General features: G+C 66.3%; 53 protein-coding genes, 1 tRNA gene, 2 pseudogenes and 1 riboswitch (2 of these 57 running past the window's edge). Of the genes and pseudogenes, 31 read left to right on the forward strand and 25 right to left on the reverse strand.

Annotation, left to right across the window (positions count from 1 at the left end):
* Together pncA and ACZK2R_RS00985 are read right to left on the reverse strand one after the other, a co-directional pair.
* A protein-coding gene (gene pncA, locus ACZK2R_RS00980; RefSeq protein ID WP_032128204.1) for a bifunctional nicotinamidase/pyrazinamidase crosses the window boundary here: on the reverse strand, positions 1–39 show its start. Its footprint begins 588 nt before the window's first position; only the first 39 of its 627 coding nucleotides appear in the window; the start codon lies at positions 37–39; its stop codon lies off the left edge, out of view.
* A 55-nt stretch (positions 40–94) separates the two neighbouring features.
* Positions 95–781 carry an epoxyqueuosine reductase QueH gene (locus tag ACZK2R_RS00985; protein ID WP_422348122.1) on the reverse strand — a complete coding sequence of 229 codons (687 nt, stop codon included), beginning with the start codon at positions 779–781 and terminating at the stop codon, positions 95–97.
* A gap of 161 nt (positions 782–942) precedes the next feature.
* Positions 943–1157: riboswitch (cobalamin riboswitch) on the reverse strand.
* A gap of 127 nt (positions 1158–1284) precedes the next feature.
* On the opposite strand from ACZK2R_RS00985, the gene ACZK2R_RS00990 reads away from it, so the two are divergent.
* Positions 1285–3159 (forward strand): patatin-like phospholipase family protein, encoded by a 1875-nt coding sequence (locus tag ACZK2R_RS00990; protein WP_478487710.1) that lies wholly within the window; start codon positions 1285–1287, stop codon positions 3157–3159.
* A 511-nt stretch (positions 3160–3670) separates the two neighbouring features.
* On the opposite strand, the gene ACZK2R_RS00995 is transcribed toward ACZK2R_RS00990, so the two are convergent.
* Positions 3671–5038 carry a helix-turn-helix domain-containing protein gene (locus ACZK2R_RS00995; RefSeq protein ID WP_164117874.1) on the reverse strand — a complete coding sequence of 456 codons (1368 nt, stop codon included), beginning with the start codon at positions 5036–5038 and terminating at the stop codon, positions 3671–3673.
* 115 nt (positions 5039–5153) lie between these two features.
* On the opposite strand from ACZK2R_RS00995, the gene ACZK2R_RS01000 reads away from it, so the two are divergent.
* From ACZK2R_RS01000 to mmsB, 5 genes are read left to right on the forward strand one after another with little or no spacing between them, the layout of a single operon-like run.
* Positions 5154–6659, forward strand: a complete 1506-nt coding sequence (locus ACZK2R_RS01000) for a CoA-acylating methylmalonate-semialdehyde dehydrogenase (RefSeq protein WP_180838048.1) — start codon at positions 5154–5156, stop codon at positions 6657–6659.
* A gap of 14 nt (positions 6660–6673) precedes the next feature.
* A complete protein-coding gene (locus ACZK2R_RS01005) occupies positions 6674–7840 on the forward strand; it encodes an acyl-CoA dehydrogenase family protein (RefSeq protein WP_121505114.1) in 1167 nt (388 codons plus the stop codon).
* Positions 7837–8634, forward strand: a complete 798-nt coding sequence (locus tag ACZK2R_RS01010) for an enoyl-CoA hydratase (protein WP_180838049.1) — start codon at positions 7837–7839, stop codon at positions 8632–8634. Before ACZK2R_RS01005 ends, ACZK2R_RS01010 begins: the two co-directional genes overlap by 4 nt.
* Positions 8631–9806 (forward strand): enoyl-CoA hydratase/isomerase family protein, encoded by a 1176-nt coding sequence (locus ACZK2R_RS01015; RefSeq protein WP_180838050.1) that lies wholly within the window; start codon positions 8631–8633, stop codon positions 9804–9806. Before ACZK2R_RS01010 ends, ACZK2R_RS01015 begins: the two co-directional genes overlap by 4 nt.
* A complete protein-coding gene (gene mmsB, locus ACZK2R_RS01020) occupies positions 9803–10693 on the forward strand; it encodes a 3-hydroxyisobutyrate dehydrogenase (RefSeq protein ID WP_004136647.1) in 891 nt (296 codons plus the stop codon). Before ACZK2R_RS01015 ends, mmsB begins: the two co-directional genes overlap by 4 nt.
* 146 nt (positions 10694–10839) lie before the next feature.
* Here the strand turns inward: mmsB and ACZK2R_RS01025 are convergent, their stop codons facing one another.
* Together ACZK2R_RS01025 and ACZK2R_RS01030 are read right to left on the reverse strand one after the other, a co-directional pair.
* The gene (locus tag ACZK2R_RS01025) at positions 10840–11265 is read right to left on the reverse strand and encodes an organic hydroperoxide resistance protein (RefSeq protein WP_180838051.1); all 426 of its coding nucleotides are present in this window, start codon (positions 11263–11265) and stop codon (positions 10840–10842) included.
* A gap of 111 nt (positions 11266–11376) precedes the next feature.
* Positions 11377–12333, reverse strand: coding sequence for a cation diffusion facilitator family transporter (locus tag ACZK2R_RS01030; protein WP_032128195.1), 957 nt, complete (start codon positions 12331–12333; stop codon positions 11377–11379).
* A 242-nt stretch (positions 12334–12575) separates the two neighbouring features.
* Between ACZK2R_RS01030 and ACZK2R_RS01035 the strand changes: the two genes are divergently transcribed.
* From ACZK2R_RS01035 to ACZK2R_RS01060, 6 genes are all read left to right on the forward strand, one after another.
* Complete coding sequence (locus ACZK2R_RS01035; protein WP_180838052.1) at positions 12576–14039, forward strand: SulP family inorganic anion transporter; 1464 nt, start codon at positions 12576–12578, stop codon at positions 14037–14039.
* 144 nt (positions 14040–14183) lie between these two features.
* On the forward strand, positions 14184–14834 hold the full coding sequence (locus ACZK2R_RS01040) for a DUF6338 family protein (protein ID WP_049399849.1): 651 nt from the start codon (positions 14184–14186) through the stop codon (positions 14832–14834).
* 206 nt (positions 14835–15040) lie between these two features.
* Positions 15041–16072, forward strand: coding sequence for a tRNA dihydrouridine(20/20a) synthase DusA (gene dusA, locus ACZK2R_RS01045; protein ID WP_478487713.1), 1032 nt, complete (start codon positions 15041–15043; stop codon positions 16070–16072).
* A 212-nt stretch (positions 16073–16284) separates the two neighbouring features.
* Positions 16285–16659 carry a hypothetical protein gene (locus tag ACZK2R_RS01050; RefSeq protein ID WP_180838053.1) on the forward strand — a complete coding sequence of 125 codons (375 nt, stop codon included), beginning with the start codon at positions 16285–16287 and terminating at the stop codon, positions 16657–16659.
* Between the two features lie 73 nt (positions 16660–16732).
* The gene (locus ACZK2R_RS01055) at positions 16733–17416 is read left to right on the forward strand and encodes a response regulator transcription factor (RefSeq protein WP_004136763.1); all 684 of its coding nucleotides are present in this window, start codon (positions 16733–16735) and stop codon (positions 17414–17416) included.
* Positions 17417–17441: 25 nt separating this feature from the next.
* Positions 17442–18866, forward strand: a complete 1425-nt coding sequence (locus tag ACZK2R_RS01060; protein ID WP_032128221.1) for an ATP-binding protein — start codon at positions 17442–17444, stop codon at positions 18864–18866.
* A gap of 639 nt (positions 18867–19505) precedes the next feature.
* Here the strand turns inward: ACZK2R_RS01060 and ACZK2R_RS01065 are convergent.
* The 3 genes and pseudogenes from ACZK2R_RS01065 to ACZK2R_RS01075 all read right to left on the reverse strand — a co-directional run.
* Positions 19506–19586 (reverse strand): annotated as a pseudogene (locus tag ACZK2R_RS01065) (M90 family metallopeptidase); the annotation flags it as partial.
* 257 nt (positions 19587–19843) lie between these two features.
* Positions 19844–20635: a M90 family metallopeptidase gene (locus ACZK2R_RS01070; RefSeq protein ID WP_180838054.1), complete on the reverse strand. Its 792-nt coding sequence runs from the start codon at positions 20633–20635 to the stop codon at positions 19844–19846.
* On the reverse strand, positions 20602–20880 hold the full coding sequence (locus ACZK2R_RS01075) for a hypothetical protein (protein ID WP_032128189.1): 279 nt from the start codon (positions 20878–20880) through the stop codon (positions 20602–20604). Before ACZK2R_RS01075 ends, ACZK2R_RS01070 begins: the two co-directional genes overlap by 34 nt.
* 144 nt (positions 20881–21024) lie before the next feature.
* Here ACZK2R_RS01075 and birA point away from each other — a divergent pair, with 144 nt between their 5' ends.
* From birA to ACZK2R_RS01095, 4 genes are all read left to right on the forward strand, one after another.
* Positions 21025–21993: a bifunctional biotin--[acetyl-CoA-carboxylase] ligase/biotin operon repressor BirA gene (birA, locus tag ACZK2R_RS01080; RefSeq protein WP_180838055.1), complete on the forward strand. Its 969-nt coding sequence runs from the start codon at positions 21025–21027 to the stop codon at positions 21991–21993.
* On the forward strand, positions 21990–22721 hold the full coding sequence (locus ACZK2R_RS01085; RefSeq protein WP_180838056.1) for a type III pantothenate kinase: 732 nt from the start codon (positions 21990–21992) through the stop codon (positions 22719–22721). The genes birA and ACZK2R_RS01085 overlap by 4 nt, the downstream gene beginning before the upstream one ends.
* A gap of 9 nt (positions 22722–22730) precedes the next feature.
* Entirely contained in the window at positions 22731–23579 is an 849-nt protein-coding gene (locus tag ACZK2R_RS01090; RefSeq protein ID WP_180838057.1) for an SPOR domain-containing protein, read from the forward strand.
* A 40-nt stretch (positions 23580–23619) separates the two neighbouring features.
* Positions 23620–23695, forward strand: a tRNA-Thr gene (locus ACZK2R_RS01095).
* A 100-nt stretch (positions 23696–23795) separates the two neighbouring features.
* Here the strand turns inward: ACZK2R_RS01095 and ACZK2R_RS01100 are convergent.
* Both ACZK2R_RS01100 and ACZK2R_RS01105 read right to left on the reverse strand, forming a co-directional pair.
* Positions 23796–24134 carry a site-specific integrase gene (locus ACZK2R_RS01100; protein ID WP_478487715.1) on the reverse strand — a complete coding sequence of 113 codons (339 nt, stop codon included), beginning with the start codon at positions 24132–24134 and terminating at the stop codon, positions 23796–23798.
* 173 nt (positions 24135–24307) lie between these two features.
* Positions 24308–24790, reverse strand: a pseudogene (locus ACZK2R_RS01105) (SOS response-associated peptidase family protein).
* Between the two features lie 62 nt (positions 24791–24852).
* Between ACZK2R_RS01105 and ACZK2R_RS01110 the strand changes: the two are divergent.
* Positions 24853–25401, forward strand: a complete 549-nt coding sequence (locus ACZK2R_RS01110; protein ID WP_208082610.1) for a hypothetical protein — start codon at positions 24853–24855, stop codon at positions 25399–25401.
* A gap of 55 nt (positions 25402–25456) precedes the next feature.
* Here the strand turns inward: ACZK2R_RS01110 and ACZK2R_RS01115 are convergent, their stop codons facing one another.
* The 4 genes from ACZK2R_RS01115 to ACZK2R_RS01130 form a co-directional block, all read right to left on the reverse strand.
* Positions 25457–26902 (reverse strand): ApeA N-terminal domain 1-containing protein, encoded by a 1446-nt coding sequence (locus ACZK2R_RS01115; protein ID WP_478487718.1) that lies wholly within the window; start codon positions 26900–26902, stop codon positions 25457–25459.
* Positions 26903–27213: 311 nt separating this feature from the next.
* Positions 27214–27999 (reverse strand): hypothetical protein, encoded by a 786-nt coding sequence (locus ACZK2R_RS01120; RefSeq protein WP_180838605.1) that lies wholly within the window; start codon positions 27997–27999, stop codon positions 27214–27216.
* Positions 28000–28053: 54 nt separating this feature from the next.
* A complete protein-coding gene (locus tag ACZK2R_RS01125; RefSeq protein WP_152911148.1) occupies positions 28054–28656 on the reverse strand; it encodes a hypothetical protein in 603 nt (200 codons plus the stop codon).
* A gap of 228 nt (positions 28657–28884) precedes the next feature.
* A complete protein-coding gene (locus tag ACZK2R_RS01130) occupies positions 28885–29289 on the reverse strand; it encodes a hypothetical protein (RefSeq protein WP_032128185.1) in 405 nt (134 codons plus the stop codon).
* A gap of 583 nt (positions 29290–29872) precedes the next feature.
* Here ACZK2R_RS01130 and ACZK2R_RS01135 point away from each other — a divergent pair.
* Entirely contained in the window at positions 29873–30817 is a 945-nt protein-coding gene (locus tag ACZK2R_RS01135; protein ID WP_180838606.1) for an ankyrin repeat domain-containing protein, read from the forward strand.
* A 17-nt stretch (positions 30818–30834) separates the two neighbouring features.
* Here ACZK2R_RS01135 and ACZK2R_RS01140 read toward each other — a convergent pair whose 3' ends face one another.
* Complete coding sequence (locus ACZK2R_RS01140; protein ID WP_180838607.1) at positions 30835–31182, reverse strand: hypothetical protein; 348 nt, start codon at positions 31180–31182, stop codon at positions 30835–30837.
* 130 nt (positions 31183–31312) lie between these two features.
* On the opposite strand from ACZK2R_RS01140, the gene rocF reads away from it, so the two are divergent.
* The 3 genes from rocF to ACZK2R_RS01155 all read left to right on the forward strand — a co-directional run bounded on the left by rocF (position 31313) and on the right by ACZK2R_RS01155 (position 32957).
* Entirely contained in the window at positions 31313–32233 is a 921-nt protein-coding gene (rocF, locus tag ACZK2R_RS01145; protein ID WP_049462319.1) for an arginase, read from the forward strand.
* 162 nt (positions 32234–32395) lie between these two features.
* Positions 32396–32533: an entericidin A/B family lipoprotein gene (locus ACZK2R_RS01150; protein ID WP_008266021.1), complete on the forward strand. Its 138-nt coding sequence runs from the start codon at positions 32396–32398 to the stop codon at positions 32531–32533.
* Positions 32534–32735: 202 nt separating this feature from the next.
* Positions 32736–32957 carry a CsbD family protein gene (locus tag ACZK2R_RS01155; protein WP_004153772.1) on the forward strand — a complete coding sequence of 74 codons (222 nt, stop codon included), beginning with the start codon at positions 32736–32738 and terminating at the stop codon, positions 32955–32957.
* Positions 32958–33030: 73 nt separating this feature from the next.
* On the opposite strand, the gene ACZK2R_RS01160 is transcribed toward ACZK2R_RS01155, so the two are convergent.
* Complete coding sequence (locus ACZK2R_RS01160) at positions 33031–33831, reverse strand: hypothetical protein (protein ID WP_180838608.1); 801 nt, start codon at positions 33829–33831, stop codon at positions 33031–33033.
* Positions 33832–33939: 108 nt separating this feature from the next.
* Here ACZK2R_RS01160 and ACZK2R_RS01165 point away from each other — a divergent pair, with 108 nt between their 5' ends.
* The 4 genes from ACZK2R_RS01165 to ACZK2R_RS01180 all read left to right on the forward strand — a co-directional run bounded on the left by ACZK2R_RS01165 (position 33940) and on the right by ACZK2R_RS01180 (position 38549).
* A complete protein-coding gene (locus ACZK2R_RS01165; RefSeq protein ID WP_180838609.1) occupies positions 33940–35232 on the forward strand; it encodes a tryptophan--tRNA ligase in 1293 nt (430 codons plus the stop codon).
* A 167-nt stretch (positions 35233–35399) separates the two neighbouring features.
* The gene (locus ACZK2R_RS01170; protein WP_065724234.1) at positions 35400–35702 is read left to right on the forward strand and encodes a hypothetical protein; all 303 of its coding nucleotides are present in this window, start codon (positions 35400–35402) and stop codon (positions 35700–35702) included.
* A 156-nt stretch (positions 35703–35858) separates the two neighbouring features.
* Positions 35859–36791, forward strand: coding sequence for an MBL fold metallo-hydrolase (locus tag ACZK2R_RS01175; protein ID WP_071229395.1), 933 nt, complete (start codon positions 35859–35861; stop codon positions 36789–36791).
* Positions 36792–36896: 105 nt separating this feature from the next.
* Positions 36897–38549 carry a M28 family metallopeptidase gene (locus ACZK2R_RS01180; protein WP_180838494.1) on the forward strand — a complete coding sequence of 551 codons (1653 nt, stop codon included), beginning with the start codon at positions 36897–36899 and terminating at the stop codon, positions 38547–38549.
* 88 nt (positions 38550–38637) lie between these two features.
* Here ACZK2R_RS01180 and ACZK2R_RS01185 read toward each other — a convergent pair whose 3' ends face one another.
* Positions 38638–38934 (reverse strand): hypothetical protein, encoded by a 297-nt coding sequence (locus ACZK2R_RS01185; RefSeq protein ID WP_180846179.1) that lies wholly within the window; start codon positions 38932–38934, stop codon positions 38638–38640.
* 67 nt (positions 38935–39001) lie between these two features.
* A complete protein-coding gene (locus ACZK2R_RS01190; protein ID WP_010486964.1) occupies positions 39002–40336 on the reverse strand; it encodes an MFS transporter in 1335 nt (444 codons plus the stop codon).
* A 223-nt stretch (positions 40337–40559) separates the two neighbouring features.
* On the opposite strand from ACZK2R_RS01190, the gene yedA reads away from it, so the two are divergent.
* Complete coding sequence (yedA, locus tag ACZK2R_RS01195; protein WP_180838483.1) at positions 40560–41465, forward strand: drug/metabolite exporter YedA; 906 nt, start codon at positions 40560–40562, stop codon at positions 41463–41465.
* Positions 41462–42358, forward strand: a complete 897-nt coding sequence (rarD, locus tag ACZK2R_RS01200) for an EamA family transporter RarD (RefSeq protein WP_032128173.1) — start codon at positions 41462–41464, stop codon at positions 42356–42358. The genes yedA and rarD overlap by 4 nt, the downstream gene beginning before the upstream one ends.
* Positions 42359–42476: 118 nt before the next feature.
* On the opposite strand, the gene ACZK2R_RS01205 is transcribed toward rarD, so the two are convergent.
* From ACZK2R_RS01205 to ACZK2R_RS01225, 5 genes are all read right to left on the reverse strand, one after another.
* A complete protein-coding gene (locus ACZK2R_RS01205; protein ID WP_180838484.1) occupies positions 42477–45302 on the reverse strand; it encodes a TonB-dependent receptor in 2826 nt (941 codons plus the stop codon).
* Between the two features lie 428 nt (positions 45303–45730).
* On the reverse strand, positions 45731–47053 hold the full coding sequence (locus tag ACZK2R_RS01210) for an ABC transporter permease (protein ID WP_032128171.1): 1323 nt from the start codon (positions 47051–47053) through the stop codon (positions 45731–45733).
* Positions 47054–47066: 13 nt separating this feature from the next.
* On the reverse strand, positions 47067–48224 hold the full coding sequence (locus ACZK2R_RS01215) for an ABC transporter permease (protein WP_032128170.1): 1158 nt from the start codon (positions 48222–48224) through the stop codon (positions 47067–47069).
* A 14-nt stretch (positions 48225–48238) separates the two neighbouring features.
* Positions 48239–48928: an ABC transporter ATP-binding protein gene (locus tag ACZK2R_RS01220; RefSeq protein WP_049435531.1), complete on the reverse strand. Its 690-nt coding sequence runs from the start codon at positions 48926–48928 to the stop codon at positions 48239–48241.
* Between the two features lie 102 nt (positions 48929–49030).
* A complete protein-coding gene (locus tag ACZK2R_RS01225; protein WP_180838485.1) occupies positions 49031–50284 on the reverse strand; it encodes an efflux RND transporter periplasmic adaptor subunit in 1254 nt (417 codons plus the stop codon).
* A 202-nt stretch (positions 50285–50486) separates the two neighbouring features.
* Here ACZK2R_RS01225 and ACZK2R_RS01230 point away from each other — a divergent pair, with 202 nt between their 5' ends.
* From ACZK2R_RS01230 to ACZK2R_RS01245, 4 genes are read left to right on the forward strand one after another with little or no spacing between them, the layout of a single operon-like run.
* Positions 50487–51383, forward strand: coding sequence for an ABC transporter ATP-binding protein (locus tag ACZK2R_RS01230; protein ID WP_125894894.1), 897 nt, complete (start codon positions 50487–50489; stop codon positions 51381–51383).
* Positions 51380–52156 carry an ABC transporter permease gene (locus ACZK2R_RS01235; RefSeq protein WP_180838486.1) on the forward strand — a complete coding sequence of 259 codons (777 nt, stop codon included), beginning with the start codon at positions 51380–51382 and terminating at the stop codon, positions 52154–52156. Before ACZK2R_RS01230 ends, ACZK2R_RS01235 begins: the two co-directional genes overlap by 4 nt.
* A gap of 6 nt (positions 52157–52162) precedes the next feature.
* Positions 52163–53377 carry a sensor histidine kinase gene (locus ACZK2R_RS01240; RefSeq protein ID WP_180838487.1) on the forward strand — a complete coding sequence of 405 codons (1215 nt, stop codon included), beginning with the start codon at positions 52163–52165 and terminating at the stop codon, positions 53375–53377.
* The gene (locus ACZK2R_RS01245; protein ID WP_005407733.1) at positions 53374–53976 is read left to right on the forward strand and encodes a response regulator transcription factor; all 603 of its coding nucleotides are present in this window, start codon (positions 53374–53376) and stop codon (positions 53974–53976) included. Before ACZK2R_RS01240 ends, ACZK2R_RS01245 begins: the two co-directional genes overlap by 4 nt.
* A gap of 629 nt (positions 53977–54605) precedes the next feature.
* Here ACZK2R_RS01245 and ACZK2R_RS01250 read toward each other — a convergent pair.
* Both ACZK2R_RS01250 and ACZK2R_RS01255 read right to left on the reverse strand, forming a co-directional pair.
* Entirely contained in the window at positions 54606–55142 is a 537-nt protein-coding gene (locus ACZK2R_RS01250; protein WP_032128165.1) for a cytochrome b, read from the reverse strand.
* Positions 55139–55402: the final stretch of a catalase family peroxidase gene (locus ACZK2R_RS01255; RefSeq protein WP_180838488.1), read on the reverse strand. The gene runs 840 nt beyond the window's last position; 264 of the gene's 1104 nt are visible here — the last part of the coding sequence; its start codon lies beyond the right edge, outside the window — the gene reads right to left on this strand; its stop codon occupies positions 55139–55141. Before ACZK2R_RS01255 ends, ACZK2R_RS01250 begins: the two co-directional genes overlap by 4 nt.

A 55402-nucleotide genomic window follows, 5' to 3' on the forward strand; every position in this document is an offset into this window, starting at 1 on the left:
GATCACCAGCAGGGCGACATCGGCGGGCAGGGCGGTCATGGCAGTTCCGGTACAGCAGAAGGGGCGACCAGCGTGGCCGCCCCATGCCCACACGTCAATCGCCCTGCGGCGTCTCAGCGTCCTGCCCGTAGTACAGCAGGCCGATCTTGATCCGTTCGCGGCCATTCTCGCGGCGGTGACGGTTGGCATCGCGCAGCGAGTACACGCAGCCGCAGTATTCCTGCTGGTAGAACTGCTCGCGCTTGCTGATCTCGATCATGCGGCTGGCACCGCCGCCCTTGCGCCAGTTGTAGTCCCAGTACTGCAGGCCTTCATAGCGCGACGCGGCACGGATGCCGCAGTCGTTGATCTGCGCCATGTTCTTCCAGCGCGAGATGCCCAGCGACGAACTGATGGTGTCGTAGCCGTGCTCGTGCGCATACAGCGCGGTGCGCTCGAAACGCATGTCGAAGCACATCGTGCAGCGGATACCACGCTCGGGCTCGTTCTCCATGCCGCGTGCACGGCTGAACCAGTTGTCCGTGTCGTAATCGCAGTCGATGAAGGGAATGTTGTGCTGTTCGGCGAAGCGGATATTCTCCTGCTTGCGCAGCTCGTACTCCTTCACCGGGTGGATGTTGGGGTTGTAGAAGAAGATCGCGTAGTCGATCCCGGAGGCGGTGATCGCCTCCATTACTTCGCCGGAACAGGGCGCGCAGCACGAATGCAGCAGCAGGCGCTTGCCGTCGGCGGGCAGGGTCAGGGTGGGGCGTTGGAGCTCGGTCATCGTCAGGTACCGCATGGACCGCCGGCAACGGCGGTGGCCCATGCATCAGCGCGTGGGTGAACAGGGCTGGCCGGATACCGTGAACAGGACGCGCGCGGCCGCATCGCCTGCACGCGCAGGACAACGACGGCCCCGGCAACCTCCCCGCGGAGATTCCAGGTCGAGTCAGGGGACGGTCGTGTCCCCCGGCCGGGGCCGGTATTCGGGCTGATGGACACGGGCCGCAGCCCACCTACTACCCGCCGCTTCCCAGGCGTGAGCCCAGTGCTGTTGGCAGGATTCGTTTCCATTCACCGCTGCGGGGCAGCTCCGGAATGGGCGCGCGAGGCGCCTTCACCGGATTCCCGTTTAAATCCCTGCCGCCATCAAGGCCACGGCAGGGATACCTTCGGCGTGCCAACGGTGGACGCGTCGAGGGCAATGGTCAAGGGCCAATGAAAGTGCAGGGCTGTGGCTGGTTTCTCAGGCTGTGAGAGCGCCTCTTGCCATACTGGGCACCGACAGACGGGAGGTGGCTCGTGGCGGCGAAGTACTGCGATCTGGTCATGAAAGGCGGCATCACCAGCGGCATCGTGTACCCCAATGCGGTACTGGCGCTGGCCCGCGAATATCGCTTCAAGAGCATCGGCGGCACCTCGGCCGGCGCCATCGCCGCGGCGGTGGCGGCCGCGGCGGCGTGCGGTGATCGCCGCCAGCAGGAGGGTGAACACCTGCCCGGCGATGCAGGCTACAGCGGGCTGTCGGCGGTGTCGGCGCAGCTGTCGCGGCGTGGCTTCATCTACAGCCTGTTCCAGCCGGCGCGAGGCGCTCGTGCAGCGTATCGGCTGCTGGTGGTGCTGACCGGCAATGCCCGCCTGCCGCACAAACTGCTGTGCCTGGCCATCGCGGTATTCGAGATCGCGCCGCTGGAAGTGCTGGTGTCGCTGTCGCTGCTGCTCGGCCTGGGCTGGTGGGGCGGTGGCTGGAGCGGCGTGGCTGCGACGCTGCTGCCATCACTGCTGTGCGCCTACGGTGCCGGCGTGGCCGGTGCCGCGCTGCGCGTGGCGCGGGTGGCGCGGCGCAATCTGCTGGGCCTGTGCAGCGGCCTCGGCCGCGATGCACGCACGCCGGCATTGACCGAATGGTTGCACGAGTGCCTGCAGCAGCTGTCCGGCAAGCCGCTGGATGCACCGCTCACGTTCGCCGACCTGCACGATGCGCCGCGCTATGCCGGCGAGCCGGACAGCCCGCATGCGATCAGCCTGCAGATGATCACCACCTGTGTGTCGCACAACGAGCCGCGCACGCTGCCGCTGGGCGGCGCGCAGTTCTGGTTCCTGCGCGAGGAGTTCGAGCAGCTGTTCCCGGCCAGCGTGGTGCAGTGGCTGGTGACGCAGGCCGGCCCACCGCTGGAGGTGGACGGGCGGCAGTACTACCACCTGCCGCAGGGCCCGAAGCTGCCGGTGCTGGTGGCCACGCGCATGAGCCTGAGCTTCCCGCTGCTGATCAGCGCGGTGCCGCTGCATGAGCCCTCGCGCCGCGAACGCCGCTGCGAACCGACCGCACCTGCGGCCGACCAGGAGCACAACGTGGCCGACAGCATGGAAGGGCTGACCAGTGCGGGGCAGACCTGCGGACCGGTGATCACCGCGTTCCGCATCTGCTGGTTCTCCGATGGTGGCATCAGCAGCAACTTCCCGATCCACCTGTTCGATGCCGCGTTGCCACGCTGGCCAACCTTCGCCATCAATCTGGTCTACCCGCAGCACGCCGAAGAGGTGAACCACGGCAGCAGTGGCCGCCAGGCGCTGGAACACGCCGTGTTCCTGCCCACCGAAAACCGCCACGGCTGGCAGCGCACCTACCAGTCGATCGCCACACCGCTGGCGGCTGCGGAGCTGGGCCGTTTCCTGTTCGCGGTGGTGGCGACCATGCAGAACTGGCGCGACCTGCTGCAGGCGCGCGCGCCGGGTTACCGCGACCGCATCGTGCATGTGAGCCTGCAGGGCGACGAAGGCGGCATGAACCTGGACATGCCACAGGAGGTGCTGACCCGCATCGCCGACAAGGGCAGCCTGGCCGGTGCGCGCTTCTGTTCGTTCTCGTTCGAGAACCACTATTGGATCCGCTGGCGCAACCTGGCCTCGGCCTACCAGCGCTACACGCTGGAAGTGGCGCGCACCGACGACCCGGCGCAGCAGGTACTGGCCTACCGCGCGGCGTACGCGATGGTTGCCAGTGGCCAGCCGACGCCACCGTCGTACAAGCTGGGCTCGGAAGACAAGCGGCTGGCATCGCAGCAGTTGTGGGGGCTGATGGTCGAGCAGGGACGTACCTGGGAGGACCTCGGCCCGGACCTCACCGACGGTGCACCGCGTCCGCTGCCGCAGATGAAGGTCACGCCGATCTACTGACCCGGTAGTAGATCCACGCCATGCGTGGATGGAACCCCATCGAAATCGAATATTTCGAACATTCATCGAAGAGCATCCCTGCACGACGTGGATCCACCGTGTCGACCAAGGTCGACACCTACCCACAGCAGCAAAGGATGCCGTTTCGACAGCTCGCGGAGACCTGTCGAAGGCGGGTGGGTCCGGTTGCGGGGGCGTGAGCCGCATGGGCCCGAGGCATGCCTCGGGCGGGTTGGGCAGGACGCCCAACCCCGGTCTTGCCGTGTGCGCAGGACTGCGCACACGAGCAAGCGGCGACCGAGCTTACATGGGTGAGGGCGCTTTGCTTGCGAAGCATTGCTTCGCAAGCGCCCGAACGCACAGCCGCCAGCGGCTGGGCCGGGCCCCGGAGGGGGACTTGCAGCGTCCCCCGCAACCGGATCCACCCCGCCATCCCACGGAAAGCCCGCTGTTGCTTTTGCTGTTGCCTTGGATTGAAGCAGGTGCAGGGCGCAGCCCTGCCGAACCAACCCTACCGCCCCGGCAACTGCGCGAATGCGCGCTGCATGCAGTCCTCGCGCGGGCACACCCGGCACCCCGGTCCGATCGACACCGAATTACCCGGGCTCTGCACATCCAGCCCCAATGAATACACCAGCCGCTCGGCATGCTGCAGATCGCAGCCCAGCGCCACCGCGAACGTCTTCCGCGGTTGGCCATGGCCGACCGGGCCGCTGCTGACCTGCCGCGCCAGCCAGAAATGGCGGCGCCCGTCGGGCATGCGCGCGGTCTGGGTAAGGATGCGGCCGGGCTGGTTGAACGCCTCGTAGACGATCCACAGCGGGCACGAGCCGCCCACCTGCGAGAAGTGGAAATCGGTGGCCGAATGACGCTTGGACACATTGCCGGCGCGGTCCACGCGGATGAAGAAGAACGGCAGGCCGGGTGCGCTGCGCCGTGCCAGCGTGCTCAGCCGGTGGCAAACCGCTTCGAAGCCGACGCCGAACTGGTGGGCCAGCAGTTCGATGTCGTAGCTGCTGGCTTCGGCCGCACGCAGGAAGCGCATGTACGGCATCACCAGCGCGCCGGCGAAATAGTTGGAGAGACCAATCCGCGCCTGCGCGATGCGTGCCTCATCGGTAAACCCTGCGCGCGCCACCACCGCATCGATCTGCGGCAGGTAGCCATGAAGGGCCAGCTCGGCCGCCATCTGGAACGCCTGCTGTCCGGGCTCCAGGTAATCGGGTAGCCACAGCCGCCGCGCACCGGCATCGTATTGCCGCTTTTCGCGCCCGGCCTGCAGTGCGGCCACTTCCACCAGCACGCCATGGCGGTCGGCCAGCAGCTGGCGCAGCCGCGGTGCCACGTGCCCGGGCGACAGCCCCCACTCGGCGAACAGCTGCTCGGCCAGCTCGTCCAGCTCGGGAATGTGGTTGTGCATGCGGTTGAAGAACTCGCGCACCTGATCGCCAGCGGGCAGGGTGCTGCCGGCGCCGGGCTCGCCCAGCTGGAATTCCAGTGCGGCGGCATGCTCGCGCAGCGCCAGGTGGCGGCGGTGCAGATCCAGCAGCGCGCGGCTGACCTGCGGCAGGTTGCCGGCCAGCGCGCGCAGTTCGGTGGCGCTGACCTCGGCCAGGCCCAGGTCGCGCAGGGTTTCGCCCAGGGCTTCCTGCAGCGCGGCGGGCTCATCTTCGTCGAACAGTGCGGAAACGTCGCCCAATACCTCGCCCAGCTTCTTCTGCACAGCCGGGGTCAGTGGGCGCTTGTTGCGCTCGATCTGGTTCAGGTAGCTGGCCGACAGCCCCAGCGCCCGCGCCAGATCGGCCTGGCTGTAGCCGCGCTGCTCGCGCAGCCGCAGCAGGCGCAGGCCAAGTTGTCGCTGGGGGGCTGAATAATTCACAGAATTAACATGAATCGTCTGGCGTGTTGGCCAGATTAAGCGGATTCAGCCCGGAAATCGAGGTGGGTGCTGTGAATAATGCCAAGCATCTTTCGCACCCTGTGGGATTGTCGTCATGACTGTTGCAGCGCCCCGTATCCGCATGCTGATCGATGGCCAGTTCGTTGAATCGGCCACCTCCCACTGGCAGGACGTGATCAATCCGGCCACCCAGGACGTGCTGGCCAAGGTGCCGTTCGCCACCACCGGCGAAGTGGACGCCGCCGTTGCCGCCGCCAAGGAAGCCTTCAAGACCTGGCGCAAGACCCCGATCGGCACCCGCGCGCGCATCTTCCTGAAGTACCAGCAGCTGATCCGCGAGAACATGAGCGAGCTGGCCCACATCCTCACCGCCGAACAGGGCAAGACCCTGCCGGACGCCGAAGGCGATGTGTTCCGCGGCCTGGAAGTGGTCGAGCACGCCGCCGCCATCGGCAACCTGCAGCTGGGCGAACTGGCCAACAACGTGGCCAATGGCGTGGATACCTATACGATCATGCAGCCGCTGGGCGTGTGCGCCGGCATCACCCCGTTCAACTTCCCGGCGATGATCCCGCTGTGGATGTTCCCGATGGCGATTGCAACGGGCAACACCTTCATCCTCAAGCCGTCCGAGCAGGACCCGATGGTCACCATGCGCCTGGTCGAGCTTGCGCTGGAAGCAGGCATTCCGAAGGGCGTGCTGAACGTCGTCCACGGCGGCGAGGAAGTGGTCAACGCGATCTGCGACCACCCGGACATCAAGGCCGTGTCGTTCGTCGGTTCCACCCGCGTCGGCACCCACGTCTACAACCGTGCCTCGCTGGCCGGCAAGCGCGTGCAGTGCATGATGGGCGCCAAGAACCACGCTGTGGTGCTGCCGGACGCCAACAAGGAACAGACCCTCAACGCGATGGTCGGCGCCGCCTTCGGTGCCGCGGGCCAGCGCTGCATGGCCGCCTCCACTCTGGTGCTGGTGGGTGAAGCACGCAACTGGGTGCAGGACCTGGTCACCAAGGCCGAGACCCTGAAGGTCAGCGGCGGCACCGTCGCCGGCACCGATGTAGGCCCGGTCATTTCCTGCAGCGCCCGCGAGCGCGTGGAAGGCCTGATCGCCTCGGGCGTGGAGCAGGGCGCCAAGCTGGTGCTCGACGGCCGCAAGCCGCAGGTCGATGGTTTCGAGAAGGGCAACTTCGTTGGCCCGACCATCTTTGCCGGTGTCACCACCGACATGCGCATCTACCAGGAAGAAATCTTCGGGCCGGTGCTGGTCATCCTCGAAGCGGAGACGCTGGAAGAGGCCATCGCGATGGTCAACAGCAACCCGAACGGCAACGGGACCGCACTGTTCACCCAGTCCGGCGCCGCCGCGCGCAAATTCCAGGAAGACATCGACGTCGGCCAGGTCGGCATCAACGTGCCGATCCCGGTGCCGGTGCCGCTGTTCTCGTTCACCGGTTCGCGCGCGTCCAAGCTGGGCGACCTGGGTCCGTATGGCAAGCAGGTGGTGTTGTTCTACACCCAGACCAAGACGGTCACCGCGCGCTGGTTCGATGACGAGACGCTCAGCCACGGCGTCAACACCACGATCAGCCTGAAGTAACGGCAGGAGCAGCCATGAGCCACTCGATGACGACGGAACTGGAAGAAGCGCAGCAGGCGTACCGCGAGGCGGCGCGCGACTTCGCACAGGCCGAACTGGCGCCGCACGCCGCGCGATGGGATGCGGAGGGCATCTTTCCGCGCGAGGCGATCGCCAAGGCCGGTGAACTGGGCTTCTGCGGTCTGTACATGGACCCGGAAGTGGGCGGCAGCGGCCTGAGCCGACTGGACGCCGCCGTCGTCATCGAGGAGCTCGCCAACGTCGATCCGTCGACCGCGGCGTACATCAGCATCCACAACATGGCGTCGTGGATGGTGTCCAAGTGGGGCCAGCCGGCGCTGCGCGATGCGTGGGGAACCGATCTGTCCTCGGGCAGCAAGCTGGCCTCGTACTGCCTGACCGAACCCGGTGCAGGTTCCGATGCGGCCTCGCTGAAGACCACCGCCGTGCGCGATGGCGACTTCTATGTGCTGAACGGCTCCAAGGCCTTCATTTCCGGCGCCGGTGCCACTGAACTGCTGGTGGTGATGGCGCGTACCGGTGGTGCCGGTGCCGGCGGTGTCAGCGCCATTGCGGTGCCGGCGGACCTGCCGGGCATCAGCTTCGGCCGCAAGGAAGAGAAGATGGGCTGGAACAGCCAGCCCACCCGTGGCATCACCTTCGAAAACGTCCGCGTGCCGGTCAGCCACCTTCTGGGAGAGGAAGGCGGCGGCTTCAAGCTGGCGATGAAGGGGCTCGATGGCGGCCGCATCAACATCGCCGCCTGCTCGCTGGGCGCCGCGCAGGGTGCGCTGGACGCTGCACGCCGCTACATGGGCGAGCGCCGCCAGTTCGGCAAGGCACTGGCCGAGTTCCAGGCCCTGCAGTTCAAGCTGGCCGACATGGTCACCCAGCTGGTGGCCGCCCGGCAGATGGTGCACACCGCTGCGCGCAAGCTCGATGCCGGTGCCAGCGACGCCAACGTGTGGTGCGCGATGGCCAAGCGCTTCGCCACCGATGCCGGTTTCAACGTCTGCAACGAAGCACTGCAGATCCATGGTGGCTACGGCTACATCCGCGAATACCCGATCGAGCGCCTGCTGCGTGACTGCCGCGTGCACCAGATCCTGGAAGGCACCAACGAGATCATGCGGGTGATCGTTGCCCGTCACCTGCTCAACACCGAAGAGGAACTGCGATGAAGGATTGGCGTACCCAGGAGCACGTAGGCCTGAAGGTCGAGGTGGATGGCCACACCGCCATGGTCACCCTGAACAACCCGCCGGCGCATACCTGGACCGTGCACAGCCTGTCGGCGCTGCGCGACCTGGTGGGCGCGCTCAACGCAGACCGCGACATCTACGCGCTGGTGATCACCGGTGACGGCGAGAAATTCTTCTCCGCCGGTGCCGACCTCAACCAGTTCGCCTCCGGCGACAAGGCCGCTGCGCGTGAAGCCGCGCGCCGCTTCGGTGAAGCCTTCGAGGCGCTGTCCGGTTTCCGTGGTGTGTCGATTGCCGCGATCAACGGCTACGCCATGGGCGGTGGCCTGGAATGCGCGCTGGCCTGCGACCTGCGCATCATTGAAGACCATGCCCAGGTTGCGCTGCCGGAGGCCACCGTCGGCCTGCTGCCGTGCGCCGGTGGCACCCAGAACCTGCCGCGCCTGGTCGGCGAGGGCTGGGCCAAGCGCATGATCCTGCTGGGCGAGCGCATCAACGCCGACACCGCACTGCGCATCGGCCTGGCCGAAGAAAAGGTCGGCAAGGGCGAAGCCAAGGCGCTGGCGCTGGAATGGGCGAAGAAGGCCGGCAAGCAGAGCCCGACCAGCATCGCCGCCTGCAAGACCCTGGTGCAGGCCACCCGCACCGGCACCCACGCTTCGGCGCTGGTGGCCGAACGCGAAGCCTTCGTCGATCTGTTCGACACCGCCGACCAGGTCGAGGGCGTGACCGCCTTCCTGGAAAAGCGCGCCGCGCAGTGGAAGAACGCATGAGCACCGACACCGCTGCCGACGACGCACCGGTGCTGTTCGAAGAGCGCGCCGCCAGCAACGGCACGCGCATCGGCATCGCCACGCTCAATGCGCCGCGTACGCTCAACGGTTTCTCGCTGCCGATGGCGCACCTGCTGCTGAAACAGCTGAATGCCTGGGCCGACGACGATGGCATCGCCATGGTGGTGCTGCAGGGCGCCGGCGAAAAGGCGTTCTGCGCCGGCGGTGACCTGCACAGCCTGTACAAGAGCATGGTCGCCTTCCGCGAGGCCGGCCGCAGCGACATCCGCGAGAACGACTACGCGGCCGAGTTCTTCGACGTCGAATACCGCGTCGATTACCTCATCCACACCTATGCCAAGCCGATCCTGTGCTGGGGCCATGGCATCGTGATGGGCGGTGGCATCGGCCTGATGTCCGGTGCCAGCCACCGCGTGGTCAGCGAGCGCTCCAAGCTGGCCTTCCCGGAAATCACCGTCGGCCTGTTCCCGGATGTGGGTGGTAGCTGGCTGCTGCCGCGCGTACCGGGCAAGGGCGGCCTGTTCCTGGCGCTGACCGGCGCGCTGCTCAATCCGGGCGACGCCATCTACGCCGGCCTGGCCGACGTGCACGTGGCCGAAGAACGCCGCAGCGCGGTGTTCGATGCGCTGCTGCAGGTCGCGTGGTCCAGCGATGCCGCACACAACCACGAACGGCTCAGCCATCTGCTGCAGTCGCATGCCAGTGACGCCGCCACCGGCCCGTTGCTGGCCAATGCGGCGCGGGTCGATGCGCTGTGCGAAGGCGATGACCTTGAAGCGATCGTTGCGCGCATTGCCGGCCTGCAGACCGACGATGCCTGGCTGCAGGCGGCGCAGAAGACCCTCGCCGCCGGTGCACCCGGTTCGGCACGGCTGTCGTACGAACTGCAGCGCCGCAGTGCCGGCCAGGGCCTGGCCGCGATCTATCGCCTGGAGTACATCGTCGCCCTGCATTGCGCCGCCCACGGTGATTTCGCTGAAGGCATCCGCGCGCTGCTGATCGACAAGGACCGCAATCCGCAGTGGAACCCGGCCACTCTGGCCGAGGCCACCGGCGCGTGGGCCGACACCTTCTTCGCTTCCCCCTGGGCCGATGCCGCGCATCCGCTGGCCGACCTGGGCACTCCCCTTGTTGAAAGGAGCCTTGCATGAGCCGCATTGCATTCATCGGGTTGGGCAACATGGGTGGCCCGATGGCCGCCAATCTGGTCAAGAACGGCCACACCGTGCGCGTGTTCGATCTGGTCCCGGCCGCGGTGCAGGCCGCCGTCGATGCCGGCGCCAGCGCGGCCGCATCGGCGCGCGAAACCCTGGCCGATGCCGAGGTGGTGATCTCGATGCTGCCGGCCAGCCGCCACGTCGAAGGCGTGTACCTGGGCGATGACGGCATTCTTGCCGCGATTCCGGCCGGCGCACTGGTCATCGACTGCAGCACGATCGCACCGGCCAGCGCCCGCAAGGTCTCTGAAGCCGCTGCCGCACGTGGCCTGCAGATGATCGACGCACCGGTGTCCGGCGGTACCGCCGGTGCCCAGGCCGGCACCCTGACCTTCATCGTCGGTGGCGAGGAGGATGCGCTGGAGCGCGCCCGCCCGGTGCTGCAGGCGATGGGCAAGAACATCTTCCATGTCGGCGCCAGCGGTGCCGGCCAAGTGGCCAAGCTGTGCAACAACATGGCGCTGGGCGTGATCATGGCGGTCACCGGCGAAGCCATCGCCCTCGGCGTGGCGCACGGGCTGGACCCGAAGGTGCTGTCGCAGATGATGGCGGTCAGCACCGGCCGCAGCTGGGCCACCGAAGTGTGCAACCCGTGGCCGGGCGTGCTGGAAAACGCCCCGGCCTCGCGCGGCTACAGCGGCGGCTTCGGCAGTGATCTGATGCTGAAGGACATGGGCCTGGCGGTGGAAGCGGCGATGAGTGTCGGCGCCTCGATCCCGCTGGGCGAAGTGGCCCGCAACCTGTACTCGATGAACCACCAGGCTGGCCGCGGCAAGCTGGATTTCTCCAGCGTCGTGCAGCTCATTACGAGCGAGAAGTGACCTGGTAGTGCCGGCCGCTGGCCGGCAACCTCATGCCCCGTGCGGGACAACGAAGGTGGGATGGGCGGATGTTCGGTTTCGACCGGCATCCGCCCATTTTTTTGCTCTGGCGCGGGTAGTGCCGGCCGCTGGCCGGCATCACCCCATCAGGCAACGACCAGCGTCACGTCGATGTTGCCGCGGGTGGCGTTGGAGTACGGGCACACGATGTGCGCCTTCTGCACCAGATCTTCCACCTGCTCGCGCGGCACGCCCGGCACGTTGATGGTCAGCTCGGCTTCGATGCCGAAACCGGTCGGGATCTGGCCGATGCCGACCTTGCCGGTCACGGTGGTGTCGGCCGGCAGCGCGACCTTGGCCTGGCCGGCCACGAACTTCAGCGCGCCCAGGAAGCAAGCCGAGTAGCCGGCCGCGAACAGCTGTTCCGGGTTGGTGCCCGGGCCGCCGGCGCCGCCCAGCTCGCGCGGGGTCGACAGCTGGATATCCAGCACGTTGTCGGAGGAGACGGAACGGCCTTCACGGCCGCCGGTGGAGGTGGCCTGGGCGGTGTACAGAACCTTTTCGATGGACATCGGGATGCTCCTGGTCGGTGGGTGGGTGTTGCGTTGGAGCCTACTTTGCCCGGTTTCTGCGTACGTTGGGTTGCAATGCGTACGAAAAACTTGATCGATCGTCCTGCTGGCCTAGATCGTCCACTCGCGGTCGGTGGTGAACATGATGGTCAGCCAGCGGTCCGGCGAGGCCTCGCCCAGTGCATCGCCGATCTCGTCGCGCAGCTGGTCCCATTCCACCAGGGGCCGCGGCGGGTCGTTTTCCGGTACCACAAAGAACAGCTCGATCTGCTCGCCACGCCCCACCTGGGCCACGTAGCTGCGGTGCTCGACGAAGCCGTGCTTGGCCACGATCCCGCGTGCCACTGCATCCACATGGGCCTGCAGTTCCGGCGGGGTGACCAGCAGGATGCCGGCCAGCGCCCGGCGCACCGTGCCGAGCGGGGCGATCATCACCAGCACGCAGACGAAGGCGAGGATGGCCGGGTCGATGTACGGCCCGACCCACGCCAGCGACGTGCCCTGCACCAGTACGCCGCCGAGGAAGGCCAGCAGGTAGCAGGCCGACATGCTGGCCGCGATCACCCAGTTCTTCGCGTCCAATGCGATGAACTCCGAGCCGATGCGGCGGTTGGCGCGCAGGATGAACCAGGCCAGCGCGCCTTCGCCCACGATCGACAGCCCGGCGAAGGCAATGGCCGGGCCGAGGGCGATGTGGCGGCCCCCGGACATCAACGCGTCCACCGCATTGACCAGCGCATACAGCGCCGCACCGATCATCAGTGTGCCGCTCACCCCCAGCACGATCGGCTCCAGGTGCCAGAAGCCCATGGTGAAGCGCTGGTTGAGCCGCGACTGCAGGGCGTCAGTCTGCGTGGACAGCGCGATCAACCGCGCCACCAGCAGTGACAGCCAGGTCATCACCACGTCGATCAGGCCGTAGATGCCGTCGAAGATGATCAGCGAGGAATTGGCCAGCAGGCCGAACACCACCGCCGCCGCGGCCAGCAGCAGCGAGGCGGCGATCGACAGGCGCAGCACGCCCTGTTCGGTGGCGGGGTCGAAGAACTGCGGGCGGTTGGCGGCCATGGTTCAATTGTAGAGCGGAGCCAGGCTCCGCTGCCTTTCGCTGCCTTCGCCGGCCAACCGCGCTACCCCCGTGGGGCCGCTTCCCGTAGACTGCGTCCCTCCCACGTACCGACGCCCGCCTGCAGTGATCACGCCACCCTGACCCTTGCCGCACATCGGTAGCCGGCCCGCCCGGCTCAGGAACCCGTGTCTTTCCACTGCAGCGCCATGCGGCCACGCCCGCCTGCGCGCGGAGCTTTCCCATGCAAACGTCCTACCCCCTGCGCCAGCAATGGCTCGGCAACATCCGTGGCGACCTGCTGTCCGGCATCGTCGTCGCCCTGGCCCTGATTCCCGAGGCCATCGCGTTCTCGCTCATCGCCGGCGTCGACCCAAAGGTCGGCCTGTATGCCGCGTTCTCGATTGCCGTCATCACCGCCATCGCTGGCGGCCGCCCCGGCATGATCTCCGCCGCCACCGGTGCGATGGCGTTGGTGATGGTCGACCTGGTCAAGGACCACGGCCTGCAGTACCTGTTCGCTGCCAGCATCCTGGCGGGGTTGCTGCAGGTGCTGGCCGGCGTGTTCAAGCTCGGCGCGTTGATGCGTTTCGTCTCGCGCTCGGTCATCACCGGCTTCGTCAACGCGCTGGCGATCCTGATCTTCCTGGCGCAGATGCCCGAGCTGATCGGTCGCGGTCCTACGGTCTATGTGCTGTGCGCCGCCGCGCTGGCGATCATCTACCTGCTGCCACGCATTACCCGCGCCGTGCCATCACCGCTGGTGGCCATTGTGGTGCTGACCGCCGTGGTGATCGGCTTCGGCGTGGACGTACGCAGCGTCGGTGACATGGGCCAGTTGCCTGACAGCCTGCCGCATTTCCTCATTCCCGATGTGCCGCTCACCTGGGAAACGCTGCGCATCCTGCTGCCGGTGTCGGCCACGCTGGCCGTGGTCGGCCTGCTCGAATCGATGATGACCCTGCAGATCGTCGAGGACATCACCGAGACGCCCAGCGAGCGCAACCGCGAATGTGTCGGCCAGGGCGTGGCGAACACGGTCACCGGCTTCCTCGGTGGCATGGCCGGTTGCGCGATGATCGGCCAGTCGGTGATCAACGTGACCTCCGGTGGCCGCGGCCGCCTGTCCTGCCTGGTGGCCGGCGTGTTCCTGCTGGTGCTGGTGGTGTACGGCAGCGATCTGGTGCGGCAGATCCCGATGGCGGCGCTGGTGGCGGTGATGATCATGGTCAGCATCGGCACCTTCAGCTGGCGCTCGCTGCGCGACCTGCGCACGCATCCGCGTAGTTCCTCCGCGGTGATGCTGCTGACCGTGGTGGTCACCGTGGCCACCCATGATCTGGCCAAGGGCGTGCTCAGCGGTGTGCTGCTGTCGGCCCTGTTCTTCGCACGCAAGGTCGGCCGCATGCTGGACGTGCAGCGCGACGATGCCGGTGACACCCAGGTCTACCGCGTGCGTGGGCAGGTGTTCTTTGCCTCGGCAGGGCAGCTGGGTGCGGCGTTCGATTACCAGCACGTGGCGCCGAAGGTACAGATTGATCTGCGCGATGCGCACCTGTGGGACCTGACTGCCGTGGCCGCGCTGGAGCGGGCGCAGGAAAAGCTGGCCGCGCATGGGGCGGAGGTGACGGTGGTGGGGCTCAATGCGGCCAGCCAGACCCTCATTGAACAGGTGGGTGGCAAAGGCGCTGCTGGCAGCGCGCATTGACGCTATCGGCTCTCGTGGAGCAACTGCAACGCCATGGCCGCTGTTGCGGTTGCTGCATCTTCAGCCTGTGAACCCCACCCAAGGTGGAAGAATCGCCGCGATCGTGCTCCGTTGTGATCCTCACGACGGAGTACTTCTGCCGGAATGGATTCGCTCTTCAACAACGCCACCACGCTGCTGACCTTTCTGCTGCCGGGTTTCCTGTCTGCATGGGTGTTCTATGGGCTGACATCCCATCCCAAGCCGCCGCAGTTCGAACGGACCGTGGAAGCGTTGGTGTTCACCTTCGCGGTCCAGGTGCTGGTGAAGTTCACCGAACTGATGCTCCTGCTGGCGGGTCGCTGCTTTGTGCTGGGGACCTGGACCGAGACCAGCAGCCTGCTATGGGGTTTTGTCCTCGCCGCACTGCTGGGGGCAGGATTGGCCCTCGCTGCGAACAAGGATTCCCTCCACAGGGTTCTCCGTCGTGCAGGCTTCACCACGAGGACATCCCACCCGAGCGAGTGGTACTGCGTGCTGGGTACGCGTCCTGCCTTCGTGGTGCTGCAATTGAAGGATGGCCGTCGATTGACCGGCTACCCCAAGGAGTGGCCGATCAGCCCCGCTGCGGGACAGTTCTACATGCAGATGCCGGCCTGGCTGGTGGATGCGGATCCACCCGATGAAGGTGCCGATCCAGCAGCGGATCCCGTGGCCAGCCCCGCCGTGGTCGAGCTTCCGCAGCTCGATGGCATACTGATTCACGCAGTGGATGTGCAGTGGGTCGAGATTCTCCAGGAGACAGACGATGGCTAAGTTGAGGAAGGGTTCCAACCCACCACTGGACCAGTTGGTCGTATCCATGGAGAACGCGAACCCCAAGCTCCCCGAGGGCAGGAAGCGTCCGCCGCCACCGCCCAGCCCGCCCCGGCCGCCAGCCGGAGCCGGGCCCAACCGGCGCTCGCCGCGCGGCTGACCGGGCGCATTCAGCCGCCCGGTGTAAACTATTGATCTCACTGGCAATGCCAGTCTCCACGATCAATGCCCCGATGACGTCCGCCACCGCCCGTTACGCCGATTCCCTGCGCCTGTCCGTTGCCCCGATGATGGACTGGACGGACCGCCATTGCCGCGTGTTCCATCGCGTGCTGGCGCCGGGCGCGCGCCTGTACACGGAAATGGTGCACGCCAACGCGGTCATCCACGGCGATCGCGAGCGCCTGCTCGGCTTCGACCGCAGCGAACAGCCGCTGGCCCTGCAATTGGGTGGCAGTGATCCAGCGCTGCTGGCGCAGGCCGCCCGCATCGCCGCCGAATGGGGTTATGACGAGGTCAACCTCAACTGCGGCTGCCCGTCTGATCGCGTGCAGGCCGGGCGTTTTGGCGCGTGCCTGATGCGCGAGCCGGCGCTGGTGGCCAAGTGCGTCGCGGCGATGGTCGACGCGGTTGATATCCCGGTGACGGTGAAGTGCCGCCTGGGCGTGGACGAGGACAACGACTACGACGTGTTTGCCAGCTTCGTCGACTGCCAGGTTGCCGCCGGTGCGGCGATGGTGGTGGTGCACGCGCGCAACGCGTGGCTGAAGGGCCTGTCGCCGAAGGAGAACCGCGAGGTTCCGCCGCTGAAGTACGACTGGGCCTACCGCCTGAAGCAGGAGCGCCCGGCACTGCCGGTGGTGATCAACGGCGGCCTGGCCAGCCTCGAGGCGGTGCAGGCGCAGGCCGCGCACGTCGACGGCGTGATGCTGGGCCGCGCGGCCTACCACGACCCCTACCTGCTGCATCAGCTTGAGGTGCTGCATACCGGCGCCCCGCTGCAGGCCCGTGGCGACCTGCTGCGCGCGATGCGCCCCTACATCGAGGCGCAGCTGGGCGAAGGCCTGGCGCTGAAGCACATCACCCGCCACCTGCTCGGCCTGTTCCACGGCCAGCCCGGTGGGCGCGCATTCCGCCAGGTGCTGAGCGAGGGCGCACACCGTCCGGGCGCCGGCTGGAGCCTGATCGAACAGGCCCTGGCGGTCACCGACCGCGAAGCTAATCGCGCCGCAGCGTGACCGCAGTCACATTCCTGACTTGACAAGGGACGGCGATTCGTCCCGAATGTTCACTTAGCTGAACGACTCGGGCGCAGGGCCGGAAAAGTTCAGACCGGATTCACTGCTGTAAACCAAGAATTTGCAAAAGATTTGTAAAACGCTGGGTTTCGAACCCGGCGCCGGATTTACGACTTTTGAACGAATCGCCGTGCTCGGCTAGGATCGCATCGATGTCTTCCGCTCCCTTCCATCGCCGCATTGCCCTGGCCACCTGCGCGGTCCTGTCGGCTGTGCCGCTGTCTTCGGCGCTGGCGCAACAGCCGCCGCGTGGCGAGCAGGCGCGGGCGGAGATGATGGAGCGGGGTGAGCGCGGCAACCGTGGCGACGAGCGGTCGCTGTCCGATGCCGTGCGCCGCGTGCAGCGCACCACCGGCGGCCACATCCTCGGCGCCGAGCGCGTGCCGTTCGATGGTCGTGATATCAACCGGGTGAAGTACATGGACGATCGGGGCCGGGTCCGCTACATGGACGACCCCGCGCCGTCGCGTTCACAGCCGCGCACGCCGCGGTCGGATATGTCATCACTACGCGGCGATAACCCCTGAACAGGGATAGTCGTCGCTATCAACCCGTACCCCACAGGCCTCCGGGCCACACCCAGGACACTAGGGAGAGTTCATGCGTATCCTTCTGGTCGAAGACGAAGCCCCGCTGCGTGAGACCCTGGCAGCCCGGCTCAAGCGCGAAGGCTTTGCCGTCGATGCTGCGCAGGACGGCGAGGAAGGCCTCTACATGGGGCGCGAAGTTCCGTTCGATGTCGGCATCATCGACCTCGGCCTGCCCAAGATGTCGGGCATGGAGCTGATCAAGGCCCTGCGTGACGAAGGCAAGAAGTTCCCGGTGCTGATCCTGACCGCGCGTTCGAGCTGGCAGGACAAGGTCGAGGGCCTGAAGCAGGGCGCTGACGATTACCTGGTCAAGCCGTTCCACGTCGAAGAACTGCTGGCCCGCGTCAATGCGCTGCTGCGCCGCGCCGCTGGCTGGAGCAAGCCGACCCTGGAATGCGGCCCGGTTGCGCTGGATCTCGCCGCCCAGACCGTCAGCGTGGCCGGCAGCAATGTCGACCTGACCAGCTACGAGTACAAGGTGCTGGAGTACCTGATGATGCATGCCGGTGAACTGGTCTCGAAGGCCGATCTCACCGAGCACATCTACCAGCAGGACTTCGATCGCGACTCGAACGTGCTGGAAGTGTTCATCGGCCGCCTGCGCAAGAAGCTGGACCCGGATGGCGAACTGAAGCCGATCGAGACCGTGCGCGGTCGCGGCTACCGTTTCGCGATCCCGCGCAACGAGGGCTGAGCCGGCTCACCCTGGCGATACCATGATGTCCGGCCGTCTGTGGTTCTTCCGACGCTGGCGGCCGCGCTCACTGCAGGCGCGCCAGATGCTCGCCGCGTCCGTGGGCCTGGTCGCGTTTCTGGCGCTGGCCGGTTACGCGCTCGACGCCGCCTTCGCCGATACGGCGAAGGCGAACCTGCGTGAGCGCCTGAAGAACTACGCCACCGCCTATGCGGCCGGCATCGACTTCACCCGCGACCGCTCGCTGTACATCCGCGAGCAGCCACCGGATTCGCGCTTCGACGTGCCCGGCAGCGGCCTGTACCTGCAGGTGGTGATGCCGCACGGCAAGGGCAATTCGATGTCTGCCGAAGGCCCGATGCTGCCCACCGTCGGCGGTGGCCTGCTGGCGCCGCGCCAGGAAGTGTTCGAAGGCCCGCTGCCGATGATCCAGATCGACGGCAGCCAGGGCTCGGTGTACCGCTATGGCCTAGGCCTGGTGTGGGACGCCGACGCCGATCCCGCCACCGAATTCCCGTACACCATCTACGTGATGGAAGACTCGCGCGCGCTGGGTGCGCAGCTGCGGGTGTTCCGTGGCCGGGTGTGGTTCTACCTGGGTGGCATCGGCTTGATCCTGCTGCTGCTGCAGACCGTCATCCTGCAGTGGAGCCTGCGGCCCCTGCGTCGCGTGATCACCGAGCTGACCAAGGTGCAGCGTGGCGAGACCGCGCGCATGAGCGAGCGCCACCCGCGCGAGCTGGAACCCCTGACCGACAGCATCAATGCCTTCATTGAAAGCGAGCGCGAGAACCTCGAGCGTCAGCGCAATACCCTGGCCGACCTGGCGCACAGCCTGAAGACGCCCATTGCGGTGCTGCGCACGCAGATGGACAGCGGCGCGGGCGATGGTGCGCTGCGCGAGGAGCTGGACGTGCAGCTGCAGCGCATGAACAACCTGGTCTCCTACCAGCTGGCACGTGCTGCGTCGTCGGGCCACAAGCTGTTCTCCGCGCCGCTGCCGATCGAATCCAACGCCGAGGAAATCGTGCGTGGCCTGGAAAAGGTCTATGCCTCGAAGGGCGTGCTGTGCGAATTCGATATCGACCCGGCCGCGCGCTTCCACGGCGAACCGGGCGACCTGCAGGAACTGCTCGGCAACCTGCTGGAAAACGCCTTCAAGTGGGCCAACCGCCGCGTGCTGCTGACCGCGCAGCCGCTGCCGGCACCGAACGCGCGCCGCGCGGGCCTGCTGCTTGCGGTGGACGACGATGGCCCCGGCATCGCCCCGGACGACATCGGCAAGGTGCTGCAGCGTGGCGTGCGTGGCGACGAGCGCGTGCAGGGCCACGGCATCGGTCTGTCGATCGTGCAGGACCTTATCAAGGATTATCGCGGTGAACTGGCTGTGGGCCGCTCCGAGGAACTGGGCGGCGCCCGTTTCGAAGTGCGCCTGCCGCCGGGGCCGTAATCCGCGCGTTCCCGCCCGCCGGGCATCGCCTGGCGCAACAGCGCGGGTGTTCCGGCAGTGCCGGCCGCTGGCCGGCAACCCCATGATCTTCGGTGGCATTGCCAAGGTGCCGGCCAGCGGCCGGCACTACCGTATTTCGATCGTCGGCGGCTTGCCATAGAACCGCTGCAGCTGCGCGTTCCCGTCCGCCGGGCATCGCCTGGCGCAACAGCGCGTGGTGTTCCGGTAGTGCCGGCCGCTGGCCGGCAACCCCATGAGCTTCGGTGGCATTGCCAGGTTGCCGGCCAGCGGCCGGCACTACCGTGTTTCGATCGCCGGCGGCTCGCCATAGAACCGCCGCAGCTGCGCGTTCCCGTCCGCCGGCCATCGCCTGGCGCAACCGCGCGTAGTGTTCCGGTAGTGCCGGCCGCTGGCCGGCAACCTCATGAACTTCGGTGGCATTGCCAAGGTGCCGGCCAGCGGCCGGCACTGCCGTGTTTCGATCGCCGGCGGCTCGCCATAGAACCGCCGCAGCTGCGCGTTCCCGTCTGCCGGGCATCGCCTGGCGCAACAGCGCGTGGTGTTCCGGTAGTGCCGGCCGCTGGCCGGCAACCTCATGAACTTCGGTGGCATTGCCAGGTTGCCGGCCAGCGGCCGGCACTACCGTATTTCGATCGTCGGCGGCTTGCCATAGAACCGCCGCAGCTGCGCGGCCACCTCCGGCAACGCCTGCTGCAACAGCGCGTAGTGTTCCGGTAGTGCCGGCCGCTGGCCGGCAACCTAATCATCTTCGGTGGCATTGCCAAGGTGCCGGCCAGCGGCCGGCACTACCGTGTTTCGATCGCCGGCGGCTCGCCATAGAACCGCCGCAGCTGCGCGTTCCCGTCCGCCGGCCATCGCCTGGCGCAACAACGCGTGGTGTTCCGGTAGTGCCGGCCGCTGGCCGGCAACCTCATGATCTTCGGTGGCATTGCCAAGGTGCCGGCCAGCGACCGGCACTACCGTGTTTCGATCGTCGGCGGCTTGCCATAGAACCGCCGCAGTTGCGCAGCGACGTCCGGCAACGCCTGCTGCAGCAGATCCGGCGCGGAGAAGTGGTACTCGCTGGTCACCGCGAAGAATTCTTCCGGTGCCTCGGCCGCATACGGATCGATCAGCGTTTCTTCGCCCGCATCGACCTGGGCACAGAAGGCATCGTAAGCCTGCTGGAACGTGGCCGCCCACTCGCGCTGCCATGCGCGCGGCAGCGGCGGCGTGCCGTCCATCGCACCATCCAGTGCATCCAGCTTGTGCACCATCTCGTGCACCGCCACGCAGTAGCCCTCGTGCGGCGCCGCCAGGTCGGCCTGCACATCGGCCCAGGACAGGATCAACGGACCGCTGTCCCACGATTCGCCAATCAGTTCGTCATCCCACTCGTGCAGCACGCCGGCCGCATCCATGTGGCTGCGGTGCACGCGGAACGCATCCGGGTAGACGATCAGCTGCGACCAGCCTTCAAGTCCTACCTCGCCGAATTCCAGCAGCGGCAGGCAGCACAGCGCGGCCAGCAGCACACCATCGCCGGCCTGCAATTGCAGGTCACCAATCGGGGTAATGGTCTTCTCATGCAGGAAGCGCGTGGTCAGCACACGCAGGCGTGCGCGGCGTTCGTCGTCCAGTCCGTGCAGCCAGGCTGCGCGGCGGCAGGCGTCATCCCAAAGTGCATCGTCGATCGGCCGCGGCGCAGGCCGCAGCCACTGCAGCAACGACTTGATCAGCGGAACATTCCCGGCAGGTAGCTGTGCCACTTCGGCGCGCGGATGCGCGGCAGCATGTCGTCGTCGCTGCCACCGCCACCGGTGGTGGTGCTGGCCGCCGGGCGTACCGGTGCCGCCTTGGTGCTGGCGGCCGATGCGCTGGCGGTGGGCGCGCGCTGCGAGGCGGCATCGCCATTGGAGGACACGCAGGCCCCACGGCTGTCGTCCAGCGCTGCCGTCGCAGACGCCGCGAAGGGCATCAGCAGCAGGATCAGGCAATGGGCGTAACGGCGCATTGACGACATCCACGTTAAGGGAGGGTGAGTTCCCGATTCTAGCCCGAACCCGGCGCCCCGTTGGAAGCCCCCGCGAAACCCAACGTGGCGGGCGTCGCTGGCGGCTTTCCCGCATAATTCCTTCCTGACTTCGTGGAAGCTGCCGTGGACGATCGCCAATTGCTGGCCAAACTCGCTGCCGGTCGCCTGTCCGGCGACGCCCTGGCCCGTGAGCTGGGCCAGACCCGGGCGGCCATTTGGAAGCGTATTCAAGGACTTAGGGCCGCCGGTGTGGACATCGAGGGCCGTGCTGGCGAAGGCTATGGCCTGACCCGCCCGGTCGACCTGCTGGACCCGGACGCGATCCGCGCCGGCTTGCCTGCCGACGTCCAGACCCTGCTGCACGACCTGCAGGTGGCCTGGACGGTGGACTCGACCAACGCCGAATTGCTGCGTTGCAGCGCGCCCCAGCGCGGGGTGAGCGTTCTGCTGGCCGAACGCCAGACCGGCGGCCGTGGCCGTCGCGGCCGTGCCTGGGCCTCGCCGCTGGCCGCGCATATCTACCTGTCGGTGCTGCGCCTGTACTCCGGTGGCCTCGGCCGCTTGGCCGGGCTGAGCCTGGTGGCCGGTATCGCCGTGGCCGAAGCGCTGCACGATCTGGGCTACACCCAGGCGCAGCTGAAGTGGCCGAATGACCTGATCGTCGATGGCAAGCGCAAGCTGGTCGGCCTGCTCGCAGAAGGTGGTGGCGAATACGCCGGCCCGGCACGCGCGGTGATCGGCATCGGCATCAACACACACATGCCGCCGTCGTTCGCCGAACAGATCACCCAGCCGTGGGTGGACCTGGACACGCTGGCCGGTAAGCCGGTGGACCGCAACGTGGTCGTTGCTGCCGTGCTGACGCGCCTGCTGCCGGCGCTGGAAGAATTCGATCGCGAAGGTCTGGCGCCATTCCTGCCGCGCTACGCCGCGTTCGACATGCTGGCCGGCCGCGAAGTGCGCGTGGAACTGGACGGGCAGTGGCAGCACGGCACCGCACTTGGCTTGGCTGACGACGGCGCGCTGCGCGTGCGCATCGATGGCCAGGAACGCCTGCTGCACGCCGGCGAAGTCAGCGTGAGGGCGGCATGAGCGATTGGTTGTTCGACCTGGGCAACTCGCGCTTCAAGTTCGCGCCGTTGCAGGGTGACCGCGCCGGCGACGTACAGGCCTGGGCGCACGGCGCCGAAGGCATGGCCGGACAGCCGCCGCACAGCCTGCCCAGCGGCACCACCGCGTTCGTGGCCAGCGTGGCCGCACCGTCGCTGACCAGCGCCATGCTGGACCAGCTGCAGCGCCGCTTCGAACACGTGCATGTGGTGCGCACCAGCGCCGAATGTGCCAGCGTGCGCATTGCCTATGCCAAACCGGAAAAGTTCGGCGTCGACCGCTTCCTGGCCCTGCTGGCCGCAGCCAAGGCGCAGCGCCCGGTGCTGGTGGTCGGCGTGGGCACCGCACTGACGATTGATCTGCTCGACGCCAATGGCCAGCATCACGGCGGGCGCATTTCCGCATCGCCCACCACCATGCGTGAAGCGCTGCACGCGCGTGCCGTGCAGTTGCCGGCCACCGGGGGTGACTACAGCGAGTTCGCCAACGACACCGCCGATGCGCTGGCCTCCGGCTGCGATGGCGCCGCCGTGGCGCTGATCGAACGCAGCGCGCAGCAGGCGCATGCGCTGCTGGGCGTGGCACCGTCGCTGCTGGTGCACGGTGGCGGCGCACCGGCGCTGATGCCGTTGCTGCCCGGCGCCGACTACCACCCCTCGCTGGTGCTGGATGGCCTCGCCCGCTGGGCGGTGCACCAGCCCGCAGGCTAGTATCCGCGCATGCTGACCCGTGCCCTGATCGTCGTACTGGCCATCCTCAATCTTGGCGTCGCCTGCTGGTGGCTGCTGCGCGATGCACCGCAACCGCCCGCGCCGCCGCCGCAACCGGCTGGCGTAGCCGAGCTGCGGTGGGTGCCTGGTGGCGTGGATGCCGCTGCGGCCGCCCAGGCCACTGCTGCCGCCCCGACTGCGCCGCTGATGGAGCGCGAACCGGCGGCGAAGATGGCTGTGGCTGCCACGCCTGCACCAGCTACGCCGGCCCAGCCGGAGGTCGCCAAGCCGCAGGTGGCTGAGGCTACGCCGGTTGCTGCCGCTGCCAAGCCGGTAACGCCGCCTGCACCGGCCCCGGCGCCGGAGAAGCCCGCAACTCCGCCTGCGGCCGCTGAGCCGCCGCGCTGTGTCGCGCTCGGTCCGTTCGCCGACCGCGCTGCTGCGAGCAGTGCGCAAGGCAAGGCCGGCAACGTCATCAGTCAGGTGCGCCTGCGCGAACAGCCTGCTGCCAGCGGCAGCGCACGTTTCCGGGTGATGCTGCCGGCCGCCGCCAGCCGCGAAGAAGCCCAGGCCACGGTGAAGCGTATCGTCGCCGCCGGCCTGAGCGACTACTACATCATCAGCCAGGGCGAGGACATCAACGCCGTGGCGCTGGGCCAGTACCGCAACCGTGAAGGCGCCGAGCGCCGCATGGCGGCGGTGCAGGCCGCCGGCTTCCAGCCGCGCCTGGTCGCCAGCGGCGACGCCGGCCAGTGGTGGCTGGAAGGGCAGCTGGCGGCGGGCACGCAGCCGGCCCAGGCCCAGCAGCGCAGCGGGGCGGCACAGAGCCGGTCGCTGGAATGCACACGGTTGCGCTAGAATCTCCGGACCGCGGCGCTGCCGCCGGTGATCCACCCTTGCCGCTTTAGCTCAGTTGGTAGAGCAACTGTCTTGTAAACAGTAGGTCATCCGTTCGATTCGGATAAGCGGCACCACTTGGGAAGCGCCGAAACCCCTTAAAAACGGGGGTTCAACGAAAAAGGCCAGTGCGTTGCGCTGGCCTTTATACGTCTACCGGGAAAATTACCGGGAAAATTAGCGGCTCTTTTTTGGTTTCACGGCCGCTCTTACCACCGGTACGGAATGGTCGTACAGCTGACGCATGGCCTCGGTCACGTGGCCGCCAGCGCTCTTGTCCTCGCTGTCGGTGATTCCCCGGTGTTTCAGGCCATGGAGCGCGAACCGCTGCTCCTCCTCGATCACGTCCTCCGCAATCGCGCGGCGGACCAGGCGCTGCCAGGCGCTGTCCAAGGCTGATTTCGTGAGCGGGGTGCCGAACTCCGAAACGAGAAGGCGTCGCTGCTCAGGTTTGATCGGCACCGGACGCCCATGCGCCTGCATCCGTTCGTCCCGGTACGTCTGCAACCACTTCACTGCCGCCCGCAGTTCTTTCCTCCAGAGGCCACCTCAAAAATTGCACGTTATCGCGCGTAGGGCGCCATCAGCATCCCGCCGCCGCACCAGCTCACGCCTGCAGACCGCGCCCTTGTCGCAGCCTTTGCGACGGCCAGCCGTATCCTGCCGCCCATGCCTCTCCCCGCCGACTTCTACTGGACGACACGCTCTGCCAGCTGGCCAAATGATCCGCTGACCGTGATCGCTGGCGATGGGGTGTTGGTGAACCGTGGATCTTTCTTCCCGTCCACGTCGCTCACCGACCACTCGTAGTACCCGGCCATCGGCACCAGGCACCGGCGGACCTTGAACGCCGCGCGGAATGCCGGCTTGGTGGCCAACGTCTAGATGCGGGCGTTGATCGTGGATCCCTTCAGACCCTTGGCCTTTGCCCAAAAAGGAAGCAGGCCCCACGTGAGCCACGACACCTGCCGGCCTGTTCCCCGATCGAGGATGGCCGACGCACGCTGGGTGGGGCAAGGTTGTAGCTGGGTGGCATCTCGGCCAACGCCGGCGCGAGGTCGACCAGCGACGGCAGGCCGAAGTCGAGGATGGGACGTTGGGCGAATCGGCCGCACATAAGGTGAGCCTGTCACTTGCGGCGTCTGCGTCACGTATATTCGTGGGAAGGGCACAAGCGTGGGCAGCAGCCGAGGTACGCAGGGTGGGGAACCTAAGACTCAAGGAGTGGCAACGGTTGGATTACTACGATCCCAAACCGGTGTTGATCCAACTACGGGCTATGGAAACCAGTGGTGTGCTCGATGGCCTGCCAGCAAAGGTAAAGCATCTCCGAACGAGAGAGCTCAAGCCATACTTGGAACGGCGGCAATGTGCGATTTTCGCCTTCCTTATGGGGCAGGTCACGCGGTCGCTGGTTGCGGTTGCCTATTCTGAAAAGTCTGACTACGACGCCGTGATGCGATGGCGTTCTGGCGACGAGGTGCGATACAGCCCTGTCCAGATGAAGGAACTTCCCCCAGAAATGGGAGCGGGCATCAAGAGCCTGCAGCAACAGATCGATAGCCTCAAGGTCAGATATCCAAGATCCGACGACCTCACGGTAGCAATACACCTCAATCGCAACATGCGCGTGCAGGTCAGTGAGTTGGATCTATCGGGCCTGAGCTTGGGAGGCCTGTGGCTCTTCGGGGCAGAAGACGAGGGTGCCACCCGATGGCGGGTCGTCGGCGACCTTCTATCCCCGAACGCAGATACCGCCGTGTACGAGTATCCGTGCGGATAGACGCGCAAGCTATCAGCCAGACAGAGGCGAATCAGGAAGGCTCGCCGCTGCTCCCCTAGGACGCAGATGGAGCCTTCATCTGAGGGACGAGGTTGACGCGTGCAAGGTGATGCCGAACGTGGTCCCTATGTTCGTTCACCAACCAGTGGATATGGACGTCAGAAATCCCGACCAGATGAAGCAGGAGAAGGTGGTAAAGGTGACCTAGAGCAATCGAGAACTCTACGTATCCCTCAATCACATCCGAGTATGTCCCCGGGGTACGTTCACCACCATAGTGAGATAGATCGTTGCGCAAGTCTGCGCACTTTTCCGAAAATTCGCGCAGCTTTTCGTTATCGAAGCCCAGGCCAATGCTCAGCAGAAGTTCCTCGATTCTCTCCGCGAGGCTCGCTTCAACATTTTTGAACTTTCCAAGTGCATATCTCTTGTCTCTTGCATTTGCCCACTCCACTCGTGATAGGGCGGAAATGATTCTCTCAACCTTGAGTCGGAGCTTCTCATTCGATTCGGCGTCGCCGTCGTATAGCCGTCGATGCAGCGACTCGAGGCCCCACACCAAGTTGGCGAACTTGTGTTCGATGTACATAGGCCGAGGGCGGCGCATGCCAAGGAACAGATGCAGACCTGGACCCAGCTCTCGCCGACGCTCGAACCAACGATTTACCACCGCACCGAAATCTTCTCCCAGGCGAGTCAAGCTTAGCCAGCATTGGTGCCTGTTGAAAGCGGCACTGTTCTGGTTCGCCCTTGCGTAATAGATGCGGACTAGGCCATCGAGTGATGCACTCTTCGCTATCGGCCAGGGCAGCGACCGCGAACTGTTACTCAAGAGTAGGATGAGGTCTTCAAATCCTCGGAAGTAGTCAAGGATCTGGTCGAGGCTAGCGTGTGCAGACAAGCAGAGCACTAGCCGCGACTTCAATGAGACATCAACTGACGTACTGTCGTAAGAGGGAAGGTAGCCGCCAAAGTCAGTTTGAAAGGTCAGCTGGCCAAAGGACGTTTCGTAGACTCGGTCGCAGTCGCGGGCCAACCGTAGAGAAAGCAGGTGGCGCTGACCGTCGTCGCCCACAGGCCGTTCTCCGCTCACAGTCCCTGGGTAAGCCCAAGCCTCAAATCCCTCAAGAGGCATCATGAGTTCAGTGAATTGACTCAGGGTGATGGGATGCTTAGACACCAAGGCGGCGGTGGCACGCATGAGCTGAGAAGATATCTGGTCGGTGTAGTGCATCTTGATGGGACGGGCGCCGGTAAGCAAAACGTGCTCGCCAGTCCCCTTTAGAAGTCCTCGAATGGTGCGTGGACCGACCTCCTCTATCCCAAGGCAGATGCCGTCTTCGCCATCGTCTAAAAGAACTCCAATCAAGTCGAGCGTGATCTGCCCATCATCGGCCACTTCCAACAAGCCCGCGATGCATCCCTCCTGAGGAGGCAACGACGTCGGCACTTGATCATCATCGCCCAGCCAAAACAGCCCGCCATCCCGAAGAACATCCATTTTTTGTTCCTAATTCAAGCCCTTCTGCGTCCGTGAATCGAGACGGTAGAGAGCGGTAAAATTGCTGGGAATGATCAAGTGTAACAAGCGTTTCGCGCGCCCGGACGGTAAAGATGACCCATCTAACCGACTGATTTCAAAGCTAAGTCTATCTATCTTGTAAACAGTAGGTCATCCGTTCGATTCGGATAAGCGGCACCATCTTCGATCCCTTGGCATCCGCACATGTCCACGGGGAACAATCAACCCGCTGAAATGGCGGGTTTTTTGTGCGTTGCCGTTCCGGAATGAATGCGGGTCTGCAGGCGTGTTCAACGCGACCTCGTAAGACCCCTTCTGAGTTGGTTGCAACGCTGGAGCATACGTTCGCCAGACTGTTCATTCATTCGAATGCGGCCATCGGCGAGAAGGGGATAGGTCTCAAGACGGACACGATAGGCTACTTGCGAAGACAGCTGCACTGCAGCGTCGTCCGTGCCGATGGCGGCTCCAGGCAGCGAATCCTCTCGAACAACGCCATTTACCTGAAGCTGTGCGCAGAGTCCGGCGTAGTAGGCGATGCGTTCATCAAGCGCCTGAGGGTGCCTTGTGGCATGACCTAGCGCATGGAATGTCTCGTGCGCGACCAGATCGACAAGGTTCGCAACAGTCCGTCCGCGGTCGTCATGTATCGAGGCCGCAAGTGCCAACGTCTTCCCACCCGAGAACGATCCCAAGGTACGCGACTGTATCGTCGCGGCGGTATCCGTTGGCGCGAGAAGAATCCGGTATCTGTTCGCCTTTGCTTCTATCCATGATTCGGAGAATTTCGCTGCTGCATCAATGCGCGTACAGGTATCGGCAACGTCAACCTGTGATCCTGCAGCCATCAAGAGCAGGATTTCGTGCTGGGTGTTGGTGCAGTGAAGCGATTCCAGAGAGGGCAGGTCCTTGCGCCCTGGAACAATGGAGAGAGACCGGAAGTAGCGGAATGGCCCGAGAGGCGTGGACACCAGCTCGGTGTAGCCATCCGGAGGGATGCCTTGTGGCAATCCAATTGTTGTGGCGCAGCCTGCCAGGATGGAGGCGGCGAATGCGGCGAGTACGACTCCTTTCATCGCTTCTCCCAAAGGTGCGGGTGCTCAAGGTGCACCCGCATCTCCTGTTGTTTACTACATCTCCATGCACAAGTGCGGCGACGGGTGGTTGACGCAATCCCGTCCTTCGAACTCCAGGTAGTAGCTCGCCTTGGTAATGCCTTCCTGTTTGGCTTGCCCAGCGATAACCTGCGGGCCATTTCCGTATGCCGAATGGAAGGGGAGCAGGTCGTAGCTCAAGGCATCGCCATTACCCACATTTGCGTATATCCAGGCATTCACCGCGTTAGGATCCGCAACTCGGATCACGGTGCCTGTCCTGACCCATGAAAACGTTTGGGACGCGCTGATTGCGCCGGTAGCGACGTTCTTTACCCGGAGTATCGCATTGCCCGTGGCAGGATACGGTATGGTTGATCCGGATGTATCCAGCTCAAACGTCGCGGCATCTGGGAGTACGCTGAGAGACGAGAGCAGGGAGTTGTAGATGCTCCTCTTCCCACCACCGTCCCCTTCCCAGATAACTTCCATACCCGCCTTGCACTCTCCGCCACCTGCTTGTTTTCCACTGCACTCGCCATAAGCTCGAACACTCTTCAGGGTGCAACCTGTGAACAGAAGTGCGCTTCCCAATGCGATAGTGGAGGCGGCCAGTATGCTCTTGGAATTCATTCTCATGCTAGATCTCTCCTTGGTCTAGAAGGATGCGTGGTCCACCGTGGTTTCGAAACCACGCGGAGCAGTTGAAATGAGATCGACAGAGGTAGATGTGACTTCGGTCTTGGAATTGAGTATCCGTCGGTGTCGTCGAGTATCACTCTCGGAAATGAGGCGCTCGTGTGCGAGTGCAAGGAAGCATTCCACAGCGAAGTAGAATCCGGGCGTTTGTGCAGAAGCTCTCGCCAGCTACCTCCCACCCACCTGCAACGCCACATACTCCGCCAAACCACGGCAGGCCAATATCAGCCCCTCGCGCGCACCATCGCCGATATCGTCTTTCTCTTCCCCGTCTACGCGCACGCGCTCAGCGGCGTGATACAGCTCCAGCAGCGACACCAGGCCAACCGCAGCGCGGTCCCGGCGTGCGGCGGCCACGGCCTGGCCGGGTGTGCTGGCGGGCCCCGTCCACGGCTGTCCGTCGGCGGCATCACCGGCGCGGATGCGCTGCAGGCAGCCGGGCAGATTGATCGGCGCGGGCGCTTCGTTCGCAGCGGCGAAGGCCGCTTCCAACGGCTGCGCCAGTTCGGGCGGCAGGCGCAGGGCGGCCTCGCCCAAGGTTGCGGTCAGGTAGGGGTGATGGGCGTTGGACATGCGGGCATCCTCGTCAGGAACAGAGGCGCCACCCGAAGAGGGTGGCGGGCGATGCGTGGCTTCCAAGACCGGGAATCGATGAGCCGGCGGGCACGGGGCCCCCACGCACCGCCCGCCGTCGATCGGCGAACGGATTGCCAGCCGGCGCCGCTCTTGGGAAGACGGCGCCGGCTGGCAAGCGTATACAGCATCGATTACGCGGGCTTGGAAGACCCGACCACCTTTTCAGGTGGCGATTCATCATGCGCACGCAGAATCACCGCCTGCCAGTCGTTTGTTTCGATGGCATCGGGCGATCCGAGAGGAAAAATGAATTATCGCGTTTGGCTTGTTCTGCGCAGTTGCATGGCAAAAGCGACATATCGCGCAGCGCTGGAACGTGCGGGCATATACCCCATCGCAGCGCAGCCACCTGCGCGCAGGGCGAAACGACGCGTAAAGCCAACTTAACTGACCGCACAGTTCACCCACCCGATCATCATAAGCGGCCAACGGCATCGGTGCTTCACATCGGCACAAAGTGGCCCCGGCGTTGCGACGGCACTAAGCTACCGGGCCTGTGCCAACCCTATGGAAGCCCCCCATGTCCCACCTCCTGTCCAAGGCGGCCGAACAACAGGATCTCGACCGCATCGACGCACTGCTGGATGCCGGCGCGGACATCGAGTGGCGGCACAAAGGCACCGGACGCACGCCGTTGTTGTCGGCGGTGATCGCCGGAAAGGCTGACGCGGTGGCGCGGCTGCTGGACCGCGGTGCCAACATCGAGCATGCCTGCACGGCGGTGGGCTTTACCGCACTGGGATGGGCGACCGAGCGCAACGACGCAGACATCGGACGCCTGCTGATCGCGCGCGGCGCCTCGCTGGACGTGGCCTCGCCGGAACTGCATCGCACACCGCTGATGGTGGCGGCGCAGGGCGGTCATCTGCCGATGGTCGAGCTGTTGCTGGCTGGCGGTGCTGATGTTGCACGCGTGGATTTCGAAGGACGCAATGCGCTGTCGCTGGCCGAAGCGCGCGGGCATGCGGCTGTGGTGCAGTGCCTGCAGGCAGCGGGCGCACAGATGCCACCGGTGCTGGAGGAGGCGCCGCCGCTTGTGTGGCCTGAACCGGCCGCAGAAGGGGAACCGGCAGCCGTGGTGCGTGGCTATATGCTGGCCTGCCATGCGTGGGAAACACGTGGTTACCGTGATGCCAAGGCCGGTGGAGACCTGCTCGGTAGTCCATCATTCCAACAGGAGCGCGCGAACATCCTTGCGGCCTGGTGTACCGACCGGAAGCGGGTGTATTCCACGGGCATGTCGGTGGGCAATCCGCCGGTGCACGTGCCGGAGGATCTGCTGGCCGCCGTCGGTCAGCTGACGGCCTCCAAGGCCGAAGTGCTGGTACGTGACCATGCACAGAAATCCCGCGCGCTACGTTACGAACGCCTGTTCGTGCTCAAGCGCGTGGCAGGGCAATGGCGGATCGACGTGCTGAAGAAGCGCCTGTTCCGCACCGAAGCGTGGTCGTCGGCGATTCTCTGAGCGCGACCCGCCGCGCGTCAGCCACACGTCTTCCGCAGCAATACCCACGCCAGCATCAGGGCGAACGTTCCGACCAAGGTCAGGCCGAACCACAGCGCGGCCACTTTCACGTTACCGATCAACGCCGCCAGCATACGGTGCAGTTCGTTCTTCAGGATTGGATATTCAGCGTGTGCCTTGCGCAGACGCTGCCAACCCAACCCGAGGAATACCAAGGTCGAGAACGGCACCAGCAGGAGCGCCGTCTGGATCAACCAACCGTTCGGCGTCGCATCGACCGTACCGTTCAACAGAAGCACAAAAGCGGCAAAGGGCAGCGCCCCGAAGAAAAAGCGCGGCCAGGTAGTGTTGATGAAGGGCGACATCGCAATCTTCCATGAGGGGCGGCTGGGTCCGCGCGGCATCATGCCATGCCAATGCCCTGCTGCACCGCCGCGAGTGGTGTCACACAGCTCTGGCTAGACTGTGCTTCTTTTTCCCCCGCAGGAGGCACCCATGGCCCATCCCATTTCCGTATCCCTGATTGGCGTTCCCACCGATGTCGGTGCGGGCCATCGCGGTGCACGGCTGGGGCCGGAAGCGCTGCGCGTGGCGGGCCTGCCGGAGGCGCTGGAGGCGCGCGGCGTGGACGTGCGCGACCTGGGCAACCTGGATGGCCCGCGCAACCCGTGGACCGCCCCGGTCGAGGGTTACCGCCACCTGGATGAAGTGGTGGCGTGGAACCATGCACTGATGGAAGCCAGCTACGCCGAACTGCAGGCTGGCCGCATGCCGATCATGCTCGGTGGCGACCACTGCCTGGGCATTGGTTCGATCACCGCCGTGGCGCGCTGGTGCCGCGAACAGGGCAAGACCCTGCGCGTGCTGTGGCTGGATGCCCATTCGGATTTCAACACCAGCGACGTGACCCCGTCGGGCAACATCCACGGCATGCCGGTGGCCTGCCTGTGCGGCCTCGGCCCGGATGCGTTGACCCGCCTTGGTGGCACCGTGCCGGCGATCACTCCGGCGCAGATGCACCAGATCGGCATCCGTTCGGTGGACCCGGACGAGAAGCGCCTGATCAAGACCCACAAGGTGGATGTCTATGACATGCGCTACATCGACGAGAACGGCATGAAGCGCGCGGTGGAAGCCGCACTGGCCGGCATCGACGAGAACACCCACCTGCATGTCAGTTTCGATGTGGACTTCCTGGACCCGAGCATCGCGCCGGGCGTGGGCACCACTGTGCCGGGCGGGGTGAACTACCGCGAGGCGCAGCTGGTGATGGAGATGATCGCCGACACCGGGCGCATGGGTTCGCTGGACATCGTCGAGCTCAACCCCTTGCTGGACAAGCAGAATGCCACCGCCGAACTGGCCGTGGACCTGGTCGAAAGCCTGTTCGGCAAGTCCACCCTGATGCGTGACTGACGGCGCCGCCTGAACGGATCTGTGATCCGTTCACGCCCGCTCCACGCCACTGCCGCCAGATTGCACTTCACGCGGCGGTGGTGGGCGTTGGCCTTCTCCCGCCGAGCGAAACAATCCCATCCGCGAATGAAGCGGTGTAGCGGCAAACCCAAGGAGAAGCCCATGAAGCGCGTAGTTGCCCTGATGCTGTTGTCGATGTTCTCGGTGGCCCTGCTGGCCGGCTGCAACACCATTGCCGGTGCCGGCAAGGACGTGCAGAAGGCGGGCGAGAAGGTCGAGGACACCGCGAAGGGCCGTTGAGCCCTGCACGGAACGGAAAGAGAAAAGGCCGGGGATTTCCCCGGCCTTTTTTGTGCGTGCTTTTCGCTGCGTGCTGTCGAAGCGGAGTGAACCATTCAAGCAGGTGAGCATCTATTTCATTGCCGGTTGACCGGTATTCAACAGCCGCTGCGCGAAGCTGGAGCCACGGTAAGAACGCCGTTGCAACCAAGGACTCCCAGCAATGAACAAAGACATCATTTCCGGCAAGTGGTCGCAGCTGAAGGGCAAGGCCCAGGCAAAGTGGGGCGATCTGACCAACGACGACTTCGATGTGGCCGAAGGCAATGCCGAGTATCTGGCCGGTCGCCTGCAGGAACGTTATGGCTGGGCCAAGGACCGCGCGGAGAAGGAAGTGCGTGAGTTCCAGGACGCCGTGAGCAAGGACTACCCGGACTACAAGTAAGCACTTCGGTTTCCCCCACGGCACAACGCCCGCACCGAGAGGTTGCGGGCGTTGTGTTGTCTGGGCGGGACGATCAGCGCGCCGGCGGGTCCGGCACGTAGCGGTTGGGGAAGGCCTGTGGTTCGCGCGGCAGGCGCGACGGCGAATCCACCAGGATGCCGCGCGCGCGCAGGTTGCGGGCGCTGTCGTAACGCAGCTGCAGTACCTGTGCGGGGCTGCGGCTGGCGCGTTCGAAGTCGGTATCGCGCACCGAAGACTGCTCGCGAGCACCGTGGCCGGTGCCCAGCGCTGGCGCCTGCGACTTGCTGGAATAGCCCTCGATGCGGCTGCTGCTGGCACTGGCATCGGCCGACGCTTCCGCCGCCGGGGCTGGCAGCGGCAGGCCACGGCGCAGGATCGGATCCGGACGCCAGCGGCGCGCTTCCTCGAACACCGCCACGCCCACCACGCCGATGTTGTCCGGGCGGCCGGTGCGGCTGGCATAACTGCCGCTGGGGCTGCTGAACACGAACTGCGCCACTTCGTCCTGGCTCTTGCGCCAGCCGGTGATGTCGGCGCGCTGGCCGGGATTGAGCACGTAGCCGGTCTGCGAAGGATCGGCATCTTCGCCGGAGATGGCGTTGACGCCGTCCACCGACAGCACCACCAGCACCCGGCGCGGGCTGTCGTTGTACAGGCGCACGGCGTAGCGGTGGCCGCGCTCGCCGGCCACCCAGCGCTGGCCCTCGGCGGGGTAGCTGCGCAGTTCGGTACCGCGGTCGCGGTCGACCAGGGCCATGCGCACGGGGCCGCCCTCGTACACCGGCGGCGGCATCGGGGCCGGGCGGAAGCCGGCCAGGGGCAGGATCAGCAGCAGGGGCAGCAGGCGTTTCATCGGGCGTCTCCAGCGGGGTTGCGTGAATGAACGCGCCGCAGGCCCTGACGGGGTTGGTGGCGTGCAAGGTAAACTGGCCCCGTTCATCGAAGGTTACCCCACGCAGTCATGACGACCCGAGTCCTTACCGGCATCACCCCCTCCGGCACGCCCCACCTGGGCAACTACGTTGGCGCCATCCGTCCGGCCATTGCGGCCAGCCGCGCGCCGGGGATCGAGAGCTTCTTCTTCCTGGCCGACCTGCACAGCCTGATCAAGTCGCAGGACCCGCAGCGCACCCAGCGCGCGACCCTGGAGATCGCGGCCAGCTGGCTGGCCTGCGGGCTGGACCCGGAACACGTGTGGTTCTACCGCCAGAGCGACATCCGCGAGACCACCGAGCTGATGTGGTTCCTGACCGCCATCGCCAGCAAGGGCATCCTCAACCGCGCGCATGCCTACAAGGCGGCCGTGGACAAGAACCGCGAGGAAGGCGTGGACGAGGATGCAGGCGTCAGCGCCGGCCTGTTCATGTACCCGGTGCTGATGGCCGCCGACATCCTGATCTTCAGGGCCAACCAGGTGCCGGTGGGCCGCGACCAGATCCAGCACATCGAGATGGCGCGCGACTTCGCCCAGCGCTTCAACCATGTGTACGGCAAGGAGTACTTCCCGCTGCCGGACGTGGTGATCGACGAGCAGGTGGCGACGCTGGCGGGCCTGGATGGCCGCAAGATGAGCAAGAGCTACCACAACACCATTCCGCTGTTCGTGCCGCGCGAGGAGCTGAAGAAGCTGGTGTTCTCGATCCTGACCGACTCGCGCGCACCCGGCGAGCCGAAGGACACCGAGGGCTCGGCGCTGTTCCAGATGTACCAGGCGTTCGCCACCCCGGAACAGACCGCGGAATTCGCCAAGGCGTTCGCCGCCGGCATCAGCTGGGGCGATGCCAAGCAGCAGCTGTTCGAGCGCATCGACAGCGAGCTGTCGCCGCTGCGCGAGCGCTACAACGCGCTGATGGCCGAGCCGGAGAAGATCGAAGCGCTGCTCAAGCGCCGTGGCCAGCAGCTGCGCGAGCAGCTGGCGGCACCGCTGCTGGACGAGCTGCGCCACGCGGTGGGCCTGCGTGATCTGTCCAGCGCGGGCGATATCGCCAGCGAGGATGCCGGCGTGGCCCGCGTGGCACCGCCGCTGTTCAAGCAGTACCGCGAAAAGGATGGCCGCTTCTACTTCAAGCTGACCGCTGGTGACGGCACCTTGCTGATCCAGAGCGAAGGTTTCGATTCGCCGCGCGATGCGGGCCAGCTGATCGCGGTGATCAAGCAGGCCGAGCAGGGTGACCAGCTGCAGAGCGAGCTGTTCAAGCTGGAAGCCGAAGTGGACGCCGTGCTGGCGGCCCTGGCCATGCTGCGCGAAGCGTAAGGGGTAGTGCCGGCCGCTGGCCGGCAACTGCATAGGAAATGCCGGCCAGCGGCCGGCACTACCACGGCACTGCATAGGAAAACGCCGGCCAGCGGCCGGCACTACCCGTGAACGAAGGTCATGGCATGATGTCCGCGCGCCTCCGGCGCGATGACATGGAGTCTGCGATGGCCTGGTTGTCGCTGCTGCTGTTCCTGCCCTGGTTCCTGCTGCTGGGCAGCCTGTACTGGCTGTTCCCGCGCCAGCCGCGCACCGCGCGGCGGCGCCTGTTCGACAGCACCACCCTGGTGCTCGCATTCGCGCTGAGCATCGTGTCGATGCTGTGGGGCTACCGCATTGGCGTGGTGCAGCCGGGCGCGGGCCCGATCTGGCCGCAGGTGCTGGCGGTGCTGTACGCCTACGGCGCGTTCTTGGCGGTGCTGGTGTTGGCCCTGTTGCTGCGGCCGCGGTTCGCATTGCGCTCCGGCTGATCGGTAGTGCCGGCCGCTGGCCGGCACATGCATTCTCTTGGCTATCCCGAGGTTGCCGGCCAGCGGCCGGCACTACCCGACCAAAGCCGCATCGAACCCGGGCCGCCTGCGCGCCTACCATGGGGGTCTGTTCCCGATCCTGCCAGGTGCGTGCCGATGACCGCCGACCCCAGCATCCACACCATCGATACCGGTTTCCAGCGCCCGGATTTCGACGCGGCTTACCTGATCGTTGAGAACGGCCGCGCTGCGTTCGTCGACTGCGGCACAGGCCTGTCGGTGCCGGCGATGCTGCAGGCGCTGGCGGATGCCGGCCTGGGCGTGGAGGCGGTGGACTGGCTGCTGCTCACCCACGTGCATCTGGATCATGCAGGCGGTGCAGGCCTGCTGATGCAGCAGTTGCCGAATGCGAAGGCGGTGCTGCATCCGCGCGGTGCGCCGCACATGATCGATCCGACCCGCCTGATTGCGGGTGCCACGGCGGTGTATGGCGCCGAAGAGATCGCGCGCAGCTATGGCCGCATCGAGGCGATTCCGGAGCACCGCGTGGTGGCGGCCGAAGACGGCCACCGCATCGATCTGGCCGGCCGCGAGCTGGTGCTGCTGCACACGCCGGGCCATGCGCTGCACCACTACTGCGTGTGGGATGCGCGCAGCCGCAGCTGGTTCACCGGCGATACGTTCGGCATCTCCTACCGCGAGCTGGACAGTGCGCAGGGCGCTTTCATCTTCCCCACCTCATCGCCGGTGCAGTTCGATCCGGAGGCGATGAAGGCCTCGATCCGGCGCATGCTCGATTACGCGCCGCAAGCGATGTACCTGACCCACTACGGTCGTGTGGAACAGGTGGAGAAACTGGCCGACGACCTGTTCGAGCAGATCGATGCGATGGCCGCCATCGGCCGCCAGTGCGATGGCCGACCGGACCGCCACCGCTGCCTGCTGGCCGCACTGCAGGCGCTGTACCTGGAACGTGCACAGCTGCATGGCTGTGCGCTGGACGATGCGGCGGTGACTGCGGTGCTGGCGATGGACATCGAACTCAACGCCCAAGGCCTGGCCTGCTGGCTGGATCGCATCAGCAGGTAGATTCACGCCACGCGTGGATGACGTGGACCCAGGCTGCGCCGTGATGTCACGACCACGTTACACTCTGGTGACTTCCAAGCTAGCCGTGGTACTGCCGTGAATCCGATGCGCGTGTTGCTGCTGTCGTCCTGCCTGTTTGTCGGTGGCCTGGCCCATGCGGCCAACGACCTGCCGGGTGGCGGTATCGATCCGCAGGCACTATCGCGCCACGTGCATGTGCTGGCGTCGGATGAATTCGAGGGCCGCGCGCCGGCCACCGAGGGCGAAGAACGCACGGTGCAGTACCTGATCGAGCAGTTCCGCAGCTACGGCCTGCAGCCGGGTGGCGTGGATGGCAGCTGGGTACAGCCGGTGCCGCTGGTGCGCGCACAGCTGGATGGCGCGGCCAAGGCCAGCCTGTCGCTGAAGCAGGGCAAGCGCGCGCTGGCCAACGGCGTGGACGTGACCCTGCAGAGCCTGCAGCCGCGCAAGCGCGTGCAGATCAAGGATGCGCCGCTGGTGTTCGTCGGCTACGGCATCGACGCGCCGGAACGCCAGTGGAACGACTACAAGGACGTGGACCTGCACGGCAAGATCGCCGTCGTGCTGATCAACGACGCCGATTTCGAAGCCGATGCGCCGGGCGCGTTCGACGGCAAGGCGGTGACCTACTACGGCCGCTGGACCTACAAGTTCGAGGAAGCCGCGCGCCGTGGCGCCGAGGGCGTGTTGATCGTGCACGAGACCGCACCGGCCGCCTATGGCTGGGCCACGGTGAAGAGCTCGGGCACTTCGCCGCTGTTCGACATCGAGCGCGGCCAGGCCGAGGCGATGGCCCAGCACACCCCGCTGCGTGGCTGGATGCAGCGCGAACTGGCCGAGGCGATCTTCGCCGACGCCGGCCTCGACTTCGATGCCGAGAAGCGCAAGGCGATGCGCGCCGACTTCCGTCCGGTGGCGCTGGACAACGCGAAGCTGAGCGTTGATTTCGCGCTCAAGCGCGAGCAGGTGGTGACCCGCAACGTGGTGGCCAAGCTGCCCGGTGGCGAGCATGCCGACGAGGCGGTGATCTTCTCCGCGCACTGGGATGCCTTTGGTATCGGCCAGGCCGACGCCAAGGGTGACCGCATCCGCCGCGGTGCGATCGACAACGCCACCGGTGTGGCCACCGTGCTGGAACTGGGCCGGGTGTTCGCCGCCGGCCCGCAGCCGCAGCGCACGCTGTACTTCGTGGCCCTGACCGCCGAAGAGAAGGGCCTGCTGGGTGCCAGCTACTACGCCGCACACCCGCTGGCGCCACTGGACAAGACCGCCGCAGTACTGAACATCGAGATGTTCAGCCCGGATGGTGCGACCCGTGACATCGCCTCGTGGGGCAAGGGCCGGGTCTCGCTGGAAGGCGACCTGGAACGCGTGGCCAAGGCCCGCGGCCGCAGCTACAGCCCGGACCCGAACCTGGAAGCCGGCTTCTTCTACCGTGCCGACCACTTCGCCTTCGCCCGCCTGGGCGTGCCGGCGATCACCATCGGCCCGGGCCTGGACAAGCTGGACGGAGGTGTTGAAGCCGGCCGCGCGCTGCGCGAGAAGTACTTCGCCGACTGCTACCACCAGGCCTGCGATGCGTGGACGCCGAGCTGGGACCCGAGTGGCCACGCCGCCGACACCCTGCTGGTCTACGACCTGGGCGCCGAGCTGGCCAACAGCCGCCGCTGGCCGACGTGGGAAAAGGAATCGGTGTTCCGCGGCGCGCGCGACAAGAGCGAAGCGGCCCGCCGTTGAGGTAGTGCCGGCCGCTGGCCGGCAACTCCCTGCTCTTTCTGGAGGTTCATGAGGTTGCCGGCCAGCGGCCGGCACGCCCGGGTATTCGTCAGCGCCGGCGCAGCAGCGTCCACGCACCCCAGCCACTGGCGGCGAGCGCTGCCAGATAGCACGCCACCATCGTGCGCAGTCCAACCGGCGACCCTGCATTGATGCCGCGATGCAGGCGCAGCTGCAGCGAGCTGTGGCCGCTGCCCAGGTCCACCGCCAGCTGCAGCGCCAGCGCGGCGCAGAACACCAGCAGGGCAATCCCGAATCCGATGCGCGGCCACGCGGCCTGTGCGTTGGGGCGGCGCAGCAGCCAGGCCAATGCCGTGGCTGCGGCCAGCGTCGCCGCGATCCACATCAATGGCGTGGCGGGAGACGCAGCGGCCACCGGCAGTGCACCGGTGGCCGCGATCAGGGCAACGCGCTTACTTGCGGGTGCCGTCGAGCCAGTTCGGGCCCTTGTTGGTGAGGAAGAACACATAGACCACCAACGATACCGCGATCGTCGCGGTCACGTAGATGGCGAACCAGTCGACGTGGCCGGTCTTCAGCGCGCCCTGGTACAGCAGCGGGGCGGTGCCGCCGAACAGCGAGTTGGCCAGCGCGTAACCCAGGCCCACGCCCAGTGCGCGCACATGGGTGGGGAACAGCTCGGCCTTCACCACCGCGTTGATGGAGGTGTAACCGGTGAGGATGACGAACGCCATGGCCAGGGTCAGGAAGGCCAGGGTGGCGTCATGCTGGTGCGGCAGCTGGGTGATCAGGTACCAGCTGTACAGCACGCCGCCGACGCCGAAGAACACCAGCAGGGTCTTGCGGCCGATGATGTCCGACAGCCAGCCACCGACCGGCTGCAGCACCATCAGGAACGCCAGCACGCCCAGGTTGATCAGGGTGCCGGTCATCGGATCGTTGCCGGCGAAGGCGCTCTGGATCATCTTCGGGCCGTTCACCGAATAGGTGTAGAAGGCCACGGTGCCGCCGGCGGTGATCAGGAAGCACAGCAGCAGCGGCCGCCACTGGTGCACGAACAGTTCGTACATCGAGCCGGACTTCTGTGCCTTGCCCTCGCGTGCGGCCTCGATGGACGACTCCGACAGCGACTCGTCCATGCCACGACGCAGCCAGAACACCACCACTGCGGCGATGCCACCGATGCCGAAGGCGATGCGCCAGCCCCACTCGGAGATCTCCGGCTTGCCCCAGAAGGTCAGCATCAGCAGCAGGGTCAGCTGGGCCAGCACATGGCCGCCGACCAGGGTGACGTAGTGGAAGGAGGACAGGAAGCCGCGGCGGCCGGGAATGGCGGCCTCGGACATGTAGGTGGCGCTGGCACCGTACTCGCCACCGGTGGCGAAGCCCTGCAGCAGGCGCGCGAACAGCAGGATGACCGCGGCCCAGATGCCGATGCTGGCGGCGGTGGGGGTGATGGCGATCAGGAACGAACACAGCGCCATCAGCGTGACCGAGACGGTCAGCGCAAGGCGGCGGCCATGGCGGTCGGCGAAGCGGCCGAAGAACCAGGCACCGATCGGGCGCATCAGGAAGGTCGCCGCGAAGATCGCCCACACGTACATCGTGGAGTTCTTGTCGTCGGGCGAGAAGAACTGCGATTCGAAGTACACGGCGAACACCGAGTACACGTAGACGTCGTACCACTCCACCAGGTTGCCGGCGGAGCCTTTGAGGGTGTTGGAGATCGACCGCCGCAGGGCGGCGCGGTCGTTCGCGGGGACAGCAGGTTGGGACGTGGTGCTCATCTGGGTGGGAATCCTCGATGCGGCGCGTCCGTGCGCAGGGAAAACGGCGCCCGGCCTTGGGGCGGCGCGGCCGGGCAGCCCTCTTGGTACTGCATCGACCGTCAACACGGGGTAGCAGACCAGAGCAGGGTGCATGGATGGATGACAGCGTGCCACCGTATGGGGTCCCGGACCATACTCAAAACGTCCTAGAATCCGCGTTCCCCCGGCTCCCTGGTGTGTCATGTCGGCTCCCCCCTCTTCGTCTGCGGCTGCCCCCCGGGGTGGCCTTGTCGCGCTGGCACTGCTGCTGGTCTACGTGGTCTGGGGCTCGACCTACCTGGGCATCGCCAAGGCCCTGCACGGCGGCGCACTGCCGCTGACGATGGTCTCCGGCAGCCGCTTCATCATTGCCGGTGGCCTGATGTTCCTGGCCTTGCGCCTGTTCTGGAAGATGCCGAACCCGACCCTGCGGCAGTGGCGCAACCTGGTCATCATGGGCGTGACCATGCTGGTGCTGGGCAACGGCATGGTGGTGCTGGCCGAGCGCGAGGTGTCCTCGGGCCTGGCCGCCACCGCAGTGGCCTCGGTGCCGCTGTGGATGGCGCTGTTCTCGGCGCTGCGTGGCCAGCACGCCAGCAAGGGCGAATGGCTGGGCATCGCCATCGGTTTCCTGGGCGTGGTCTGGCTCAACGCCGGCAGCAGCCTGACGGCCTCGCCGACCGGGCTGGTGCTGCTGCTGATCGCGCCGATCGGCTGGGCCTTCGGTTCGGTGTGGGCGCGTGGGCTGGACCTGCCGGGCCCGTTCATGACCGCGGCCGGGCAGATGCTCTGCGGCGGCGTGCTGCTGGTGCTGATCGGCCTGGCGGTGGGCGAGCGCCCGACCACGCTGCCCGATACCGGTGGCCTCCTGGCGATGGCCTACCTGTGCGTGTTCGGCTCCATCGTCGCGTTCACCGCCTACGTGTGGCTGCTGCAGAACGTGCGCCCCGCGCTGGCGGGCAGCTACGCGTACGTCAATCCGGTGATCGCGGTGCTGCTGGGCGCACTGCTCAACGGTGAGCGGTTCGGCTGGCGCGACCTGTTGGCGATGGTGGTGATTCTTCTGGGTGTGGTGGTGCTGACGATGGCAAGGACGAGAAAGAAATGAGCATGGATGAGAAAGAACAACGCCGGGGCCTGCTGGTCACCGCGTCCACCTTCGTGATCTGGGGCCTGGTGCCGGTGTACTGGCACCTGCTCAACGAGGTGCCCTCGTTCCAGATCATCGCCCACCGCATCATCTGGAGCACCGTGCTGGTGCTGGGCTGGCTGCTGATCAGCTCGCGCCTGGGCTGGTGGCAGAAGATCGCCGCGCAGCCGCGCGCGCTGCCGATCCTGCTGGTGTCGAGCCTGACCATCGCCTTCAACTGGGGCCTGTACATCTGGGCGGTCAACGCCGGCCATGTCATCGAGACCAGCCTGGGCTACTTCATCAACCCGCTGGTGAACGTGCTGCTGGGCGTGCTGGTGCTGAAGGAACGCCTGCGCCGCCTGCAGTGGGTGGCGGTGGCGATGGCGGCGGTGGGCGTGGCCTGGCTGACCATCGACGCCGGCACACCGCCGTGGATCGCGCTGGGCCTGGCCTGTTCGTTCGGCCTGTATGGCCTGTTGCGCAAGCTGGTTTCGGTCGACCCGGTGGCCGGCCTGGGCGTGGAAAGCATGTACCTGTTCCTGCCGGCGCTGGCCTTCGCGATCTGGGCCGAGAACGGCCATGGCGGCGCGTTCTTCCATGGCTGGGGCTGGCGCAACGACCTGCTGCTGATCTTCGGCGGCGCAGTCACCGCCGTGCCGCTGATCGGCTTCGCCTACGGCGTGAAGCGCATTCCGCTGTCGCTGGTCGGCATCCTGCAGTACATCGCGCCGAGCCTGCAGCTGCTGCTGGGTGTGTTCTTCTTCCACGAAGCGTTCGACACCGCAAAGGCGATCGGCTTTGCCGCGATCTGGGCCGGCCTGGTGCTGTTCGTCGGCGACAACATCCGCACGATGCGCGCCAAGCGCTAGCGCCGCGCCTGCTCGGCTGACACGTGTGCACAAAAAAGAGCGGCGCCCCGAGGGGCGCCGCTCTGCTTCCATCCACAGCCAGGAGAGAGTTGGCTGTGACGGGAACGCGGTTGCAGGCTTAGAAGCGCTGCTGGTACTTCATGTACATGAAGCGGCCGATGTCGAAGCCACCGTAGTAGGTGAAGCTGCTGTTCGGCTGGCTGTACATGATCGGACCCTGGTGGTCGAAGACGTTGTTCACGCCCAGCGACACGGTGCCGTCCCACGGCAGGCTGTAGCGCACCTGCAGGTCGTGGAAGGTGTTGGAGCCCACCTTGTTGGTCGGCGATGCACTGGTGTACGACGAACTGAAGCCCGGCAGGTTGCACTCGTCCATGTACGAGCACTTCTCCTTCATGCTGGAGTAGTAGCGCGCGGTCCAGCCGATGCCGAGGTCGCCGTACTGCCAATCCAGGTTGAAGGTCGAGCGGACGCGGAAGTCGCCGCCCCAGCTGGTGCGCTGCTCCACCGGCGTGGTCGCGGCGTTGTCGTTGCGCTGCTTCAGGTAGTCGGTGTAGGTGGTGTTCCAGTTGACGGCGAACTGGCCGAACGTGGTTTCCGGCAGGCGGTAACGCACGTTGATGTCATAGCCGGCAGTTTCGCGGAAACCGGCATTGACCAGCGAGCGGTCCAGGCTGTTGACCTGGCCGTTGCTGCCACGGGTGAAGCGACCACAGGCGGCGTCCGAACCCTGCACATAGCACTGCTCGAGAATGCTGTTGGTGGTCTCGGAGACGATGGCGTTGTTGATGCGGATCTTCCACCAGTCGAGGCTGACATCCAGGCCGGCCACGAAGTCCGGGCTGTACACCAGGCCCACGGTCCAGGTCTTGGCGGTTTCCGGCTTCAGCGCCGCGTTGGAACCCGAGTTGAAGTCGACGGTCGACTGCTGGCCCGGCTTGGTGGCAACGGTGCCATCGCTGTTGAGCTGGCGGAAGTTGGCCGGCACCTTCAGCGCCTGGCAACGGGCAGCAACGGTCGGGCTGGTGGCCGCGGTACCGAACGAGGTATCGCACGGATCGGTGAACGAATCGCGGGTGCTGACGGTACCGCCGTACAGGTCATCCACGGTGGGCGCACGGAAGCCGGTGCCATAGGTTGCGCGGACCAGCAGGCTGTCGATCGGCTTCCACTTCAGGCCGAACTTGCTGTTGGTGGTCGAGCCGAAGTTGTTGTAATCCGAGTAGCGACCGGCCACGTCCAGCGACAGTTCGCGCGCGAACGGCAGATCGGCCAGCAGCGGCACCTGCAGCTCCAGGTAGACCTCGTTGAGCGAGTAGTCGCCACGGGTCGGCTGGCCGCTGGTGCCGGTAATCTCACCCTTCTGCACCCGCATGTCCGGCGTGTAGCTGGCTTCTTCGCTGCGGTGCTCGAAGCCCATCGCGCCCATGATGTCGCCGGCCGGCAGGGTGAACAGCGAACCGGAGATGTTGGCGCTGGCCACCTTGGTGGTGCTCTTCATCTTGTCGACGAAGCGGGCGAACAGGTAGTCCTGTACGTCCTGGTTGCTCAGCGAGCCCGGGCCGGTATAACCCATCGGCGCAGCCGGGTTCCACGGCACGCAGCCGGCGATCACCGCACCCGGTGAGCCGCAGCGGGCCACGTTGCCATCCATGAAGGACGGGCCGACGGCCTGGTTGACGTGCGGCTGGTACATGCTGCCGGTACCGATGCGCTCGCCTTCATTGCGGTTGTACATGTAGCTGACGTTCCAGTCCCAGTACCGCGAACCGGTTTCGAAGCTGCCTTCCAGGCCGATGCTGGCGCGCTTGGTCTCCAGATTGTTCTCGGTGCCGCGCGGCAGCTCCTCGGAGCGGTGCGCGAACAGCACATCCTGGCCCCACAGGTTGAACGTGCTGTCCTTGGACAGGGCGGCACGGCTGCCGTTGCGCGCCTGGGCGGCGCTGACCGAGTACGGGTAGCCGGCTAGCTGCTTGGTCGATTCGCGCTTGCTGTACAGCGCGTCGGCGACGATGCGCAGGTCGTCGGTGATCGAGAAGCCGCCGTTGGCGAACACCGAGGTGCGCTCCAGGCCGGTCAGCAGGCTCATGTTGGTCTTGCTGTTGGCACCATCGGCCGGATCCGGCGCGTGGAAGTTGCCCTTCTGGCTCGGATCGCCGCCCGGGCCCACGGTCAGGTTCTTGCCACCGACGGTGACGTAGCCCCACGGGGTGTTGCCGTTCAGGTTGTCGGTCGGGTGGCGCGGGCCGTTGGGATAGCGGCTGAACTCGCGATCCTTGCCCAGCACTTCGTCTTCCTTGGTGCGCTCAGCACCCACGGTGAACCAGCCGCGGTCGAAGGTCTTGCCGAAGGTGGCGCTGTAGGAGCGCTTCTGGCCGTCACCCTGGCCGTACTGGCCGACATAGACGCTGGCTTGGCCACCGTCGAAGTTCTTGCGGGTAATGATGTTGACCACGCCGGCGATGGCGTCCGAGCCGTACAGCGCGGACGCGCCATCGGTCAGCACTTCCACGCGCTCGACGATGGCCGACGGAATCGAGGCCAGGTCGGAGTAGCCGCCGGCGCTGACGCCCATGCGGCGGCCGTCGATCAGCACCAGGCTGCGTTCCGGGCCGAGGTTGCGCAGGCTGACGTACATGCCGCCGAAGTCGCGCGAGGAGGTCAGCGAAGACGCGCGGCTCATGCTCGGCGAACCAGCAGCGGGAATGTCCTGCAGGATGTCGGCGACGTTGACGTAGCCCTTCTTCTCGATCTCGGCGCGGTTGAGCGCGATCACCGGCTGTGCGGTCTCGACACTGGCCTGGCGGATGCGCGAGCCGGTGATTTCGATGCGGTCGAGGGTGGTGGTGGCGTCGCCGGTGCTCTGTGCGAAGGCGGGGGTGGTGCAGCTGGCGGCCAGCGCGATGACGATCGCGTTGCGCAGCGGAGTGGTTTTCAGGGACATCCGTGAAATCTCGTGTTTCAGTAAAAACAAGCGCCCGTTCTATGGGCGCGTGGGGTGCTGCAAACCAACGTGGGGGGGCGCGATTCTAGATTGTTTCCATTCGTAACTGTTTGTCTCTGCGCCACGGATGTGCGCGAAAATGAATCGCAACCAACAATCCACAGATGTGATGTGCGCAACGTCACGTGCGTTGCGTTGGCGATGGGCAGAGGCATCGATAGCGGCGGATTTCCCGCAATCTGTAGCAGTGCGTGTGTGCAGGCATCCATCCACGCATGGCGTGGATCTACTGGACGTACTGGTTCATCACCCGGCCTGGCTGCATCGCCCTGAGTAGATCCACGCCATTCGCGGATGACGCGCAAGAAAAAGGGACGGAGCGTTCGCTCCGTCCCCTGCGCAATGCGCGTTGTATCGCTGCGTGATGCTCAGGTTTCGCGCAGCGCCGTGGTGATGGGTAAACGTGCCGCGCGCAGCGCCGGGAACAGGCCGCCGACCAGGCCGATGCCCAGCGCCCATTTCAGGCCGGTCCACAGCAGTTCCGGCGACACATGGAACTTGAACACCACTGCGCTGAAGTTGCTGCCGATGGTGGACACGCTGTAGCCATTGAACAGCAGCCATGCCACCGCACACCCCAGCAGGCCGCCGAGCAGTGCCAGCAGCATCGTCTCCAGCATCACCGCCGTCACCACCGGCAGGCCGCGGAAGCCGATCGCGCGCATGGTGGCGATCTCGCGCGCACGCGTGGCGACCGCCGCGTACATGGTGTTGAGCGCGCCGAACACCGCACCGACCGCCATGATGGTGCCGATCACCTTGCCGAGGATGTCGATCAGCTTGGTCAGCCCGCCGCCCTGCTTGCTGTAGTAGACGCGGGTGGTTTCCACGTCCAGTTTCAGGCGCGGGTCGGCGGCGACGGCGGCCTTGAACTGCTCGAAGCCGGCCTTGCCATCGGTGCGCACGCTGATCGACTGCCACGCACTGCGCTGGTAGGTGGTGGCCAGCGTATCGGCGTCGGTCCACAGTTCCGAGTCATGCGCATCGCCGGTGGCGAACACACCCACCACGGTCCAGGTCTGGTTGCCCAGGGTCAGCGTCTTGCCAACGTCCAGATCGCGGAACTGGCCCTTGGCGCCCTGGCCGACCACGATCTCGCGCAGGCCGGTGGCGAACGTGCGGCCTTCGACGATCTTGACCTTGTCATGCACCGCCCACGCCTGCGGGCCGACGCCGCGGAACTGCGCGTTGACGTCGGTGCCGTCGGACTTCGATACCAGGTTGACCACCTGCGACAGCTCCGGCGACAGCAGCGGCCGGCCTTCGGCATCGCGAGTGATGCCGGGCAGAGTGGACAGCGTCGGCACCTGTTCGCGGGTGATGACCGAGTTGGTTTCGGCCTGCGAGCCGCCGCGCAGCACGATGGCAGTGGTGTCATCGCCGGTGTTGTTGAGCGTGGCCTGGAAGCCTTCGCCCATCGCCAGCATCGCCACCAGCACGCCGACCACGCCAGCGATGCCGACCACGATCACCGAGGACGCGCCCCAGCGCTGCGGCAGGCTGGCCACGCCGATGCGGGTGGCGGCCAGTGCCAGTCGCCCACCGCGGGTCAGCAGCAGCCACAGTGCCACCAGCACGGCCACGGCCAGCACGCCGATCCACGGCAGGCTGATCCACAGCACCAGGCCGATCACCAGCAGCAGCACCGTCACGCCGTTGCCCAGCCACTTCTTGAGTTTGCTCTTGAACATGTCTGCGTTCTCCTCAGCGGCCGGCCAGTGCGTCGACGATCTTCAGGCGCTTGGCACGCAGCGCGGGCAACAGGCCGACGATGATGCCGATCACCACGATCAGGCCCAGCCCCATCAGCCAGGTCGGCGTCGGCACGTGCGGCGGCAGCATGCCCATGCTCTTTGGCCCGATCGCCGGCAGGATCAGCGCAGCCAGGCCCATGCCGATCAGGCCGCCGAGGCCGATCAGCAGCACCGACTCCACCATTACCAGGGTCAGCACGGTGCTGTCCTTGAAGCCCAGCGTCTTCAACGTGGCCAGCTCCGGCACGCGCTCGCGCACGGCCTGCGCCATGGTGTTGCCGGTCAACAGCAGCAGGGTGAAGAACACCGCGCCCATGATCGACGTAACGATCATGCCGATGTCCGCGAACTGCTTGACGAAGGCCTGCTGGAACGCCGATTCGGTCTGGGTCTTGGTCTCGTGGTCGGAGTTGGCCGAGATCGCGTCGATCGCCTGCGCCACCCGCGAGGACTGGTCCGGGTTGTCCAGCGTCACCGTGTACCAGCTCACCTGGTTCTTGATGTAGTCGTTGGATTCATCGAAGTACTTCCAGTTCATCATCAGCTGGCGTTCTTCGTTGGCGGCCAGCGCACGGTCCTTGGAGCGGTAGATGCCCTTCAGCTCCAGCGGCCAGTCGTTGCTGCCGCCACGCGGGAAGATGGTTGCCTGCAGCGGGATGGTGTCGCCGATCTTCCAGCCGAACTGCTTGGCCAGGGTCTCGCCGACGATGGCACCGGTGCGGGTCTGCTTCCAGTCCTCCAGCTGCGCCGGGTCGATCTGCAGCTCGCGGTAGACATCGAAGTAGTTGGGCGACACCGAGAAGTTCGGGAAGAAGTTCTTCGGGTCCTGGTAGATGCCGCCGAACCACATGCCGTAGGCCACGTCGCGCACGCCGGCCACCTGCCGCACCTGCGCTTCCAGGCGGATCGGCAGTGACTGGGTGATCGACAGCCGCGACGCCACCACCAGCCGGTTGGCGCCTTCCACGCTGCCGCCGGAGGTGAATGCCACGCGTACCGAGTCGAGCATGCCGAACAGCAGGAACGCGGCCACCACCGAAAGCAGGGTCAGCAATGTACGGGTGCGGCTGCGGAACAGCTGCGCCCACACCAACGAGAAGTATTTCATCGCCGTGGCCTCCGTCAGTGGGCCAGCGGCGCGTCGGCCAGCTCGCCCTTGTCCAGGTGCACCGTGTGCGTGGCGTACTCGGCGGCCTTCGGGTCATGGGTGACCATGATGATGGTCTTGCCGTGCTCGCGGTTGAGCTGCTGCAGCAGGCCGAGGATTTCCTCGGCAGACTGGCGGTCGAGGTCGCCGGTCGGTTCGTCGCAGATCAGGAAAGTCGGGTCGGAGACGATTGCGCGCGCGATCGCCACGCGCTGCTGCTGGCCGCCGGACAGTTCATTGGGGCGGTGGCTGCGGCGGTCGGCCAGGCCGACCAGGGTCAGCGCGATCTCGGCGTTGCGCTTGCGCTGCGCCGCGCTGAGGTGGGTCAGCAGCAGTGGCAGTTCCACGTTCTTCTGCGCGGTCAGCATCGGCATCAGGTTGTAGAACTGGAACACGAAGCCGACGTGGTGGCTGCGCCAGGTCGACAGCTGGCCGCCGCTCATCTGGTCGATGCGCTCGCCTTCGATGCTGATCTCGCCGCCGCTGGGGTTGTCCAGGCCGCCGATCAGGTTGAGCAGGGTGGTCTTGCCCGAGCCGGACGGGCCCATCAGCGCGACGAAGTCGCCGCTGGCGATGTCCAGGTCGATGCCGTGCAGCACCTGCACCTTTTCGGGGCCGCGCTGGTAGGTCTTGGTGATGTTGCGCAATGAAACCAGGGTCGACATGGGTGGTTCTCCACGGAAGGCGGGAAACGGGGAAGCACCACGGCGGTGGCCGCAGGCATGCGTCGAGCGGTGTTGCCGGCAGCGCCCGCAGGCGCCAGGCCGTTACTGCGCTTGTTTCTGTTGCACCTTGGCGCCATCGCGCAGGGTGTCGGGCGGGTTCACCACCACCGATTCACCCGCGCTCACGCCCTTGAGGATCTGGCGGTCCTTGCCCATCGCCTGGCCGGCCTCGACCGTGCGCTGCTGTACGCGGTTCTCATCACCCAGCACGAAGGCCACCGAGGCGCTCTCGCGCTGCACCACGGCGCCCGCCGGCACGCGCACGCCCTGCGGCTTGGCGGCCGCCTGCGGCTGCGCCTGCTCCAGGAAGCTGACGCGCACGCCCATCTCCGGCACGATGCGCGGGTCTTTCACCTTCAGCGCCACGCGCACTTTCACCGTGGCCTTGCCGCGGTCGGCGGTGGGGATGATGGCGATCACCTCGCCGGGAATCTTCCATTCCGGGTAGGCATTGAGCGTGGCTTCCACCGGCATCTTCGGCTGCACGCGGCCGATGAAGGCTTCGCCGACCTCGACTTCGATCTCCAGCGAGTCCATGTCGACGATGGTGCCGATACCGGTGCGGGTAAAGCCGCCGCCGGCCGACAGCGGCGAAACGATTTCGCCGGGCTGCGCAGCCTTGGCGGTGACCACGCCGGAGAACGGCGCGCGCACGATGTTGTTGTCCACGCCCAGGTCGGCGATGGCCAGCTGGTCGTTGGCCACCTTGACGTTGCGCTGTGCGGTGTCCAGCTGTGCCCGCAGGCTGTCGCGCTGGGCCACCGCCTGGTCGTACTGCGAGCGCGACACCAGCTGCTGGCCGACCAGTGCCTGCAGGCGGCTGGCTTCGGCGGCGGCCTGCTTCTGCTGTGCCTCCAGACCGGCCACCTGGCTGCGTGCGGCCTGCAGCTGCGAGGCATACAGGCTGCGCTGCGCGTCGGCATCGATCGGGTCCAGCGTGGCCATGATCTGGCCCTGCTCCACGCGCATGCCTTCCTCGATCATCACTTCACGCACCTTGCCGGTGATCTTGGCCGAGACCGTGGCCATGCGCCGCGCAACTACATAGCCGCTGGCGTCGAGCACCGAACTGCTGGCGCTGCCCTGCTGGATGGCCACCGCTGGCGCGGTTTCCACGTCCACCGCTGGCGTACGCCCGAACAGGGCGAAAGCGACAGCGGCCAGCAGCAACACGACCACGATGATCGCGATCCACAGCCAGCGGCGGCCACCACCACTGCCACTCCCTCCGGAGGCGGGCGGCGGGGACTTGCGGTCGATACGGAGTTCCTTCAACAGCTCGGCAGAAGCGTTCATTCGTTCCATCACAGACGTTCGGGCGGGTGTGGCCGGAAGAGCGGACGGCGGCGGTTCCGGCGGTGGAGCGTGCGGCACAGCATGAAGGCAGGCACAGCGATGACGGCAGTGACAGCTGTCACCCGATGACACTGACGGCGGCAACTGCGAAATGTGACCACGGCGGCACAGGATGGAAACATCCCCGCTACCGGTACCGCCCATGGATCCGATCGCCCCGTCGCTGGCCCGCCTGCAGCAGGTGCAGGTGCGTTACCGCGACCATACCGCCCTGCATGGCATCGACCTGCAGGTCCGCGCTGGCCAGGTGCTGGCGCTGCTGGGCCGCAACGGTGCCGGCAAGAGTACCGCGATCAGCGTGTTGTTGGGCCTGCGCCGCGCCGATGGCGGGCAGGTCGAACTGCTCGGCGGCGACCCGCAGCAGCGCGCCAGCCGTATCGGCCTGGGCGTGATGCTGCAGAGCACCAGCCTGCCGCCGATGCTGCAGGTGGACGAACTGGTGGCGCAGGCCAGCGCCTGCTATCCCGACCCGATGCCGTTGCAGGAGGTGCTGCAGCGTGCTGGCCTGCAGGCGCTCGCGCGCCGCCGCTACGGCCAGCTGTCAGGTGGCCAGCAGCGCGCCGTGCAGTTCGCCATCGCGCTGTGTGGCCGCCCGCGCGTGCTGTTCCTGGACGAGCCCACCACCGGCCTGGACATCCAGGCGCGGCAGGCGATGTGGCAGGCGATCCGGCAGCTGGTGGCCGAAGGCTGTGGTGTGCTGCTGACCACCCATTACCTGGAGGAAGCCGAAGCGCTGGCGCAGCAGGTGGTGGTGCTGGAGCAGGGCCGGGTACTGGCCGACGCGCCGCTGAGCGAGCTGCGCCTGGCCGATCGGCCGCGCCGCATCCGCTGCCGCAGCGGGTTGCCCATTGCGGACGTGCAGCAGTGGCCGGGCGTGCAGGAGGTGCAGCGCGACGGCGAGCACCTGCAGCTGCTGGCGAGCCCGGCCGAGCCTGTGGTGGCGCGCCTGCTGGCCGCCGATGCGCAGCTGCGCGAACTGGAAGTACAGGGCGCGGCGCTGGCCGACGCCTTCCTCGACATGACCCGGGAGGCCGCATGAACACCCTTGTCCGTACCACCGGATTGCCGCTGCCTGCATGGCGACAGGCACTACGTCCGTACCGCGCCGAGCTGATGGCCGAACTGCGCCGCGCCTGGCGCACGCCGGCGTTCGCGGTGCCCTCGCTGCTGTTCCCGGTGCTGTTCTACCTGCTGTTCGGCGTGCTGCTGGGGCGCGGTCATGCGCCGTTGTACCTGTTGGCCACCTACTGCGTGTTCGGCGCGATGGCCCCGGCCCTGTTCGGCTTCGGCGTGCAGTTGGCGCTGGATCGTGAAGGCGGCCTGCTGACTCTCAAGCGCGCGCTGCCGATGCCGGCGGCGGCACCGCTGCTGGCACGGCTGGCGATGGCGGTGATGTTCGCGCTGCTGGTGGCGTTGCTGCTGATCGGCGTCGCGCGCGTGCTCGGTGGCGTGCAGCTGCAGGCGTTTCAGATGGTGCAGCTGCTGGCGGTGGCGGGCCTGGCGGCGCTGCCGCTGGGGGCGATTGGCCTGCTGATCGGCAGCCATGTCAGTGCCAGCGCGGCACCGGCGATGGTCAATCTGGTCTACCTGCCGCTGGCCCTGTTGTCGGGCCTGTGGCTGCCGTTGTCTGTGCTGCCCACGCTGTTCTCGACGATGGCCCCACTGTGGCCGACCTGGCATCTGGCGCAGCTGGCGCTGCCGGTGGTCGGGCTGCCGTCGGTGGGCAGCCTCGCCGGCCACCTGCTGGTGCTGCTGGCGGTCACGGTGGTGGCGCTGCTGCTGGCGCGCCGTCGCCTGCGCCGGATCGGCTGAACTGGCATGATCGGCAGCGATCGTCCCCGCCTGGATTCTCCCGTGTCGTCGAGCTGGCTTGCGTCCCTGCTGCGCCCTGCGCCGGATTCGGCCGTGGCCGAACTGCTGCGACGTGGCAAGTCGCCCTGGAGCGGAGCGATCCACCTGCTGTGGTCGGTATGGATTTTCCTCACCCCGGTGCTGGGGAACGGCTTCACCCTGCGCTGGCTGTTGCTGACCCTGGTCAGCTATCCGCTGTTCCTGCTGCTCTATGCCAGGGTGATGCTGTCGCCACGGCACCATGGGTGGCGCTATGCGCTGGGCATGATCGTGATGGCCCTGGTACTGCTGCCCTGGTACCCCTCGGGACTGAGCTACTTCGTGTTCGGCTGCGTGATGATCCGCATGAGCGGGCGCAGCAGCTGGTGGGCGTACCTGCTGCAGCTGACCGCGCTGAACCTGCTGTTCTGCGGCACCGCGCTGTACTTCGGCTATCCGTGGCAGGCCATGGTGTGGATGCCGGCGGTGTCGTTCATCGTCGGGCTGGTGGTGAACGTGGAGGCCCTGAGCCAGCAGCGCGACGTTGCCCTGCAGCTGTCGCAGGACGAGGTGCGGCGACTGGCCACCACCGCCGAGCGCGAGCGTATCGGCCGCGACCTGCATGATCTGCTGGGGCACACGCTGTCGCTGATCACGCTGAAGCTGGAGCTGGCACGCAAGCTCTACGATCGCGATGACGCGCGTGCACGGCAGGAGATCGGCGAGGCCGAGGACATTGCACGCGAAGCGCTGGCACAGGTGCGCAGTGCAGTGACCGGCATCCGCGCCAGCGACCTTGCTGGCGAGCTGGCATCGGCGCGCCTGCTGCTGGAATGCCAGCAGGTACATCTGCAGTACACGGCGCCACCTGCGATGCCGGTGGAGGTGGAGCGCGGGCTGGCGTTGGTGTTGCGCGAGGCGGCGACCAACATCGTGCGCCATGCGCAGGCGACCCGGGTGCAGGTGGATTTCATGCTTGAGGAACGACAGTTGGCGATGCAGATACGCGATGACGGCCGTGGCGGCGTGCAGGCCGAGGGCAATGGGTTGAGTGGCATGCGTGAGCGGGCCGCAGCACTGGGTGGCCAGTTGACGCTGCAGTCGCCGCGCGGGGCGGGCACCGTGCTGACGGTACGCGTGCCGTTGATGGCCGCGACCACGCCGCTGTCGCCCACGTCGTTGGCGCAGGACGGTGTCGCATGATCCGCATCCTGCTGGCCGAAGACCAGGCCATGGTGCGCGGTGCGTTGTCGGCGCTGCTCGGCCTGGAGCCGGACATCGAAGTGCTGGGCAGTGCTGCCGATGGCGAGGCCGCGTGGCGGATGCTGCAGCAGCTGCAGCCGGACATTCTGGTCACCGACATCGAGATGCCTGGCTTGTCCGGTCTGGAACTGGCGCAGCGCATCGCCCGCCACGAACTGCCGATCAAGGTGGTGATCGTGACCACCTTCGCCCGCGCCGGTTTCCTGCGTCGCGCGCTGGAGGCGGGGGTGCTGGGCTACCTGCTGAAGGACGCACCGGCCGAGAACCTGGCCGATGCCCTGCGCAAGGTGAAGCAGGGCATTCGTGCGATCGATCCGCAGTTGGCGCTGGATGCATGGTCGCAGGCCGATCCGCTCACCGACCGCGAGCGCCGCGTGCTGCGGCTGGCGGGCGAGGGCCGTACCGCCAGCGAGATCGCAGAGCAGCTGGGGTTGTCGCACGGCACGGTGCGCAACTACCTGTCCGAGTGCATCGGCAAGCTGGGCGTGGCCAATCGGATCGAGGCGTATCGGCTGGCGCGGCAGAAGGGGTGGTTGTAGCGGATCATTTCCGCGACCGCGGAGGGGTGTCACTTTCTTTGCTCGTGCACCACGCTGCAGGAGCAGCGTGGAACGGCGTAGCCGGCCCGCAGGGTGGCGCACATGGATGTGCGCCATCAAGAAAGTAACCAAAGAAACGCGCCGCCGGCCGCGAGCCGGCGCGCTTCGCACGCCGGTGCCCTGCGCTCCTCGGTCCGGCGAGGGACGGTGCGGGAACTCGCTGCGCTCAGACACCCGCACCTCTTCGCCCTCGCCGGACCTGCGGTGCTCGGCTCGCTCAAGGCGGACTTGAAGGGCAAGATCAACAGCTAGAGCATCCACGCATGGCGTGGATCTACTGGGTGCAGCTGTGGCATTTGACCTTGGGTCCGCCTTGAGCGAGCCGAGCATCGCAGGTGAATCAGGGGCGAAGAGGCGCCGGTGTCTGAGCGCAGCGAGTTCGGCGCCGTCCCCTGGTTCACCGAGAAGCACAGGGCACCGGTGCGCAGCACCGGCTCGCGACCTGGCGGCGTGTTTCTTTGGTTACTTTCTTTGCACGAGCAAAGAAAGCGACACCTCTCCGCAGGCGCGGAAATGATCCGCCGGGCATGGCCCGGCGCTATCCATGCGTGGGCGCAGGTGGAACCCGCTCAATCCTTCCCGCGCGCCATCGCCTGGAACACGCCATCACGGCGCACCCACAGGTGGAACAGCGCCGCACCCACATGCATCAGCACCGTGGCGAACAACACATACGCCAGCAGGCTATGCGCGTTACGCAACGCGGCATACAGCGCCGGGGTGTGCGGCACGATCGGCGGCAGGTGCAGGCCGCCCCACAGCACGATCGGATAACCGCCGGCCGACAGCATCGCCCAGCCGATCAGCGGCATCGCCAGCATCAGTGCATACAGCATCCAGTGCGAGGCCTTGGCCGCCATCGCCTGCCATACGGGAAGATCCGCCGGCAACGGCGGCGGGCGATGGCGCAGCCGGTTGTACAGGCGCAACAGCACCAGTACGCCGATGGCGATGCCCAGCGGGCGGTGCAGGTCGATCAGCATCGGCCGCAGGTGCAGCGAGGCGACCATGGTCACGCCGATGAACAGCATGGCGATGATCATCAGTGCCATGGACCAGTGCAGCACGCGCGCGAGCAGGTTGAAGTGGCCGTTGCCGGTGCTCATCGTGCGGCCTCCTTCGGTTGCTCGACGTTGCCGGTGGCGCGCTCGCGTTCGCGGCGGTTGAAGGACTGCGAGTACACGGCGGAGCGGGCCGCCAGGATCGGATCGTCACTGCCACGCACGCCACTGGGCAGGATCAGCGGATCGAAGTTGATCTGGCCGCACGCGCCCTGTTCCTGCGACTGCATGCGGTCCAGGCTGAGTACGCCGGCCACCACCTGATCACGCGACTCGGGCCACGGCACTGAAGGATCATCGATGGC

Source organism: Stenotrophomonas sp. 96582_Sma, assembly GCF_056480905.1.

Coding starts and splice junctions, on each gene's coding strand:
- ACZK2R_RS00985 (WP_422348122.1), bottom strand. CDS start 781: ATGCGGTACCTGACGATGACCGAGCTCCAACGCCCCACCCTGACCCTG.
- ACZK2R_RS01000 (WP_180838048.1), top strand. CDS start 5,154: ATGACTGTTGCAGCGCCCCGTATCCGCATGCTGATCGATGGCCAGTTC.
- ACZK2R_RS01005 (WP_121505114.1), top strand. CDS start 6,674: ATGAGCCACTCGATGACGACGGAACTGGAAGAAGCGCAGCAGGCGTAC.
- ACZK2R_RS01010 (WP_180838049.1), top strand. CDS start 7,837: ATGAAGGATTGGCGTACCCAGGAGCACGTAGGCCTGAAGGTCGAGGTG.
- ACZK2R_RS01015 (WP_180838050.1), top strand. CDS start 8,631: ATGAGCACCGACACCGCTGCCGACGACGCACCGGTGCTGTTCGAAGAG.
- mmsB (WP_004136647.1), top strand. CDS start 9,803: ATGAGCCGCATTGCATTCATCGGGTTGGGCAACATGGGTGGCCCGATG.
- ACZK2R_RS01025 (WP_180838051.1), bottom strand. CDS start 11,265: ATGTCCATCGAAAAGGTTCTGTACACCGCCCAGGCCACCTCCACCGGC.
- ACZK2R_RS01030 (WP_032128195.1), bottom strand. CDS start 12,333: ATGGCCGCCAACCGCCCGCAGTTCTTCGACCCCGCCACCGAACAGGGC.
- ACZK2R_RS01035 (WP_180838052.1), top strand. CDS start 12,576: ATGCAAACGTCCTACCCCCTGCGCCAGCAATGGCTCGGCAACATCCGT.
- ACZK2R_RS01040 (WP_049399849.1), top strand. CDS start 14,184: ATGGATTCGCTCTTCAACAACGCCACCACGCTGCTGACCTTTCTGCTG.
- dusA (WP_478487713.1), top strand. CDS start 15,041: ATGCCAGTCTCCACGATCAATGCCCCGATGACGTCCGCCACCGCCCGT.
- ACZK2R_RS01050 (WP_180838053.1), top strand. CDS start 16,285: ATGTCTTCCGCTCCCTTCCATCGCCGCATTGCCCTGGCCACCTGCGCG.
- ACZK2R_RS01055 (WP_004136763.1), top strand. CDS start 16,733: ATGCGTATCCTTCTGGTCGAAGACGAAGCCCCGCTGCGTGAGACCCTG.
- ACZK2R_RS01060 (WP_032128221.1), top strand. CDS start 17,442: ATGTCCGGCCGTCTGTGGTTCTTCCGACGCTGGCGGCCGCGCTCACTG.
- ACZK2R_RS01075 (WP_032128189.1), bottom strand. CDS start 20,880: ATGCGCCGTTACGCCCATTGCCTGATCCTGCTGCTGATGCCCTTCGCG.
- ACZK2R_RS01085 (WP_180838056.1), top strand. CDS start 21,990: ATGAGCGATTGGTTGTTCGACCTGGGCAACTCGCGCTTCAAGTTCGCG.
- ACZK2R_RS01090 (WP_180838057.1), top strand. CDS start 22,731: ATGCTGACCCGTGCCCTGATCGTCGTACTGGCCATCCTCAATCTTGGC.
- ACZK2R_RS01115 (WP_478487718.1), bottom strand. CDS start 26,902: ATGGATGTTCTTCGGGATGGCGGGCTGTTTTGGCTGGGCGATGATGAT.
- ACZK2R_RS01120 (WP_180838605.1), bottom strand. CDS start 27,999: ATGAAAGGAGTCGTACTCGCCGCATTCGCCGCCTCCATCCTGGCAGGC.
- ACZK2R_RS01125 (WP_152911148.1), bottom strand. CDS start 28,656: ATGAGAATGAATTCCAAGAGCATACTGGCCGCCTCCACTATCGCATTG.
- ACZK2R_RS01130 (WP_032128185.1), bottom strand. CDS start 29,289: ATGTCCAACGCCCATCACCCCTACCTGACCGCAACCTTGGGCGAGGCC.
- ACZK2R_RS01135 (WP_180838606.1), top strand. CDS start 29,873: ATGTCCCACCTCCTGTCCAAGGCGGCCGAACAACAGGATCTCGACCGC.
- ACZK2R_RS01140 (WP_180838607.1), bottom strand. CDS start 31,182: ATGTCGCCCTTCATCAACACTACCTGGCCGCGCTTTTTCTTCGGGGCG.
- rocF (WP_049462319.1), top strand. CDS start 31,313: ATGGCCCATCCCATTTCCGTATCCCTGATTGGCGTTCCCACCGATGTC.
- ACZK2R_RS01150 (WP_008266021.1), top strand. CDS start 32,396: ATGAAGCGCGTAGTTGCCCTGATGCTGTTGTCGATGTTCTCGGTGGCC.
- ACZK2R_RS01155 (WP_004153772.1), top strand. CDS start 32,736: ATGAACAAAGACATCATTTCCGGCAAGTGGTCGCAGCTGAAGGGCAAG.
- ACZK2R_RS01160 (WP_180838608.1), bottom strand. CDS start 33,831: ATGAAACGCCTGCTGCCCCTGCTGCTGATCCTGCCCCTGGCCGGCTTC.
- ACZK2R_RS01165 (WP_180838609.1), top strand. CDS start 33,940: ATGACGACCCGAGTCCTTACCGGCATCACCCCCTCCGGCACGCCCCAC.
- ACZK2R_RS01170 (WP_065724234.1), top strand. CDS start 35,400: ATGGCCTGGTTGTCGCTGCTGCTGTTCCTGCCCTGGTTCCTGCTGCTG.
- ACZK2R_RS01175 (WP_071229395.1), top strand. CDS start 35,859: ATGACCGCCGACCCCAGCATCCACACCATCGATACCGGTTTCCAGCGC.
- ACZK2R_RS01180 (WP_180838494.1), top strand. CDS start 36,897: ATGCGCGTGTTGCTGCTGTCGTCCTGCCTGTTTGTCGGTGGCCTGGCC.
- ACZK2R_RS01185 (WP_180846179.1), bottom strand. CDS start 38,934: ATGTGGATCGCGGCGACGCTGGCCGCAGCCACGGCATTGGCCTGGCTG.
- ACZK2R_RS01190 (WP_010486964.1), bottom strand. CDS start 40,336: ATGAGCACCACGTCCCAACCTGCTGTCCCCGCGAACGACCGCGCCGCC.
- yedA (WP_180838483.1), top strand. CDS start 40,560: ATGTCGGCTCCCCCCTCTTCGTCTGCGGCTGCCCCCCGGGGTGGCCTT.
- rarD (WP_032128173.1), top strand. CDS start 41,462: ATGAGCATGGATGAGAAAGAACAACGCCGGGGCCTGCTGGTCACCGCG.
- ACZK2R_RS01205 (WP_180838484.1), bottom strand. CDS start 45,302: ATGTCCCTGAAAACCACTCCGCTGCGCAACGCGATCGTCATCGCGCTG.
- ACZK2R_RS01210 (WP_032128171.1), bottom strand. CDS start 47,053: ATGTTCAAGAGCAAACTCAAGAAGTGGCTGGGCAACGGCGTGACGGTG.
- ACZK2R_RS01215 (WP_032128170.1), bottom strand. CDS start 48,224: ATGAAATACTTCTCGTTGGTGTGGGCGCAGCTGTTCCGCAGCCGCACC.
- ACZK2R_RS01220 (WP_049435531.1), bottom strand. CDS start 48,928: ATGTCGACCCTGGTTTCATTGCGCAACATCACCAAGACCTACCAGCGC.
- ACZK2R_RS01225 (WP_180838485.1), bottom strand. CDS start 50,284: ATGAACGCTTCTGCCGAGCTGTTGAAGGAACTCCGTATCGACCGCAAG.
- ACZK2R_RS01230 (WP_125894894.1), top strand. CDS start 50,487: ATGGATCCGATCGCCCCGTCGCTGGCCCGCCTGCAGCAGGTGCAGGTG.
- ACZK2R_RS01235 (WP_180838486.1), top strand. CDS start 51,380: ATGAACACCCTTGTCCGTACCACCGGATTGCCGCTGCCTGCATGGCGA.
- ACZK2R_RS01240 (WP_180838487.1), top strand. CDS start 52,163: ATGATCGGCAGCGATCGTCCCCGCCTGGATTCTCCCGTGTCGTCGAGC.
- ACZK2R_RS01245 (WP_005407733.1), top strand. CDS start 53,374: ATGATCCGCATCCTGCTGGCCGAAGACCAGGCCATGGTGCGCGGTGCG.
- ACZK2R_RS01250 (WP_032128165.1), bottom strand. CDS start 55,142: ATGAGCACCGGCAACGGCCACTTCAACCTGCTCGCGCGCGTGCTGCAC.